Annotated in this window: 58 protein-coding genes, 5 pseudogenes, 1 riboswitch and 1 other annotated feature (2 of these 65 only partly in view); of the genes and pseudogenes, 44 read left to right on the top strand and 19 right to left on the bottom strand. The window is 34.6% G+C overall.

Going from position 1 to position 57,671, the window contains the following annotated elements; translation table 11 throughout:
- A protein-coding gene (locus MHH42_RS16835; RefSeq protein ID WP_000801649.1) for a hypothetical protein crosses the window boundary here: on the bottom strand, positions 1–134 show its 5' portion. It extends 76 nt beyond the left edge of the window; the window shows 134 of its 210 coding nt (coding positions 1–134); the start codon lies at positions 132–134; its stop codon lies off the left edge, out of view.
- 84 nt (positions 135–218) lie between these two features.
- Here MHH42_RS16835 and MHH42_RS16830 point away from each other — a divergent pair, with 84 nt between their 5' ends.
- From MHH42_RS16830 to MHH42_RS16810, 5 genes are all read left to right on the top strand, one after another.
- On the top strand, positions 219–968 hold the full coding sequence (locus MHH42_RS16830) for a Nif3-like dinuclear metal center hexameric protein (protein ID WP_070173544.1): 750 nt from the start codon (positions 219–221) through the stop codon (positions 966–968).
- 164 nt (positions 969–1,132) lie between these two features.
- The gene (locus MHH42_RS16825) at positions 1,133–1,981 is read left to right on the top strand and encodes an aminoglycoside phosphotransferase (RefSeq protein WP_070173543.1); all 849 of its coding nucleotides are present in this window, start codon (positions 1,133–1,135) and stop codon (positions 1,979–1,981) included.
- A 27-nt stretch (positions 1,982–2,008) separates the two neighbouring features.
- Entirely contained in the window at positions 2,009–2,566 is a 558-nt protein-coding gene (locus MHH42_RS16820) for a DUF7010 family protein (protein ID WP_001017279.1), read from the top strand.
- 25 nt (positions 2,567–2,591) lie between these two features.
- On the top strand, positions 2,592–3,419 hold the full coding sequence (locus tag MHH42_RS16815; protein WP_002059746.1) for an MBL fold metallo-hydrolase: 828 nt from the start codon (positions 2,592–2,594) through the stop codon (positions 3,417–3,419).
- A gap of 16 nt (positions 3,420–3,435) precedes the next feature.
- Positions 3,436–4,002 (top strand): SGNH/GDSL hydrolase family protein, encoded by a 567-nt coding sequence (locus tag MHH42_RS16810; RefSeq protein ID WP_097953876.1) that lies wholly within the window; start codon positions 3,436–3,438, stop codon positions 4,000–4,002.
- Between the two features lie 43 nt (positions 4,003–4,045).
- Here the strand turns inward: MHH42_RS16810 and MHH42_RS16805 are convergent, their stop codons facing one another.
- A complete protein-coding gene (locus tag MHH42_RS16805; protein WP_000951541.1) occupies positions 4,046–4,462 on the bottom strand; it encodes an SRPBCC family protein in 417 nt (138 codons plus the stop codon).
- A 79-nt stretch (positions 4,463–4,541) separates the two neighbouring features.
- The gene (locus tag MHH42_RS16800) at positions 4,542–5,552 is read right to left on the bottom strand and encodes an aldo/keto reductase (RefSeq protein ID WP_098638079.1); all 1,011 of its coding nucleotides are present in this window, start codon (positions 5,550–5,552) and stop codon (positions 4,542–4,544) included.
- A gap of 613 nt (positions 5,553–6,165) precedes the next feature.
- Here MHH42_RS16800 and MHH42_RS16795 point away from each other — a divergent pair.
- Positions 6,166–7,227: an oxidoreductase gene (locus MHH42_RS16795; RefSeq protein ID WP_340893634.1), complete on the top strand. Its 1,062-nt coding sequence runs from the start codon at positions 6,166–6,168 to the stop codon at positions 7,225–7,227.
- A 32-nt stretch (positions 7,228–7,259) separates the two neighbouring features.
- Positions 7,260–7,997: a GntR family transcriptional regulator gene (locus MHH42_RS16790; protein ID WP_000146294.1), complete on the top strand. Its 738-nt coding sequence runs from the start codon at positions 7,260–7,262 to the stop codon at positions 7,995–7,997.
- Positions 7,998–8,224: 227 nt separating this feature from the next.
- Here MHH42_RS16790 and MHH42_RS16785 read toward each other — a convergent pair whose 3' ends face one another.
- Positions 8,225–8,569 carry a winged helix-turn-helix transcriptional regulator gene (locus MHH42_RS16785; RefSeq protein ID WP_000860824.1) on the bottom strand — a complete coding sequence of 115 codons (345 nt, stop codon included), beginning with the start codon at positions 8,567–8,569 and terminating at the stop codon, positions 8,225–8,227.
- Positions 8,570–9,211: 642 nt separating this feature from the next.
- Here MHH42_RS16785 and spxA point away from each other — a divergent pair.
- The 8 genes from spxA (at position 9,212) to MHH42_RS16745 (ending at position 14,459) form a co-directional block, all read left to right on the top strand.
- Entirely contained in the window at positions 9,212–9,607 is a 396-nt protein-coding gene (spxA, locus tag MHH42_RS16780; protein ID WP_098623920.1) for a transcriptional regulator SpxA, read from the top strand.
- Positions 9,608–9,653: 46 nt separating this feature from the next.
- Positions 9,654–9,788, top strand: a complete 135-nt coding sequence (locus MHH42_RS16775) for a BA3454 family stress response protein (RefSeq protein ID WP_000573525.1) — start codon at positions 9,654–9,656, stop codon at positions 9,786–9,788.
- Positions 9,789–9,899: 111 nt separating this feature from the next.
- Positions 9,900–10,034 carry a BA3454 family stress response protein gene (locus tag MHH42_RS16770; protein ID WP_000573526.1) on the top strand — a complete coding sequence of 45 codons (135 nt, stop codon included), beginning with the start codon at positions 9,900–9,902 and terminating at the stop codon, positions 10,032–10,034.
- A gap of 218 nt (positions 10,035–10,252) precedes the next feature.
- Positions 10,253–10,666 carry an Rrf2-family transcriptional regulator SaiR gene (gene saiR, locus MHH42_RS16765; RefSeq protein ID WP_001083461.1) on the top strand — a complete coding sequence of 138 codons (414 nt, stop codon included), beginning with the start codon at positions 10,253–10,255 and terminating at the stop codon, positions 10,664–10,666.
- A gap of 161 nt (positions 10,667–10,827) precedes the next feature.
- A complete protein-coding gene (locus tag MHH42_RS16760; protein ID WP_000987479.1) occupies positions 10,828–11,160 on the top strand; it encodes an IDEAL domain-containing protein in 333 nt (110 codons plus the stop codon).
- 296 nt (positions 11,161–11,456) lie between these two features.
- On the top strand, positions 11,457–11,939 hold the full coding sequence (locus MHH42_RS16755) for a DUF2975 domain-containing protein (protein ID WP_340893632.1): 483 nt from the start codon (positions 11,457–11,459) through the stop codon (positions 11,937–11,939).
- Positions 11,940–11,949: 10 nt separating this feature from the next.
- Positions 11,950–12,168: a helix-turn-helix domain-containing protein gene (locus MHH42_RS16750; RefSeq protein ID WP_340893631.1), complete on the top strand. Its 219-nt coding sequence runs from the start codon at positions 11,950–11,952 to the stop codon at positions 12,166–12,168.
- Positions 12,169–13,139: 971 nt separating this feature from the next.
- Entirely contained in the window at positions 13,140–14,459 is a 1,320-nt protein-coding gene (locus MHH42_RS16745; protein ID WP_001014167.1) for an aromatic amino acid transport family protein, read from the top strand.
- Positions 14,460–14,622: 163 nt separating this feature from the next.
- Here MHH42_RS16745 and MHH42_RS16740 read toward each other — a convergent pair.
- A pseudogene (locus MHH42_RS16740) lies at positions 14,623–14,751 on the bottom strand (VOC family protein); the annotation flags it as partial.
- Between the two features lie 487 nt (positions 14,752–15,238).
- On the opposite strand from MHH42_RS16740, the gene MHH42_RS16735 reads away from it, so the two are divergent.
- The 5 genes from MHH42_RS16735 (at position 15,239) to MHH42_RS16715 (ending at position 22,190) form a co-directional block, all read left to right on the top strand.
- Positions 15,239–15,610, top strand: a complete 372-nt coding sequence (locus MHH42_RS16735; protein WP_000402475.1) for a DUF1304 domain-containing protein — start codon at positions 15,239–15,241, stop codon at positions 15,608–15,610.
- Between the two features lie 499 nt (positions 15,611–16,109).
- Positions 16,110–16,625 carry a heme-degrading domain-containing protein gene (locus tag MHH42_RS16730; RefSeq protein WP_002039094.1) on the top strand — a complete coding sequence of 172 codons (516 nt, stop codon included), beginning with the start codon at positions 16,110–16,112 and terminating at the stop codon, positions 16,623–16,625.
- A gap of 549 nt (positions 16,626–17,174) precedes the next feature.
- Positions 17,175–17,774: a nitroreductase family protein gene (locus tag MHH42_RS16725; RefSeq protein WP_000158953.1), complete on the top strand. Its 600-nt coding sequence runs from the start codon at positions 17,175–17,177 to the stop codon at positions 17,772–17,774.
- Positions 17,775–18,114: 340 nt separating this feature from the next.
- Entirely contained in the window at positions 18,115–20,343 is a 2,229-nt protein-coding gene (locus MHH42_RS16720; protein WP_340893630.1) for a putative mucin/carbohydrate-binding domain-containing protein, read from the top strand.
- A gap of 149 nt (positions 20,344–20,492) precedes the next feature.
- Positions 20,493–22,190 carry a M4 family metallopeptidase gene (locus MHH42_RS16715; RefSeq protein ID WP_340893629.1) on the top strand — a complete coding sequence of 566 codons (1,698 nt, stop codon included), beginning with the start codon at positions 20,493–20,495 and terminating at the stop codon, positions 22,188–22,190.
- Positions 22,191–22,373: 183 nt separating this feature from the next.
- Here the strand turns inward: MHH42_RS16715 and MHH42_RS16710 are convergent, their stop codons facing one another.
- On the bottom strand, positions 22,374–23,369 hold the full coding sequence (locus MHH42_RS16710; RefSeq protein WP_098637305.1) for a zinc-dependent alcohol dehydrogenase family protein: 996 nt from the start codon (positions 23,367–23,369) through the stop codon (positions 22,374–22,376).
- Positions 23,370–23,537: 168 nt separating this feature from the next.
- Here MHH42_RS16710 and MHH42_RS16705 point away from each other — a divergent pair, with 168 nt between their 5' ends.
- The 9 genes and pseudogenes from MHH42_RS16705 to MHH42_RS16665 all read left to right on the top strand — a co-directional run bounded on the left by MHH42_RS16705 (position 23,538) and on the right by MHH42_RS16665 (position 34,426).
- The gene (locus MHH42_RS16705; RefSeq protein WP_000898185.1) at positions 23,538–23,678 is read left to right on the top strand and encodes a hypothetical protein; all 141 of its coding nucleotides are present in this window, start codon (positions 23,538–23,540) and stop codon (positions 23,676–23,678) included.
- 4 nt (positions 23,679–23,682) lie between these two features.
- A pseudogene (locus tag MHH42_RS16700) lies at positions 23,683–24,219 on the top strand (glucose-6-phosphate dehydrogenase); the annotation flags it as partial.
- A 350-nt stretch (positions 24,220–24,569) separates the two neighbouring features.
- Positions 24,570–26,054 (top strand): glucose-6-phosphate dehydrogenase, encoded by a 1,485-nt coding sequence (gene zwf, locus MHH42_RS16695; RefSeq protein ID WP_098826562.1) that lies wholly within the window; start codon positions 24,570–24,572, stop codon positions 26,052–26,054.
- 39 nt (positions 26,055–26,093) lie between these two features.
- On the top strand, positions 26,094–28,088 hold the full coding sequence (gene tkt / locus MHH42_RS16690) for a transketolase (protein ID WP_340893628.1): 1,995 nt from the start codon (positions 26,094–26,096) through the stop codon (positions 28,086–28,088).
- A gap of 112 nt (positions 28,089–28,200) precedes the next feature.
- Entirely contained in the window at positions 28,201–29,094 is an 894-nt protein-coding gene (gnd, locus tag MHH42_RS16685) for a phosphogluconate dehydrogenase (NAD(+)-dependent, decarboxylating) (RefSeq protein ID WP_070173534.1), read from the top strand.
- A 109-nt stretch (positions 29,095–29,203) separates the two neighbouring features.
- The gene (fsa, locus tag MHH42_RS16680; RefSeq protein WP_000667688.1) at positions 29,204–29,872 is read left to right on the top strand and encodes a fructose-6-phosphate aldolase; all 669 of its coding nucleotides are present in this window, start codon (positions 29,204–29,206) and stop codon (positions 29,870–29,872) included.
- 389 nt (positions 29,873–30,261) lie between these two features.
- On the top strand, positions 30,262–31,587 hold the full coding sequence (gntP, locus tag MHH42_RS16675; RefSeq protein ID WP_070173533.1) for a gluconate permease GntP: 1,326 nt from the start codon (positions 30,262–30,264) through the stop codon (positions 31,585–31,587).
- A 109-nt stretch (positions 31,588–31,696) separates the two neighbouring features.
- The gene (gene gntK / locus MHH42_RS16670; RefSeq protein ID WP_070173532.1) at positions 31,697–33,238 is read left to right on the top strand and encodes a gluconokinase; all 1,542 of its coding nucleotides are present in this window, start codon (positions 31,697–31,699) and stop codon (positions 33,236–33,238) included.
- 120 nt (positions 33,239–33,358) lie between these two features.
- Positions 33,359–34,426 carry a lactonase family protein gene (locus MHH42_RS16665; protein WP_000782233.1) on the top strand — a complete coding sequence of 356 codons (1,068 nt, stop codon included), beginning with the start codon at positions 33,359–33,361 and terminating at the stop codon, positions 34,424–34,426.
- 85 nt (positions 34,427–34,511) lie between these two features.
- Here the strand turns inward: MHH42_RS16665 and MHH42_RS16660 are convergent, their stop codons facing one another.
- On the bottom strand, positions 34,512–34,688 hold the full coding sequence (locus MHH42_RS16660; protein ID WP_001162784.1) for a DUF1272 domain-containing protein: 177 nt from the start codon (positions 34,686–34,688) through the stop codon (positions 34,512–34,514).
- Positions 34,689–34,883: 195 nt separating this feature from the next.
- On the opposite strand from MHH42_RS16660, the gene MHH42_RS16655 reads away from it, so the two are divergent.
- Together MHH42_RS16655 and MHH42_RS16650 are read left to right on the top strand one after the other, a co-directional pair.
- Entirely contained in the window at positions 34,884–35,705 is an 822-nt protein-coding gene (locus MHH42_RS16655; protein WP_000181437.1) for a pentapeptide repeat-containing protein, read from the top strand.
- 20 nt (positions 35,706–35,725) lie between these two features.
- Complete coding sequence (locus MHH42_RS16650) at positions 35,726–36,262, top strand: hypothetical protein (RefSeq protein WP_000350925.1); 537 nt, start codon at positions 35,726–35,728, stop codon at positions 36,260–36,262.
- 18 nt (positions 36,263–36,280) lie between these two features.
- On the opposite strand, the gene MHH42_RS16645 is transcribed toward MHH42_RS16650, so the two are convergent.
- Positions 36,281–37,165 carry a DMT family transporter gene (locus MHH42_RS16645; protein ID WP_070173531.1) on the bottom strand — a complete coding sequence of 295 codons (885 nt, stop codon included), beginning with the start codon at positions 37,163–37,165 and terminating at the stop codon, positions 36,281–36,283.
- A gap of 348 nt (positions 37,166–37,513) precedes the next feature.
- Between MHH42_RS16645 and MHH42_RS16640 the strand changes: the two genes are divergently transcribed.
- The gene (locus MHH42_RS16640) at positions 37,514–38,302 is read left to right on the top strand and encodes a glycosyltransferase family 2 protein (protein ID WP_070173530.1); all 789 of its coding nucleotides are present in this window, start codon (positions 37,514–37,516) and stop codon (positions 38,300–38,302) included.
- Here the strand turns inward: MHH42_RS16640 and MHH42_RS16635 are convergent.
- The 5 genes from MHH42_RS16635 to MHH42_RS16615 form a co-directional block, all read right to left on the bottom strand.
- Positions 38,271–39,194: an NAD-dependent epimerase/dehydratase family protein gene (locus tag MHH42_RS16635; protein WP_070173529.1), complete on the bottom strand. Its 924-nt coding sequence runs from the start codon at positions 39,192–39,194 to the stop codon at positions 38,271–38,273. The genes MHH42_RS16640 and MHH42_RS16635 overlap by 32 nt on opposite strands.
- Positions 39,191–40,414 carry a class I SAM-dependent methyltransferase gene (locus tag MHH42_RS16630; protein WP_097837331.1) on the bottom strand — a complete coding sequence of 408 codons (1,224 nt, stop codon included), beginning with the start codon at positions 40,412–40,414 and terminating at the stop codon, positions 39,191–39,193. The genes MHH42_RS16635 and MHH42_RS16630 overlap by 4 nt, the downstream gene beginning before the upstream one ends.
- A gap of 12 nt (positions 40,415–40,426) precedes the next feature.
- Entirely contained in the window at positions 40,427–41,482 is a 1,056-nt protein-coding gene (rfbG, locus tag MHH42_RS16625) for a CDP-glucose 4,6-dehydratase (protein WP_070173527.1), read from the bottom strand.
- 1 nt (position 41,483) lies between these two features.
- On the bottom strand, positions 41,484–42,251 hold the full coding sequence (rfbF, locus tag MHH42_RS16620; protein ID WP_070173526.1) for a glucose-1-phosphate cytidylyltransferase: 768 nt from the start codon (positions 42,249–42,251) through the stop codon (positions 41,484–41,486).
- Positions 42,252–42,366: 115 nt separating this feature from the next.
- Positions 42,367–43,080, bottom strand: a complete 714-nt coding sequence (locus tag MHH42_RS16615) for a hypothetical protein (RefSeq protein WP_000546526.1) — start codon at positions 43,078–43,080, stop codon at positions 42,367–42,369.
- A 343-nt stretch (positions 43,081–43,423) separates the two neighbouring features.
- Between MHH42_RS16615 and MHH42_RS16610 the strand changes: the two genes are divergently transcribed.
- The 4 genes and pseudogenes from MHH42_RS16610 (at position 43,424) to MHH42_RS16595 (ending at position 46,468) form a co-directional block, all read left to right on the top strand.
- Positions 43,424–43,804, top strand: a complete 381-nt coding sequence (locus tag MHH42_RS16610) for a MerR family transcriptional regulator (RefSeq protein ID WP_002044232.1) — start codon at positions 43,424–43,426, stop codon at positions 43,802–43,804.
- 119 nt (positions 43,805–43,923) lie between these two features.
- On the top strand, positions 43,924–45,252 hold the full coding sequence (locus MHH42_RS16605) for a hemolysin family protein (protein WP_043322100.1): 1,329 nt from the start codon (positions 43,924–43,926) through the stop codon (positions 45,250–45,252).
- A 52-nt stretch (positions 45,253–45,304) separates the two neighbouring features.
- A pseudogene (locus MHH42_RS16600) lies at positions 45,305–45,718 on the top strand (ATP synthase subunit I).
- 198 nt (positions 45,719–45,916) lie between these two features.
- Positions 45,917–46,468 carry a DUF2179 domain-containing protein gene (locus MHH42_RS16595; RefSeq protein ID WP_000938448.1) on the top strand — a complete coding sequence of 184 codons (552 nt, stop codon included), beginning with the start codon at positions 45,917–45,919 and terminating at the stop codon, positions 46,466–46,468.
- Between the two features lie 112 nt (positions 46,469–46,580).
- On the opposite strand, the gene MHH42_RS16590 is transcribed toward MHH42_RS16595, so the two are convergent.
- Together MHH42_RS16590 and MHH42_RS16585 are read right to left on the bottom strand one after the other, a co-directional pair.
- Positions 46,581–46,820, bottom strand: a complete 240-nt coding sequence (locus MHH42_RS16590) for a DUF3923 family protein (RefSeq protein WP_000747671.1) — start codon at positions 46,818–46,820, stop codon at positions 46,581–46,583.
- Positions 46,821–46,896: 76 nt separating this feature from the next.
- Positions 46,897–47,277 (bottom strand): hypothetical protein, encoded by a 381-nt coding sequence (locus MHH42_RS16585; protein ID WP_000727885.1) that lies wholly within the window; start codon positions 47,275–47,277, stop codon positions 46,897–46,899.
- A gap of 372 nt (positions 47,278–47,649) precedes the next feature.
- Between MHH42_RS16585 and MHH42_RS16580 the strand changes: the two are divergent.
- Positions 47,650–48,564, top strand: a pseudogene (locus tag MHH42_RS16580) (tetratricopeptide repeat protein).
- Between the two features lie 82 nt (positions 48,565–48,646).
- Here MHH42_RS16580 and MHH42_RS16575 read toward each other — a convergent pair.
- The gene (locus MHH42_RS16575) at positions 48,647–49,843 is read right to left on the bottom strand and encodes an MDR family MFS transporter (RefSeq protein ID WP_070173524.1); all 1,197 of its coding nucleotides are present in this window, start codon (positions 49,841–49,843) and stop codon (positions 48,647–48,649) included.
- 112 nt (positions 49,844–49,955) lie between these two features.
- On the opposite strand from MHH42_RS16575, the gene MHH42_RS16570 reads away from it, so the two are divergent.
- Both MHH42_RS16570 and MHH42_RS16565 read left to right on the top strand, forming a co-directional pair.
- Positions 49,956–50,498, top strand: coding sequence for a CGNR zinc finger domain-containing protein (locus MHH42_RS16570; RefSeq protein ID WP_002093554.1), 543 nt, complete (start codon positions 49,956–49,958; stop codon positions 50,496–50,498).
- A 41-nt stretch (positions 50,499–50,539) separates the two neighbouring features.
- Positions 50,540–51,282, top strand: a pseudogene (locus MHH42_RS16565) (class I SAM-dependent methyltransferase).
- A 54-nt stretch (positions 51,283–51,336) separates the two neighbouring features.
- On the opposite strand, the gene MHH42_RS16560 reads toward MHH42_RS16565, so the two are convergent.
- The gene (locus MHH42_RS16560; protein WP_000945246.1) at positions 51,337–51,480 is read right to left on the bottom strand and encodes a hypothetical protein; all 144 of its coding nucleotides are present in this window, start codon (positions 51,478–51,480) and stop codon (positions 51,337–51,339) included.
- A gap of 99 nt (positions 51,481–51,579) precedes the next feature.
- A riboswitch (cyclic di-AMP (ydaO/yuaA leader) is annotated at positions 51,580–51,722 on the bottom strand.
- 43 nt (positions 51,723–51,765) lie between these two features.
- Positions 51,766–52,221 (bottom strand): GNAT family N-acetyltransferase, encoded by a 456-nt coding sequence (locus MHH42_RS16555; RefSeq protein WP_000601223.1) that lies wholly within the window; start codon positions 52,219–52,221, stop codon positions 51,766–51,768.
- A 231-nt stretch (positions 52,222–52,452) separates the two neighbouring features.
- Here MHH42_RS16555 and MHH42_RS16550 point away from each other — a divergent pair, with 231 nt between their 5' ends.
- Together MHH42_RS16550 and MHH42_RS16545 are read left to right on the top strand one after the other, a co-directional pair.
- Positions 52,453–52,701, top strand: a complete 249-nt coding sequence (locus tag MHH42_RS16550; RefSeq protein ID WP_070173522.1) for a GlsB/YeaQ/YmgE family stress response membrane protein — start codon at positions 52,453–52,455, stop codon at positions 52,699–52,701.
- A 63-nt stretch (positions 52,702–52,764) separates the two neighbouring features.
- On the top strand, positions 52,765–53,886 hold the full coding sequence (locus tag MHH42_RS16545; RefSeq protein ID WP_340893625.1) for an AI-2E family transporter: 1,122 nt from the start codon (positions 52,765–52,767) through the stop codon (positions 53,884–53,886).
- Positions 53,887–53,914: 28 nt separating this feature from the next.
- On the opposite strand, the gene MHH42_RS16540 is transcribed toward MHH42_RS16545, so the two are convergent.
- A complete protein-coding gene (locus MHH42_RS16540; protein WP_340893624.1) occupies positions 53,915–55,072 on the bottom strand; it encodes a 1-deoxy-D-xylulose-5-phosphate reductoisomerase in 1,158 nt (385 codons plus the stop codon).
- 135 nt (positions 55,073–55,207) lie between these two features.
- Positions 55,208–55,415, top strand: a binding site (T-box leader).
- Positions 55,416–55,465: 50 nt separating this feature from the next.
- Here MHH42_RS16540 and MHH42_RS16535 point away from each other — a divergent pair.
- The 3 genes from MHH42_RS16535 to MHH42_RS16525 all read left to right on the top strand — a co-directional run.
- A complete protein-coding gene (locus tag MHH42_RS16535) occupies positions 55,466–56,464 on the top strand; it encodes a tryptophan--tRNA ligase (protein WP_070173521.1) in 999 nt (332 codons plus the stop codon).
- Between the two features lie 221 nt (positions 56,465–56,685).
- A complete protein-coding gene (locus tag MHH42_RS16530) occupies positions 56,686–57,249 on the top strand; it encodes a maltose acetyltransferase domain-containing protein (protein ID WP_070173520.1) in 564 nt (187 codons plus the stop codon).
- Positions 57,250–57,318: 69 nt separating this feature from the next.
- Positions 57,319–57,671 carry the 5' portion of an MFS transporter gene (locus MHH42_RS16525; protein WP_070173519.1) on the top strand. It continues 841 nt past the right edge of the window, so 353 of the gene's 1,194 nt are visible here — the first part of the coding sequence; its start codon is at positions 57,319–57,321; its stop codon lies beyond the right edge, outside the window.

Raw genomic sequence — 57,671 nt, 5'->3', positions numbered from 1 at the left:
GTCTCAGCAACTTGTTTTAATTGCTGCGCATCATCGTGGTGAATAAGTAAACTGTCTGCGCCACTTTCTTCTATATGAATGTGTTCGACATTTCCAATCGCATCATGTACAGCTTTTAAAAATTCAGGTTTCATATTGTCCTCCTATATGTATGTAACGTTGTTATTTAGTATTTCCTTATTTATGAAATATAAAAGTAAATGAAAGGAGAAATGAAAATGAATATAACGCAGTTTAACGAACATATAAAATCGCTATTTGGAGAGCATCTTCATAAATACGGCGATGATGAATATGGTTATACTCATATAAGTAAAGAGGAGTTTCATAAAATCGGTTACACAACAAATTTGACACTAGAGACGATTGAGGAAGCGTATAAAAATGGAGTCGATATGATAGTTACACATCATGCTCCTTGGAGTTTTTTGTTTGGCATGGAAGAGGCTTGTATTGAGAAATTAAAACAATATGAAATGAATCATTTTTGGATTCATTTGCCGTTAGATTTTGTTGAATTTGGTACGTGTACGTCATTATTTAAGGAAATGGGGATAGATACAATTCTAGAATACTCTACGTATGAGGAAGAGGAATTACCTGGAATAGGAGAATTTGAAGAAGCGATTGCATTTTCAAACTTGGTTGAAAAACTTGAAGAAAGAATGGAAGAGAAAGTGAAGAGCTGGAGGAATCACGATAAACCAATAAAACGGATTGCGATTTTAACCGGTGCAGGTAACAATACAAATTTGATTGAGCGAGCATTAGAAAAAGGTTGTGATACGTATATAACAGGAGAAAAAACATTATATACAGTGCAACATGCAAAATTTAAAGGTATCAACTTAATAGTAGGTAGCCACACATTTACAGAAGTGTTTGGTGTAGAAAGTTTGGCTCGTAAATTACAAGAGAGAGATCGTGCAATAGAAATTACTAGATTAAATGAAGATCATTTGGAATAAAGAAATCGCATCGCAATATCATAAATGGAATGAATTATATGATGAAGTAATGAAAGTGTCATTTGTTATATTAAGATGGTTGGGAGGAATCCCCTTATGTCTGTCAAATAATAGTAAAGTTTCCTTTTGAATTAAGGGAATATTCAGAGTGTAAGGGTGAGGGAATGGACATTTCAATAATCGCTGCACAACTAGTTAAAGAGAAGGTTATTTTACATTATCCAAAAAACATGAAAGGTTTGAACGGGGGAACGACAAGTACGATATATTTGTTGGATGAACAATACGTTGTAAAACTGAATGAATCGGATGTAATACGTGAAGAAGCTTATTTTCTTCAGTTTTATAAAAAGAATGATGCGTTTCCAAAGCTTTTATATAAGGATCCGTTAAGTCGATATATTGTTTATTCATTTCTTGAGGGGACTACTTCGTGCAAATCTGGCCATAAACGAAGTATACTGTGCAAACTTGTAAAGGATGTTATCAATAAGTATGAAAAAGTTCCAAAGGTGAGTGGCTGGGGATGGAAGGACAGTACGGTTCAATCTTGGAATGAATTTTTAACAGTAACTGTGATGGAAGCTCACGAAAATGTAAAGTCGTACATAAGTGATGAAGAATGTAGACTTGTTTTTAAGTTAGCAAATAGTCCGAATAGAGGGGCTGGAATAGATGAGCCATTTTTATTACAGGGCGATTTCGGATTCCATAATTTTATAGTTCAAGAGAATAGGTTACATGGAGTAATTGATCCTTTACCAGTATTAGGAGATCCTATATACGATTTAATTTACGCGTTTTGTTCAACTCCGGAAGATTTAACGAAAGAAGCAATTGATTATGTGATGAAACAAAGTGTATTTCATAGAGAAGACCGTAATTTATATGAAGAAATGGTCATAGGTTTATATTTGCGGATAGATACGTGTTTAAGACACCACCCGAAAGATTTAGAAGATTATTTAGCAGCTTGGCGTTATTGGATGGGCGAGGTTGAGACTACTTTATAGCACAAATATTTTTGGGGAGATGGTGAGATGAATATTGCAGAAGCGAAAAAGGATTTAGCAATCAAAACGAAGAGAGGATTACCGATTATATTAGCTGGTGTTTTATTTTGGATGGTTATGAGTATAACGGGCTTTGTTCTTTCTGAAAAACAAGTGGTGTGGGTATATTTAATCGGTATGGGATGTGTGTTTCCTTTCGGCTTAATGATAGCTGCTATATTGAAAATTGATATGTTTGCGAAAGGAAATCCGTTAGGGATTTTGGCAGGATTAATTGGTGGGATAAATGTATTGAATATTCCGCTTGTATTACTTGCCTATTTTCAATTTCCAGAATGGTTACCTTTTGTAGTAGCAATGTTAATAGGTGTTCATTTTATCCCGTACGTATGGATTTATGAAAGCAAAAGTTATGGTCTATTGTCAGTAGGGACTGTATTCGTGACGTCAGTTTGCGGGATTCTGTTTGCAGAAAAAGGATTTACGGTGATTCCATTGTCGGTTACAGCTGTTTATTTACTTACTTATATAAGTTTATTAATTGAAAATAAAAAAGCAGATCAGTATCAACAAAAATCAGCTTAATAAAAATATAGGGATAGGGGGAATTATGATGAAAAATTTCGTTTGTACAACGTGTGGTGTGCAGTATGCAGCGAGTGTAGAGGAACCGGTGAGTTGTCATATTTGTGATGAAGAAAGGCAATATGTGAATCCGAAAGGGCAGTCTTGGACGACTTTAGAAAACTTGCAAATAAGTGATACATATAAAAATGAAATAATCGAAGAAGAAAACGGGCTTTATAGTATTACGACCAAACCAGGGTTTGCGATCGGTCAAACAGCATTTGTAGTGAAAATAGAATCATATCGATTACTATGGGACTGCATTACTTATTTAGATGAAATGACAATTGCGAAAATAAAAGAGCTTGGCGGATTAGATGCAATTGCATTGTCTCATCCGCATTATTATTCAACGCAAGTAGAATGGGCAGAGACATTTGATGTACCAATTTATATACACGAAGATGATAAAGAGTGGGTGATGCGCCCGAGTAGTCGTATTATTTATTGGTCTGGTGAGTCTTTACAATTAGCTGATGGATTGGTCATTCATCGTTTAGGAGGTCATTTTAAAGGTGGATCTGTCTTACATTGGGAAGAAGGTAATGATGGAAAAGGAATTTTGTTAACAGGTGATATTATTCAAGTTGTAGCGGATGAGCGATGGGTAAGTTTTATGTACAGCTATCCAAACTTAATTCCATTACCAGCGAGAAAAGTGGAAGAAATGGTGAATCGAGTGAAGCCGTTACAGTTTAATCGTTTATACAACGCTTTTCATCGCGTAGTAAAAGAGAATGCAAATGAGGCAGTGGAACGTTCTGCTGAAAGATATATTAAGGCGGTAGAAGGAAAGTTATTTCATACGTAAAAGGAGAGCAAGTCTAATGAAAACGTTAGTATGCTTCGGTGATAGTATTACAGCTGATGATGTATTTTTTGATGGTACACCTAGATTAACACCAAGGTTACAAAGGATATTCTCAAATTGGGAAGTGGTGAATGCAGGTGTTCCAGGTGATAATACATCCGATGCGTTAAATAGGATTGAAGAAGATGTATTATCACATAAACCAGATTTCGTAACAGTTTTTCTTGGCACGAATGATGCAGTTTCTTTTTCACAAGGGTCATTACAAGCATACAAAGAAAATTTAGAGAAGATTGTGAACCATATTTCGTCAGGTAAAGTACTGCTTATTAGTCCTGCACCAGTTGATGAAGAAAGACAGCATAATAGAACAAATAAAGTGCTCGGTCAGTATGCAGACGTGGTAGAGGAAGTGGCGAAAGGAACAGGAAGCTATTTTCTAAATTTGTATGCTGAAATGATTCAAGAACGGAATTATAAAACATTTGTAGAAAATGATGAAAGAGATGGGCTACACTTTGGACCAGAAGGGTATGAGTATGTAGCGAAGTTGATTGGTGAAAAGTTAAAAGGGATTTTATAAAAAAGCAAAGCGATATCGCTTTGCTTTTCATTGTTTTTAGTAGTCAATCTAGAAATGCTTGCTGCAATGCTTTCAGTCCATCGCTGTAGATGCTATGAAACAGATTTATTGCCTCTTCATCACTAACCTCTACAGGGGTGAAAGTGCCAGACCACTCTACTAACGATGTGTTACTTTCAGTACCTTCTTTCACCTGGATTGTAGATAGATAATTAGTGACTGGGAATGGTGCATTCATGATTGAATACGTGTAGTAGCGTTCTTTCTCATTGAATACTTCTAAGCGTTCTATAATCGTATCACCATCTGGATTAGCTAGGTGACGTACACGACCGCCTTCAGTTAATTTACTGCTAGGTATATAAGGTAACCAGTCTGGAAGGGAGTTGAAACCTCCGATTAATTGCCATACTTGTTCAAGGGAACCGAAAATTGTCATAGATGTAGTAGTATGTGCCATATTTATTATGCTCCTTTTTAACTCGCTATTTGCGGGGAAATAATCAGTGGGGGATGCTCCCACTGATTAAAGTTTCATTTTATTTCACGTTGATTGGTAGTGGTGCATTAGGTGCTACTAGTTTTTGTTCGCGCATTTCTTCCCAGAATGCTGCTGGAATTACTGTGTTTAATGCATTTTGGTCTTCTGCAATTCGTTCCGGTTTACTTGCACCAGGAACAACGGCAGCAACCGCTGAGTTAGCCAATGAAAACTGTAAAGCAGCAGCTTTAATGCTGATTTCATGACGATTTGCAAGAGCTTTGATTTTCTCAACTTTTGCAATAATTTCTGGTGATGCTTTTTGATATTCGAAGTGAGCACCTCCAGCAAGAATACCTGAGCTGTATGGGCCACCAACAACAATATCCATATTATACTTAACAGCTGCAGGCATTACTCGTTGCAAGGCACGCCCGTGGTCTAATAGTGAATAACGACCAGCTAACAAGGAGATATTTGGCTTCGCTTCTTCCAAATCAAGCATAAGTTCAATTGATTCTACTTTGTTTACTCCAAGTCCCCAACCTTTAATGACTCCTTCTTCACGTAAACGTGTTAGCGCACGGAATGCCCCTGTACGAGCCGTTTCAAATTGTGAAATCCACTCGTCGCCATAAAAGTCTTGTGCTAAATCATGAATGAAAACAAAGTCTAGACGATCTGTTTTTAAACGTTTCAAACTTTGCTCAATAGAACGAAGTGTTGCATCTGCGCTATAATCATTGATCATTTTATTTTTGCGACCAAATTCGAAAAGTCCGCCTTTTTCACCTAAATCACGTGCAGATGGATCTTCTAGCTCATCCGAAATAGTTCGACCCACTTTCGTGCTTAAAAAGTAATCATCACGATTTCTTTTTGATAGTGCTTCACCAAGACGGATTTCCGCTAATCCAGATCCATAAAGTGGAGCTGTATCAAAGTAACGAACGCCATTCTCCCAAGCAGCATCCACTGTAGCGATTGCTTCTTCTTCTGGGATATTACGGTACATATTCCCTAGTGGAGCTGTACCAAAACCGATTTTTTCTTTTAGTAATTTACTCATTATAGATATCCTCCTAAAATGTATTTAAAAATTAATTAATCATTGTGAATGGATGTGAAAATTAAAACATGCCATTTCATCGTCCGGCAAAATGCATGATAAAAGTATTGAAACAGTTAAAAAAGTAAGTACTTTAAAGTACGATGGATACCTAAAAGATAACATAGGTAATATTTACTACTGAATTACTTATGCAACTCTTACAAATGCTATTAGGAAATGTATTTTACATAATGAAAAGTACGTACTTTAAAGTGCTATAGATACTTAAAAGTAATATTAAAATATTTTAGCTTATTTGTTTTATAAAATTATTAAAGGGGTTTTTACATGAAGACACACACTATTCCTGTGGAGGAAACTTTAGAAATTATTCGTGGAAAGTAGTTATTCTTTGTCATTTAAAGAAAGACAAATAGAGAACGTGCGAATTAAAAAAATTAATGTTTGGTATTACACAAAAATAGTAAAAAGTCAGGATGAAAATCGAAATGATTTTTATCCTGACTTTTTACTTAATATATAATTTCAAAAGTAAAACTATATACTTTTTATCATAAAAATATATAATAAATATAGAAACGAAAATTTATGAGCAAGGAAGTTGAAGAACATGACATTAACAATGGGCTTTATCGGATTTGGGAAATCAGCTAACCGTTATCACTTACCTTATGTAAACACACGTAAAAATATAAAATTAAAAACAATTTTTGTACGCCAAATTAATGAAGAATTAGCGGCTCCATATGAGGTAAAAGGTGTTTATTTCACTACTGATTTGGACCAATTGTTGAATGACAAAGAAATTCAAGTAGTGACGATCTGTACGCCAGCACATACGCACTACGAATTGGCAAAAAAAGTTATACTTGCTGGGAAATCAGTTATCGTTGAAAAACCATTTTGCGATACAGTTGAACATGCGAAAGAATTATTAACTTTAGGACGAGAGAAAGGTGTAGTAGTTATGCCTTATCAAAACCGTCGTTTTGATGGTGATTTCTTAGCTGTGAAGCAAGTTGTGGAACAAGGATTCCTCGGTGATATTGTTGAGGTCGAATCACATATTGATTATTTCCGTCCTGGTTCAATCACTCACGAAGGTCTAAAAGAAGAAGGTTCATTTTACAGTTTAGGTATTCATACGATGGACCGTATGATTTCACTATTCGGCCGTCCGGATACGGTGACATACGATATTCGTAATAATGAAGTGGAAGGTGCGGTTGATAATTATTTCGATGTTGGTCTACATTACGGCAATCAGCTGAAAATTAAATTGAAAACAAACCATGTTGTAGCGAAAGATTATCCACGCTTTATCGTTCATGGAACAAATGGTTCATTTATTAAATACGGTGAAGATCAGCAGGAAAATGATCTGAAAGCGGGTATTATGCCTGAGAGTGCAGGATTTGGTGAAGATTCGCCGATGTACTATGGAATTGCTAAATATCGTAACGCAAACGGTGATTGGATTGAAAAACAAATTAAAACGCCGCTTGGTGATTACGGTCGTTTCTATGATGCAGCGTATGAAACAATCGTAAATGGTGCACCAAAACTTGTGAAAGACGAAGAAGCAGTAACGAATATTGAAATCTTGGAAAACGGATTTGCTGCTCCATCACCTTCTGTTTACAAACTTGAGGCTTTACATTTGAATGAATAGAAGAGGGAATACAGTATAAAGGAGGTATGGAAATGGCAAGTGGATCAACACAAGTAAAATACCTCGGCATTTACCAAAAAATTAAACAGCAAATTTTAGACAGCGAATATAAAATTAACGAAAAAATCCCGAGTAGCCCCGTCCTTGCTGAAGAATTTAGCGTTTCAGCACTTACTATTAAAAAAGCGCTGGATTTGTTAGTCAGAGATGGCTACATCATCCGCAGGCGTGGAAGTGGAACCGTGGTTCAAGATTGGCGTCAACAGGAAAAGGCACGAATGATTCAAACTTTAACAGGTACGAAAGCTGTTTACGGCAGTGAGGTAGAAAGTAAAATTATCGAGTTTACGATTGTCGGTGCCGATGAAATTGTTGCTGAAAAATTGGGAGTTTTAATCGGTGATTTCGTCTATAAAATCATCCGCCTTCGAATCATCCACGGCATTCCGACGATTATGGAGCATACGTGGATGCCGATTTCGGTCATCCCAGGTGTTGAAGCTTCCGTTTTAGAGGAATCGATATACTCACACATTCAAAATAAACTTGGTCTTGAAGTAGGGACATCCGTTGTCAGGGTTAAAGGAGTTCGACCAGATGATCGAGAAAAGCAGTTTATGAACTTAACAAATCAAGATTTCCTAATGAGAGTTGAACAAGTGGCCTACTTAACGGATGGACGCACATTCGAGTACTCTTATGCCGATCATCTACCAGAAACCTTTGAATTTGAAACAGTTATTACCGCAAAAAGTTATAAAGAGACATAAAAAAGGTTGAGGCAAGTAGTGTTTCAACCTTTTTTTATGTCTTCGATAGAATTTACACAAATAGAGGAATAGGTATCCCGCTATTTGAGGGCAGTGAGACTCCCACCTCAAAATTCAGCGAAAGCAAAGAGGTTAGGTGGGAGTCTCACTGCCCATAAAAGCCCGATTGGTGAAGGCTAATAATCAGTGGGGGGTGAACACCCCCCACTGATTAAAGTTTCACTTTATTATTCATCAGCTGTAATAAGCATGGATGTGTTCCCGTTTTTTTCAAGATGACCTTCTCCCCAAGCGCAGAGGGAATCGAGTATGGCTCCTAAAGATGAACCGTAATCTGTTAAAGAATACTCTACTTTCGGTGGTACTTGATCATATACTTTTCTTTGGATTACATCGTCTTCTTCCAGTTCACGTAATTGCTGTGTTAACATTTTTTGTGTAATACCAGGCATTAAACGTTTTAATTCACTCGTTCTTTTTGTTCCTTTTTTTAAATGACAAAGGATAACAACTTTCCACTTTCCACCAATAACTTCTAAAGTCGCTTCTACAGGAATATTATATGTTTTCATAAAAAAACTCCTTTGATGAATTTAGATGACAGTTTTGGGCCTACATACGTTTGAATACTAAAATTATTTCTTTTTAGTGCCTATAACACTTTAAAGTGCGTACTATTTATTGTGCTAAATATCGTTCATAATAACCAATGTAAGAGAGGAGTAAACAGAACATGACTAGAAAGTTTATATGTTACTTTTTAGTACCTATAATACTTTAAAGTGCGTACTATTTATTGTGCTAAATATATTCCATAATAGCACATGTAAGCAAGAAATGAGTATAATATACTTTGAAGTGCATTTGAAATTGGTGAGAATAATAACTATGGGGACATTCACACAAAAGAAAACGATTTGTTACGTTGATAGATTTAATCCAAGACTTAACAGTTGATTAATCTAACTGTAAAGTTTAAAATTACAGTATAGTTTTAAGAAGTAAGTTGTCATCGTCTGTAAAATGTAGATACAGTAATTGTATGAAAGCATCATTTTAAAAGGAAACGGATAGTTGAGATAAATTAAACATTGTCGAATAAATAACATTACGTGAATTTGATTCTAAACTGTAATTTTTTTTAATACATTTCAATAATCCATATTTAAAATAATTGTACGTTTGATAAAGAACATTAAAGGAGTGAATAAAATATGGTGATTTTATATACGACAGCAAGCTGTGGTTCATGCCGAAAAGCAAAAGCATGGCTTGAAGAGAATCAAATTGATTATACCGAAAAAAATATCGTATCAAACTCTCTTACAGTCGATGAACTTAAATCAATTCTTCGTTTAACTGAAGAAGGGGCTACTGAAATTATTTCAACTAGATCCAAAATTTTTCAGGAATTAAATATAAATATCGAGGCGCTAGCGCTTAATGAATTTTATAAATTAATAATTGAGTATCCTCAAATGTTGCGCCGCCCAATAATGTTGGATGAAAAAAGATTGCAGATTGGTTTTAACGAGGAAGAAATTCGTAAATTTTTACCACGTAGCGTTCGAACAGTTCTGAACATAGAATTGCAAAAGTTGGCTAATTAATAAGTAATATTTCTTAAAGGGGATTTTTGGAAGGAGGAAGCAAGAGATGATTGAAGTATGCGTTACAGTGAATTATAAAAATAGAAACTATCAAACAAATGTTATTGTGAGCAAAGATACGATCTGGACAAAAATTAAACAATTGGCAGAAGATCAAGTTAAGAAACAGTGGGGTTTTTAAGTTTGATTATTTAAAAAATGAAGTTATAGGTTAGAGATTCTAGCTAAATCCAAAACTTTTCAGGGATTAAATATAAATAAGTGAAATTTTTTTGAAAGGAGGAAGCAAGAGATGATTGAAGTATGCGTTACAGTGAATTATAAAAATAGAAATTATCAAACAAATGTTATTGTGAGCAAAGATACAATCTGGACAAAAATTAAACAGTTGGCAGAAGAACAAGTCAAGAAACAATGGGATTTTTAAAATTATTTTTAGACTTAAAAAACATAAATGATAATAGGTAGTTCAAAAAGATAAATGTAACTAATAGACATCGGTGAGCTCGTATAGAATATAAATGAATGTATTTCTTCATAGTAAAAATTATTTATAAATCTTAACGTTTGACAAACCTATCTGTAATATTTATAGTTACAGTAAGTTGGAAAGTGATTAGCAATTTATATCGTAGGAGGAAGACCATGAACAGTGACTTTACCTTGGCCATTCACAGTTTAACTTATTTAGCACTACAGCCAGACCGGATGTCAACAAGCAATGCTATTTCAGAAAGTGCAGGTGTTCATCCAGTACGCATTCGCAAAGTGCTAAGTTTGTTAAAAAAACATAAGTTTATACAATCAAAAGAGGGAATTGGTGGAGGTTTTATTTTCGCTCGAGATTTAAGTGAAGTTAATCTCTGGCATATTTATCAAATAACCTCAGAAGGTGCTTTGCAACCTAAATGTCCAGAATCGAATGACCAGTGTATTGTAGGTTCGAATATGCGAAAAGTTCTTTTCACTATTTTCTTAGGTGCTGAAGAACATCTAGGTGAATATTTAAAGAACTATACGATGAAAGAAGTAGTCGATCTAATCAATCAAGAACGATAAACGGCTTAATTTCTATATGGCCGTGGAGTTCTTAATATCTAAATGTAATGGAAAATATTACAGTTCGAGTTGTTTTGTCTATCTTGTTTGTCGTCTCTAAAAAACGAGGAACGAATCCTAATAAATTAATTCTAAAATCATTTGTAGGAAGGTGAAAAAGTATGATGTCAAATAATCCTGTTTTAAAAGTAGGAGATTGGGTTCGAGGAATATCAGTAGAGGGTGAATTAATACTTGGTTATATTGAGTCATTTGATCATGTAGGGGAAGTAGTTAAGGTTAATGTTGTTAAATGTGACAACAGAGATACAATAAGTAGAACAATGTCCTTTTTAAGTAAACACGTAAAAAAACTCCCTGAATCAAAAGCAATAAACAAGGAACAAATCCTTTATCTTATAGATCTTGCATTATTAACAGGGGATGAAGAATGGTTTATCAAGCTTTCTTCAAAATTAAATTCGATAAACGAGCTAGTGAATGGGGGAGTTTAAAAATTATATTAAATATAATTTTTTTTGGAATCTTTAGTTGTGATAAAATCAATTGTTTTGTGTGAAAAAAACCCATTAAATTAGGGAGTTCAGGAGAAATTCAATAACATGATTTATAAAATTAATATTTTAAAGTAAAAGCATTTCTTTGTAATGAGAAATGCTTTTTATTTTTGTTGAAATGAAAAGGATATTATATTAACAATAATAATATAATAAAAAACAACTAATATTTATTGTTAAACAATAAATGGTGTGATAAAATCATTTTGTTATTAAATAAGCGAGGTGCTTTTATGAAACAAGTTACGACACTCTTTTTAAAGCTAGCTATTATTTTTATAGGAATCCTAGTCCTTGTATTGTGCATATTTTTGGTGCCTAAGATTGGGGAGTTTGCTGGAGAATTGTATCCAAATATTGCTTATATGAAATCTCTCGTTTTAATCGATATGTACGCGGCAGCGATACCTTTTTACCTTGCTCTGTATCAAGCATTTAAACTTTTAAGCTATATTGATAAGAACGAAGCGTTCTCGGAATTATCGGTAAAGGCTTTAAAGAATATTAAATACAGTGCCATCACGATTAGTACCTTGTACTTGCTAGGTATGCCACTCTACTATCTTATGGCGGCAAGAGTTGACCCTCCAAGTTTTATACCAATTGGATTGGTTATTATTTTCGCCTCTATGGTAATTGCCGTTTTTGCTGCTGTTCTACAAAGACTTTTACAAGAAGCTATTAATATAAAATCAGAAAATGATTTAACGGTCTGAGGTGGAGGATATGGCAATCATTATTAATATTGATGTGATGTTAGCAAAACGAAAAATGAGCGTAACGGAGCTTTCAGAGAGGGGTGGGATTACGATGGCAAATCTTTCTATTTTGAAAAACGGGAAAGCAAAAGCGGTTCGTTTTTCAACATTAGAAGCGATATGTAAGACTTTGAATTGTCAACCAGGTGATATTTTGGAGTATAAAAGAGACGAAGAGAATCAATAAAAATAGACAATGATTATTTTGTAAATAAGCCTTCCATATGGGGGGCTTATTATATTTTTCGGCTTAGCGTAGTTTTTGTAAAATGCTAGCGGGTTTCCTTATTGTCATCAAGTTAAAAAACGTATTGTCCGAAAAATGAGTTCAATTCTTATAGAAAACTTTGGTGGAAAAGAGATATCACTTTCCAATAAATGTATATAAATTCGATATTAATAATATATATCCCGAAAATTTATTTTTCTATTTTGGAAATATATTCATTAATTATTTATTACAATAGTTTTAGTGCATGAGGTGGAATATATTAAGTAACTGGTATATCTTAAAGTAATGGAAAAAATTACTGCATTATGGCTGAAATTCATTATATATTGAAAATTTTTCCTGGTAAAAAATCTGAAAATATAAAAATATTAATTTTATAAATATACACGTTATAATGAGGGCGTCGAGAGAAAATTTATTATCTCTGGAGAAAATATAAAAAATGCGATTACTAGTAAGAAAGGTGTGTGATTAGAGGCGGAAATGTATGTAAAGTGCTTCAGTGGCTTGTGTAATCAATACCATAAATGCTGCCGAAGTTATTAAAGTGATGTGTAGAATTGAGAAAGAAATGCCTCATAAATGAAGAGAGGCCGGTTTAGCTGAAATTACTGTTATAAGTAAAAAAAGAGAAACCACTAAAGTAATACACCGTTATTAGAAATGTTGCAACGTATTTATGAAGTCTATTCTATATTGTTCTCTTAAGGGTTCTTTATATAAAGAGCGGATACTACGAGTAAACTTTTTTGTTAACGCTAACAATTATATTAGGACGCTAACTAGCGAATGTTTCAATTTGGATTCATTATGATGAAGGACATGCAATGTGGGGCAACTTGTAAGGAATTCATTTTCCAAAAAAGGAAGATATTCGTTAGCTATAAAGAGAGACGTAAGAATAGGATACAAGGGGGAGTTATTATATGAACGGGAATACTGCAAAGAAAATAGAAGTTCAAGCTGAAAATACCGCACTAAAAAATGAGCAATATGCAGATCCGAAAAAGTGGCATAAGCAGGATACTACATGGGCATTGAGCCTATTTGGAACTGCAATTGGAGCAGGGGTGCTCTTTTTACCGATTAATGCAGGTTCAGGTGGTTTATTATCATTACTACTAATTACATTGCTTGCATATCCAGTTATGTATTACTCACATAGGGCACTTGCTAAAATGATATACGCTTCTAATTCTGCTGATGAGGGGATCACAGGTACAATTAGAGAGTATTTCGGAAATAAAGCGAGTATCATTTTTAACATCGTATATTTCGGTTCAATTTATACAATCGTACTAATGTATTCGGTTGCGCTTACAAATACTGCAAGTAGTTTTATCGTGCATCAATTGCACATGCCAGAACCTCCAAGGGCTATTTTATCACTTGTATTAGTTCTTGGTCTTATCGCTATACTGAATTTTGGTCAAGATATTACTGTAAAGGTAATGAGTATGCTAGTGTATCCTTTCATAGCTTCTCTACTTTTTATCGCAATATCTTTAATTCCACAGTGGAATACGTCAATGCTTAGTTTTTCAGCTGTTTCTACTGCTTCAACAGGTACAGGCTATTTTGGAACGATATTAATGATTCTACCAATCATCGTATTCTCATTTAATCATTCACCTATGATTTCATCATTTGTTGTGAAACAGAGAGCTACGTATGGAATAGAAGCTACTGATGCTAAATGTGCGCAAATACAAAAAGTTTGTTATATCATGACATTCGCTGTAGTTATGTTCTTCGTTTGGAGTAGTACATTAAGCTTGACTCCAGAGGATTTAAAAATGGCAAAAGAGCAAAACTTATCAATCCTTTCATATCTTGCTAATGAGCTTAATTCACCTGTAATCACGATTGCAGCTCCAATCATTGCTTTTGTGGCTATTACAAAATCTTTCCTTGGCCATTATATCGGAGCATTTGAAGTAATGCGTGACATGATTATTAAGTTCGGTAAATCACGTGGAAAAGATATAGAAGAAAAAACAATTAAGACAATCGTCCTTACTTTTGTTGTATTATCATGCTGGTTTGTTGCTTATACAAATCCAAGTATTCTTGGACTTATTGATTCTCTAAGCGGTCCATTAGTTGCTGCTATCTTATGTCTATTACCGATGTATGCAATCAATAAAGTACCAGTACTAGCTAAATACAAAGGGAAAATGAGTAACGTATTTGTTATTATTGTAGGTGTACTTACTGTTTTAGCAAGTATTAAGTCATTATTCTAATTCACGATTGTTAGTTTTAGTGTGAAAATAGTGGACACGAAAAACTTTTTGGACAAACTTCTCAAGTTGGAGAGTTTGTCCTTTTTTATTCAATCTATCAACTTAGCGACAAAAAGCCACCTTTCATATATTAGGTGGCTTTTTCGGTATTAATATATTTTAATTATTCACGTCTGAATGGCCCTTTTGGAGCAATTAGCTCTAAATTAGTACCATCTGGATTGGGGAAGTAGGCAACTCCTGTACCAAATCCAGATTTCTAGCCGTCTTCTTGAAAGATAATTGGTTCGTCATATGGTGCTATCCTATGCCCATCAAGCTAACAAAATGGATTGCCTCTGAAACAAAAAATGATTTTTATTACTATAAAAAACGTAAAGTATCTGTTTTTAGAAAAAATTAATTTTTATAAATTGATGGAGATATAACTCAATTCTTTTATATATTTAGTTAAATATGATTGTCAGAATGAACTTAAAGTAATTATGATTTCTAGAAATGCGAACTGATGTTTTGAATTGGTTTAAAGTTGCTGGAACAAGATAAAACCAATTGAGCAAAAGAACTTGCAAAAATAAAAAGAGAGATGTATATTAATTGATATATCAATAATTGATATATCAATTAATATTTTGACAAGAAAGAAAAGGAACATTTTATGAAGGAAATGTTCGTAAATATCAGTGGAGAAGAACGCAAAATACTTATTCATGTTCTATTACAGATGCAAAAAAATGTAGAGAATATTAAAGAATAGAGAGTGTAGGGGGCAGAATAGTGTGGAAATAATCGCAGCTATTTTAGTCGGGATCGTAGCATTAGAACATTTGTTTATCATGATCCTTGAAATGTTTTTTATTGATTCAAAAGTAGCGAAACGTGCTTTCAAATTACGGAAGCATTTAGAAGGAGATCGAAACGTAGCCATTATGTTTGCAAACCAAGGCTTATATAATGGATTTTTAGCGGCTGGTCTCATTTGGGGACTTGTACTTGGGCTCAATCCAATTGGTTATATGGTCCAATTATTTTTCGTGATTTGTGTGGTGATAGCAGCTATTTTCGGAGGTTTCACATCTAATAAATCAATTATTGTGAAACAAGGACTTCCAGCTGTTTTAGCACTAGTTGCTCTTTTATCTATAATATAGAATCAAAGTTTCTCAATAAAAGAACTCATTTTTGAAAAATACGCTATTCTTTCTGTAGAATCATAGGAAAGGATGGCGTTTTTGTATGTCTATTTCTATATGTAGTGAATTATAACTATTCCCTCAAGGGACTCAACTGCTTTTCAACTTTTGGATACATTTTCATCCATCTTTGTTTCCTCCTATTGTTGGATAGTGTAATAATTGATAAAAATTTTGATGACATTGGATTATAACGATTGATCAAAAAAGTTAGTGATTAAAAATATTATTCTTTAGTACATACATTTTTAAGATGTTAAATATATTTCATAATAGTCTCTGTAAGATAGGGATAAGTAGAATAGTACTTTTTATAACTTTGAATATCATTCATAATAGCACCAGTAAGAAGAAAACAAGCTTTACGGTACTACTATTTACCAACGATGTTACAGCAGTTTATTTAGAATCAGATTGATTAAAAGGTTGTACTATATGGCCTAATAATTTCGAAAAAATGCCAGAGTGGCATAAAACGATTATGGAGGTTAAAGATATGAGTACTTCAAATTTGAATGAAATTAGTAAACAAATTTTAAAAGAGGAGGAAACACTTCAATTTTCCTCTTTTACAAATGAAGATGCCTTGCAACTAGGTTTATTTATCGTTGAAACAGCAAAGCGAGAGGGGAAATTGATTGCTGTTGATATAACAAAAAACGGTGTGCAATTATTTCATTTTAAGATGACAGGGACAAATGCGGAAAATACGAAATGGATTGAGCGTAAAAAACGAGTTGTTTCCCTGCATGATCATAGCTCTTATTATATGCAGATACAAAGTGAAATAACTGGAATCTCATATAATGAAAAATATCTTTTAGATACTTCGGAGTATGCTGCGTTTGGTGGGTGCTTTCCTATCAGAGTAAAAAACGTAGGAGTTATTGGAATGATAACAGTTTCAGGATTGCCGCCAGAAGAAGATCACGAATTGGTAATAAGAGCAGTTAAACATCATTTGAATCAATAATAAAAGTAAATTCAATTGTTAAATATAGAGACAAAAACGAACACATTCCTGTTCGTTTTTGTGTTTTTTATTGTTTGTTTGCTGTAAGAGTATGGATGTTAAAACAGTATTAAAGTTTGACATGTAATTTATAAGATGTTAATCATTAAATAAGTGACGGGTATAGTTTTTAATACTATTCATTGGTAATGTTTAGCTGAATTTAAATTAAAACTGTAAAAAGCCAGGTAATGTGTTATTCATGCTACCTGGCTTTTTTGACCAGCAATTTAAGGTTATTTTCATATTTGTGTAAATATGAAACAAGCAGGATACATGAATAGAGAATGGATAAAATAGTACCGAATGATCACTAGATTGTCTCAACGATGTTATAAAATGTTTTTTTAGTAAACTAAAGTGGTTTAAATGAAGCAGTTTAGTTAGATTCAGAATGACTAGCAATTGGTGTTATGGAGTTCAATGATTCAAAAATGAACTCATTTTAACCCATATTATCTTCGCAATATATCATTTTGAAGAATATTAAAAATTAGGAGGAAATGAATTATGACAAAAGATTTCTATACCGCACTGAAAGAAAGACGTACTTACTATGGAATTAATAAAGAGGTACAAGTATCAGATGAAAAAATTAAAGAAATCGTGGAGTTTACTGTGAAACATACTCCATCAGCTTTCAATTCTCAAACTGCGCGATTAGTTGTATTATTTGGTGAAGCTCATGATAAATTATGGGATATTACAACTGAAACATTAAGAAAAGTAGTTGGAGATGGAGATTTTTCAGGAACGCAACAAAAAATGGATTCTTTTAAAGCTGGTTATGGAACAGTATTATTCTTTGAAGATGAGGCTATCGTTAAATCGCTTCAAGAAAAATTTGCTGCATATGCTGAAAACTTCCCAATTTGGTCACACCAAGCATCAGGTATGCACCAATTAGTCGTGTGGACAGGTTTAGAAGCAGAGGGATTAGGGGCATCTTTGCAACATTATAATCCATTAATTGATGATGAGGTAAAACAAGAATGGAATGTTCCTGCTAATTGGAAACTAATTGCACAAATGCCATTTGGTAATCCAACAGCTGCACCAGGTGAAAAAGAATTCCAACCGCTTGAAGAGCGTGTGAAATTTCATAAATAATAAACATTATTCATAAGGAATGAGTAAAAAGATTCTAGTTATTAATTCAATCACAAGTGTAACGATATATATTAAAAAAAAACACGAAGACATTTAAGTCTTCGTGTTTTTTTGATTAATTTTTGAAAGTGATAAAGGAGTATAGGCAAAGATATTTTATTATTAAATGTTAAATATTTATATATGTAAAATTACATATATATAATGATTGATAATCATGAATTAATGTAACTATAATAATTACACTGGGAAATAACTTATGGACTACAGTTTTAAGTAACGAAGGAGGAATTTGTTTTATTGTATTTTGTATATAAAAAATAGAAAAGGAGATATGCAAATGAAAAGATTACTTGTTATAGGCATAATGTATACAATGTTTTTCCTCATAGGAAATATACACTTACATGCTGATGAACGAACAAATGTAAAAGAAATTACTAGTTTAGAAGAGCCTACTTGGATATTTCAGGCGGGCATAAGTAAGGGGAAATATCATGATCGACAAAATTTAGGATTTATTTTGCAGAGAAATACACCATTAAAGGTAAGACAAACGAATCCTAATTTTAAAGACAAATTAACAGTACGTTTATTGTCTAATGACTCAAAAAATGAAAAATCCATACAAGTAGGAAATGAATGGATTACGATTCAAGGTGATACGCCTTTAGTTCCTTTCATAGATACTCCGTATGGTGAAGAGCACGCTACACTTGAGTACCAAATAGGAAATGAAAGTGCTACTAAGCCTCTTCCCATTTATAAACAACAAGGAAGTGTATCTCAATTTTTTAGTACATGGGATCAATTTGATGGGGAGTATGCGTTAATTCAAGGGGAGAGTTTTCAATTATTTGTACCTAAAAAAGATAAAGAGTTAGTAAGATCTTTAAAAGATTTTCAATCGTTGGATGAGTTAATTGCATATTATGAGGATATTTTTGTGATGTATGATTCAATTATTGGTTTAGATGGCTCAACGGTTGAAAATAAAAAAAGTCAAAATCGTTATTTCTTAAAAGCAGATATATCCGGTGCTGGCGGTGCCTATTATGGCGCAAATTGGACAGCCAATAGTACAGATAGTACAAAGATGTGGTTAGATAAACTAAGTTGGGGAACTTTACATGAAATCGCTCATGGATACCAAGCTGGTTTTGATAATCAAGGAATATTTACAGGAGAAGTTTCTAATAATCTATTTGGTGTTCAATATCAATATAGTAAATACGGCAAAAAAGCAGATCAAGTTGGTTGGTTGTTTAATTTTGGGAAGAAGGAACAAGTAGAACGGAATTTATACAATTCTTTAATGAAAGAAAATAAAAATTATGATGACTTAGATTTACGACAAAAACTTGTTCTTTTAACGATGGCGAAACAAAAAGCTGGCGATGAAGCTTTTGCGAAAATGTATCAAGGTTATCGAAAACTAGCTAGCAATACAGCTTTCAAAAAAGGTGACCATTCTTTACCAGATTTAATGAATCAGTATTATAGTGAGAATGGACAAGTTGATTTTACACCTGTCTTTGAAAGATGGGGCTTTAAACTTAATAATAAACAAATAGAGATTAATAGGGCGAAAGGTTATCCGGCTGTTACTTCTTTAGCTTATATAGTGCCTGAATCACAATTAGTTAAAGCAAGAGCACTAGTTGATCCTGAGATTCCGATAAACTCCAACTTTGAAATAGTTACAAATCAGCAAATTGCTTCACTTGGGCTAAAAGGGAATTTGCATATCCATTTAAATACAAATGAAATAGATACATTGAAAGGAGGAAAAATTAAATTAAAAGAAGGGAATAAAGTTATTCAAGAGAAAACAATTGAAACAACAGATATCAATTTACAAGACGTACCAAATGGAGTTTATACAGTTGAGATTTCAGGTGGAAAAACGGATAGTATGTACCATTTCAGTTCGTATTATGCCTATATAAAGGAAAAAGATAATAGTCTAACCATTGATATTAACGAAATGAAAGTGAGTAAGTTGGTAAATGAAACGATTCAATTCCTAGGATTAGGAGATGACCAGTTTGCCGAATTAAATACAGACTTAGAGCAAGATCAAGCTGTTTTTACGGTTACTACTAAAACGCCTCATAGCTATTATGCAGGTGAAAAATACGCATCAATAGAGGTGTTTAATAATAAGGGGGAAAAAATTTATACGAAGGAAATGGAAGGAACAAATGTAACGATTGTAAAAGATACAGTTCCACTAAAAGAAGGATATAGAATTAAAATCTATCATGATGAAATTAAAAAACGATTAACTAGTAAAGCTACTATTATGAATCCTATGAATAAAACAAATGAATTTATAATGACAAAATGGGGATTGAAAAATACTTATTTGCAAAATAATCCGGAAGAAAATCTTATGCAAAGAATTGATGAAGAAATGGAAGCAATTATAAGTAATCCTGTTTTAAAAGAGATACCAATGCAAAAATTAGAAATGAAAAAGAATGTGTGGATGGCAATAAATATGTTATCAGAGCCACAAAAAATACTGTATATGAATAAATATAAAGATAGTTTATATAATGAGTAATTTTTGAGAAATGAATGGAATCTATCCATATTATGAGGAAGCACAATTTATAAACAGTAGATAAACATAGATAGTTTGAAATATCTATGTTTCCAATTCTGAAAAAACATTTATTTAACTTAATAATAAGATTATAAAGGAGTAAGAATATGAATAATTTCGTAAAGGTAGGTTTAACTACAGGAGTGGTGTTATCGGCGATTATGCCCTATGGAGGAGTGCATGCGGAAACAGAAGATTTAAAAGTGGAAACAAAGGAAGATACGTTCCGAACAGGTAATTTAACAGCACCTTCTCAAAATTCGGCAGAAAATGTAGCAAAGGATGCACTAAAAGGAAAAACAGAACAAGCATTATCATCAAAGCAAGTTAATACGGAATCCAAAGTTAATTATAATGTTACGCAAAGTCGTAAATCTTATGATGGTACTACATTGGTACGTCTTCAACAAACGTATGAAGGACGTGATGTATACGGATATCAACTAACAGCACATATAAATGATGATGGTGTACTTACGAGCGTTTCGGGGGATAGTGCCCAAGATCTACAACAACAGGAAGATTTGAAACAACCTATTACTTTATCAGAAGAGGATGCAAAGAAACAGCTTTTCAACATCTATGGAAATGATCTTATATTTATTGAAGAACCAGAAATTAAACAAGTGGTATATGTAGATGAAAATACAAATAAAGCTACAAACGCATATCAAATTACTTTTAGTGCATCTACACCTGAATATGTATCTGGTACGGTATTAATTGATGCTTTTGGGGGTAATCTATTAAAAGAACTCGTTCAAAAATTGGGTATACAAGTAGATAGTAGTATTGTCCAATCTGCGACAGCAAATAAATCACAAGATCCTTCGAAATTAACAGGTACAGGAAAAGATGACTTAGGTATTAATCGTACGTTTGGAATTACGCAGCGAAGTGATGGAACGTACATGCTTGCAGATTATTCTCGTGGTAAGGGAATTGAAACATATACTGCTAATTATAAAGATTATAATAATTATAGAAGAAATGTATGGGGTTATCTCGATGATTTAGTAACAAGTAATTCTACAAATTTTACTGATCCTAAAGCAGTTAGTGCCCATTATTTAGCAACGAAAGTATATGATTTTTATCAAGAAAAATATGGCCGTAACAGCTTTGATAATAACGGACAAAAAGTAATTTCTGTCGTTCATGGTTGGAACACAAATGGTACGAATAAAGGAAATCCTGAGCAGTGGTTTACTGCATTTAGTAATGGAGCTATGCTAGTATACGGAGATCCAATTGTTAGAGCATTTGATGTGGCAGGACATGAATTTACACACGCGGTTACAAGAAATGAGTCTGGACTTGAGTATGCAGGAGAAGCTGGTGCAATTAATGAGGCTCTATCTGATATTTTAGGAGTAGCAGTTGAAAAGTATGCCAATAACGGAAAGTTCAATTGGACAATGGGAGAACAATCAGGTCGTATTTTTAGAGATATGAAAAACCCATCATCTATCTCTTCTAGATATCCGGAGGACTATAGACATTATAATAACTTACCTATTGATGCTGACCACGATCATGGTGGTGTACACACGAACTATAGCATTATTAATAAAGTAGCTTACTTGATTGCTAGTGGTGGAAACCATAATGGAGTAAACGTACATGGCATTGGAGAAGATAAAATGTTTGATATTTTCTATTATGCAAATACGGATGAATTAAATATGACTTCTGACTTTAAAGAATTAAAAGAAGCTTGTATTCGTGTAGCAACGAACTTATATGGTAAAGACTCATTAGAAGTACAAGCTGTCCAACAAGCCTTTAAAGCAGCTTATATTTAAGACTACTATGATGAATTGTAAACCTTTTATTTTAATATGATTCTTTATTTAAATATATAGACAAAAACCTTGTAGAATTTCTCTGCAAGGTTTTTGTTACGCATGGCATTTTATTTTATGTATCATTATCTCATGTTAATTGGTAATTAGGATAACTAATAAGTTGTTTTTATCGAGTCAAAATTACCAAACGTTTTTTAACACTATTTTTCCTATTGCTTTATTCGATTCCAAATATTCATGTGCTTGGGCAACTTCATCAAACGTGAAAGTTTTCGAATCTAGCAATGGGCGAAGTTTTCCTTCTTCTACAATTTGCGTTATTTTCGTTAAGATTTCTCCGCAATCATTACGCTTATCAGTATGTAATATTTTTAATGCCATAAAAGTAACGTGCAGAGAGAGTCCTTTTGCGTGTAAAGGAGAGAGGTCATGGGTTGAACGAGCTGCAATTGTTACGACAGTGCCATTGACCGCAGCAGCTTCAAAAGAATGATCAAGATTCTTGCCACCTACTGTATCAAATATAACTTCAAATCCGTTTCCATTCGTATGTTTTTGCACATATTCTTGAACAGATACTTCTTTATAATTAATAGCTATATCGGCTCCTAGACGATGGGCTATTTCCATTTTGCTCTGCTGAGAAGCGGTTGTGAAAATTTTAGCGCCTGCCCATTTAGCTAGTTGAATGGCTACGTGTCCTACGCCACCAGTAGCTCCATGAATGAGAACATTTTGACCAGGTTTAATATTTGCACGATCAAATAAAGATTCCCAAGCTGTAATTGCAACTAATGGTAGAGCAGCAGCTTCTTCCATTGTTAAATTGTTAGGTTTGTGAGCAATTAATCGTGCATCAGCAAGCATAAATTCTGCAAGTGCACCTCCAGTTTCTTTAAAACCTCCGGCACATCCGTATACTTCATCCCCTGATTTGAATTTCGAAACACCTTCTCCTACTTCAATAACAATACCAGCTACATCGCCGTGTAATATAGCTGGAAACTCAGGAGCGACTGCTGAAACGGCACCACTACGCATTTTTGTATCGATTGGATTTACACTTGTTGCTTTTACATCGATTAGAACATGACCTGGTAAAAGTTTTGGTTTTGAAACTTCTTCTAATTGAAATACAGATGAATCCCCAAAAGAATGGATAATTTGTGCTTTCATAGTTTATACCTCCTGTTTGTGGTTATAGCATAGCAAAGTACGAAAAATAAGTATAATATTTTGAATTTGGTTAGTGAGAATTTTATATAAAGAAGAGGAAAGTGCATGAAATGAAATAATGTAACGTACTTCTAAAAACTACTGTAAAGCTTTTTGAAGAAAGGGTAGATGTTATTTTTGCAGCATGATTTATTCATTACGTTTATCCCGCATTCACAGGCAGTAAGACCCCCACCTCAAAATTCAGCGAAAGCAAAGAAGTTAGGTGGGAGTTGGGCTGCTCGTAAAAGCCCGATTGGTGAGGGCTGATTAAAGTTTCACTTTATTCGGAGCGACAGGGGATTTAGCGAAACGCAAAATTTACCCTGCGTTATACAAACTATTTAGTAATCAACATATACCGCAATCTATTTCGATTATCGGTATTGGCAGAAGGGTAATGTCAGATGTGGAATTTCAAACAAAGGTAGAACAATCCCTTGCTACATTTTCTAGAAGATCTACTGATGACAAATCAGGAGTAGAAGAATCTATTAGCACATTTCGTTATTGTCAAGTAAATACAGCGAATATAGAGGACTATCAAGATTTGTTGCGTCTTGTAAAGAGGCGTGAAACAGAATTAAACATTTCTGAAAACCGTATGTTTTACCTATCTGTTATACCAGAAGTGTTTGATATCGTTGCTTTGAATATTAAAGAGAGTGGATTGTGGGCTACAAAAGGGTTAAACCGTCTTATTATAGAGAAGCCTTTTGATTATAGTGTAACGTCTGCTCGCGAGTTTAACAGAAAATTAATTGAAGATTTTGATGAAACTGATATTTATTATATTGATCATTATCTTTGAAAATGAATGGTAACTAGGAATACACTTAGAAAAGTATTACGAAATAAATAGTATGTAATTTAAGACATATTTATTGACGATAATAATTTATGTAGTTAATATACTAGACATAAGATTATTTAATTACTAAAAGTAATCAAATATAAAATATTTTGTTAAATTCTATAAATAAGTACGTTGTAGTAGAAACGCTTTGAATTGCCACTATTAATATTGGGGACAATTAGAAGGCGAAAGGTATAAAAAGAATTGGAATTTGATAACTCTTTGTTTTTTATAAAAACATGAGCTTCTGTACAATTCATTTTTAATATATTGACCAGGATTATACAACAAGAGGGGGACTGAAATTGGAATCAATGACCTTTGTTTTATTTGGAGCGACAGGGGACTTAGCGAAACGCAAAATTTACCCCGCACTATATAACTTATATAGAGATCAAAAGCTTCCAAAGCAAATATCCGTTATCGGGCTTGGAAGACGTCAAGTATCTCATGAAGATTTTCAAAAAAGAATAAAAGAATCAATAGAGACGTTTTCTCGTCAGAGGGAAGAAGGTACTCCGGAACTCGAAGGTTTTTTAGATAATTTTCGCTATTGTCCATTAGATGTGAGTAAGCCGGAAGACTATGAGAGGTTATTACAAGTCGTTCGTGAAAGGGAAGAAGAACTACATATAAAAGGTAATAGAATGTTCTATCTTTCAGTTGCTCCTGAATTTTTCGAGACAATTGCTTTAAATATTAAGGAAAGCGGACTCGATAAAACGGATGGATGGAAACGTTTGATGATTGAGAAACCGTTCGGGCACGATCTTACATCTGCTCGTGAGCTTAATGATAAGCTTAGTCGCACGTTTGAAGAAGATGAGATATACCGTATTGATCATTATTTAGGGAAGCCGATGATTCAAAACCTTGAAGCATTAGAATTTGCAAATCCTGTTCTCCAATCGATTTGGAATAAAGAACATATAGCGAATGTACAAATTACAGCGAGTGAAACAGTTGGGGTTGAAGAAAGGGCAGGATATTATGATCATGCAGGAGCCATTCGTGATATGGTTCAAAATCATATGTTACAAATATTAATGATGACTGCTATGAATCTGCCGGAAAAAATTAACGCATGTGAAATTCGAGAGGAAAAGCGAAAGGTAATGGAAACGCTTCGTAAAGTGAAAAAAGAAGACGTTCACAACCATATCATTCGCGGACAATACGCTGCAGGAGAGATAAAAGGCGGGCAAGTTGTAGCATATAAAGAGGAGCCAGGAGTAAATCCTTCTTCTAACATAGACACATTTATTGCTGCTCGATTATGGATCGATAATCCATTTTGGACTGGCGTTCCTTTCTATATACGAACAGGAAAACGAATGAAAGAAAAGTCTACTCGTATTGTAATTGAATTTAAAAATACGTTAAAACAACAATATCAAGATAATAATCCAAATGCAGAACCTAACTTATTAATAATTGAAATTAGCCCAGGTGAGAATGTTTCATTACAGTTAAATAGTAAAAATCCATTGAAAAATGGAGAAATTGAACCAATCCGTATTAACTTTACTTGTGAGCAAGCGGATGTGGGAGTACCTGAAGCGTATGAAAGACTCATTCATGATGCTGTGAGTGGAGACGCTACATTCTTTGCGCATTGGAGAGAAGTTGAATTGTCATGGGAATGGGTACAACCAATTCTTGAAGCATTCGAGGAAAACTTATTGCCACTTCATGAATATGAGTCGGGTTCATATGGTCCAGATGCGTCTAATGAACTATTGCAAGAAAGTGAATTTAAATGGTGGTTAGATCAAAAAACGGAAAAATAAGTACTTTCTTTAATGAAGGAATTTAGGGGGACAATTACTATGGCACAAAACATAAATCAATTAGCAGTGAATACACTTCGTACGTTATCAATTGATGCTATTAATGCGGCAAATTCAGGTCATCCAGGTCTTCCGATGGGCGCAGCACCAATGGCTTATGCATTATGGGCGAATCATTTAAATCACAATCCTAATCATCCAAAATGGTTTAACCGTGATCGATTCGTTTTATCGGCGGGACATGGATCTAGTTTATTATATAGCCTACTTCATTTAGCCGGATATGACGTTTCGATTGATGACTTGAAAAGCTTCAGAAAGTTAAATAGTAAAACACCAGGACATCCTGAGTTTGGTCATACTTCTGGAGTTGAAGCGACAACAGGACCGTTAGGACAAGGGATTGCCAATGCTGTTGGAATGGCAATGGCAGAAGCGCATTTAGCAGCGAAGTTTAATAAGGATGGTCACTCTATTATAGATCACAATACGTATGCTTTAGTTGGAGACGGTGATTTAATGGAGGGTGTCGCTTATGAAGCGATGTCAATGGCAGGGCACATGAAACTTGGCAAGTTAATTGTGCTGTATGATTCAAATGAAATTTCACTTGATGGTGAATTAAACATTGCTTTCTCTGAAAATATTCAGAAAAGGGTAGAATCTGCACATTGGCAATATGTAAGAGTTGAGGATGGAAACGATGTTGATGCTATTACTAAAGCTATTCAATTAGCGAAAGACAATACGGACCAACCTACTCTTATAGAAATTAGAACCATTATAGGTTACGGAAGTCCAAAAGTTGCTGGAACGAACAAAGCACATGGTAACCCGCTTGGAGTAGAAGAAGCGACAGCGACAAAACAAGTGTATGGTTGGCATTATGAGGCAGACTTCTATGTGCCTGAAGAAGTAACAGCTCATTTTAATGATTTGAAACAAAAAGGTATTGAAAAAGAGAACAAATGGAATGAGCAGTTCAACGTATTCAGAGAGTCGAACCCTGCACTAGCAGATGAATTAGAAAAAGCGATTACAGGTGAGGTTTTAATCGAAGCGAAAGACATTCTATCCTTTGATACTGAAAAAACGATTTCCACTCGTGTTGCAAGTGGGGAAGCTATTAACCATTATGTGAAATCGATTCCTTCTATTTTCGGTGGAAGTGCAGATCTTTCTCATTCTACGATGACAGATATAAAAGGTGAAGCAGTGTATGCAGTAGAATCGTATGCTGGCCGAAATATATACTTCGGTGTACGTGAACATGCAATGGGCGCCGCAGCGAATGGACTGGCACTTCATGGAGGAGTAAAACCTTTCGTTAGTACATTCTTTGTATTTAATGATTACCTTCGTCCATCTATTCGACTGGCTGCATTGCAAAAGTTACCAGTTACTTACGTATTTACGCATGATTCGATCGCTGTAGGAGAAGATGGTCCAACGCATGAACCTATTGAACATTTAGCAGCTCTTCGGGCAATTCCTGGTTTAACAGTTATCCGCCCGTCAGATGCGAATGAAACAGCGAGTGCATGGGCTTATGCTTTACAGCAAGCGGATGGTCCAGTCGTTTTAGTACTTAGTCGTCAAAATTTATCGGTATTTGAGGAAACGAAAGCGAACATAGAGAATCTTTCTAAAGGAGCTTATGTATTAACGCAAACAAATGAAAATCCGGATGTGATTTTAATTGCGACAGGTTCTGAAGTATCCTTAGCTGCTAATGCGAAAGCAAAATTAGAAGAAGATCATGTTTCTGTTCGCATCGTTGCAATGCCGAGCTGGGAGTTATTCGATCGCCAATCGAAAGAATATAAAGAATCAATTCTTCCGTCTTCTGTAACGAAACGAGTATCGCTTGAGATGGGTGTATCTCTCGGTTGGGAGCGTTATGTAGGGCAGGAAGGAAAAGTACTATCAATTGAAACATTTGGAGCTTCAGGCACTGGAGCTGAAGTCATGAATCTATTTGGATTTACGACAGAAAATGTTGTTCAAATTACAAAAAATGTGTTGAATTCTTAAGCTATGACTGTGAATACCTTTCTAGACAAATCAACTTATCAGTGCTGAAAGGTATTCAAGATCGTAGTGATGTGAATTTTTAATAAAAGATGATTTGAGGAGGAATTATATTATGCAAGTAGGGTTAATTGGTTTAGGTAAAATGGGATTAAATTTAGGGAAAAATTTAATGGATCATAAACATGAAGTAGTAGCATTTGATTTAAATACGAGCGCAGTGGAAGAAATGAAAGAGTACGGGGCTACAGGTGTATCTAGTTTAAGTGATCTTGTTCAGTCATTACAATCACCAAGAATTCTTTGGGTTATGGTGCCACACGCTGTTGTTGATTCTGTTATTGATGAGGTTACGCCATTGCTTTCAAAAGGAGATATTTTAATTGAAGCGGGTAATTCACATTATAAAGAGTCTATTCGCCGATATGAGCAACTAAAGAAAGATGGCATTCACTTTATGGATGCAGGAACTTCTGGCGGAATGGAAGGCGCTCGTAATGGTGCTTGTTACATGATCGGAGGAGATCAAGAAGCTTGGGACATCGTTGAACCTATCTTCCGTGATACAGCTGTAGAAAATGGATTCTTATATGCCGGAAAAGCTGGTAGTGGTCACTTCTTAAAAATGGTTCACAACGGAATTGAATACGGTATGATGGCTGCGATTGGTGAAGGATTTGAGATTCTAGAGAAAAGTGAATTTGACTACGATTATGAAAAAGTATCAAGAGTATGGAATAACGGTTCAGTCATTCGCTCTTGGTTAATGGAATTAACTGAAAATGCATTTTCTAAAGATGCGAAACTAGATGAAATTAAGGGAGTAATGCATTCTTCTGGTGAAGGAAAATGGACAGTAGAAACAGCATTAGACCTTCAAACAGCAACTCCTGTTATCGCAATGTCTCTATTAATGCGCTACCGCTCACTAGACAATGATACATTTACAGGAAAAGTTGTAGCAGCTCTGCGTAATGAATTTGGCGGACATGCAGTAGAAAAGAAATAAAGTGAAACTTTAATAAGTAGGGGCTTTATTCCACACCAATCGGGCTTTTACGGGATAAGCATATTAAACATGTAACTCATCAACGTTTAAAAACTGGAGGGAATTGATCATGAAATTTTTTATTGATACTGCAAATCTTGAGGACATAAAAAAAGCATATAAACTTGGAGTTTTGGCTGGTGTTACAACGAATCCTTCTTTAGTAGCAAAAGAGGGCGTTAAGTTTGAAGACCGTATCGCAGAAATTTGTCAGGCAGTACCTAAAGTTGAGTCTGTTTCGGCAGAAGTAACGCCAGATGCTGTTACAGCTGAAGAAATGATTGCTCAAGCAGAAGAATTAATTAAAATTAACGGTGGCGATAAAAACGTCACGATAAAACTTCCAATGACGCTAGCAGGATTAGAAGCTTGTCGCTATCTTACTGAAAAAGGTGTGAAAACGAACGTTACACTTATCTTCACGGTGAACCAAGCACTTTTAGCTGCTCGAGCAGGTGCAACGTACGTTTCTCCATTTTTAGGACGTTTAGATGATATTTCTGAAGATGGTGTGCTCTTAGTTGCGAAAATTGCTGAGCTATTCGATATTCATCAATTAGATACACAAATTATTGCGGCTTCTGTCAGACACCCAGATCATGTAACTCGTGTAGCGATGGCAGGTGCTCACATTGCAACAATCCCTTATAAAGTAATTGAACAACTTGCTATGCATCCATTAACAGATCAAGGTATTGAAAAGTTCGCTGCAGATTGGGCGAAAGCACCTAAATTATAATATATGAAAGTGAAGGAGGCTTTCCGAAAATTGCTTTTCATGAGAGGACAGATTCCTAGGTAACTTCATCGTTTAACTTGGATCCTGAGTTAGGAGTCTTACTACGTGAAAACAGCAGAGAAGAAAGTGTCATTCACTTTTGAAGAAGGAAAATATGCTCGTATGAAGCATGTATAAAATAACATTATAATTATGAAAGAGAAATCCCCTTATCAGAGAGAGTAGTTAACATGTATCTCTGATAAGGGAGATTCTTTTTGTATAAATTATTATTTTGTGAAGATGATTTGTATATCGATATATAAATTCTTACTCATGAAAGAACTATATAGGTTCTCTTAATTGTATAGCAATTTTGAAAGGGTTTACATAAAGGGGTGTAACTGAGTATGAATATGTACCTTTTAATGATTACATTATTATCAATTGTAATTGTTATTTTAGGAGTATCGTGGTGGAGATGGCATGCGTTTATTAGTTTAACGATTGCAAGTTTGTTTTTAGCAATTATGTCTGGAATGCCAATGGATAAAATAGTGAGTGCTTATGAAACGGGAGTCGGAAGTGTTCTCGGGCATTTAGTAGGTATTTTAGTATTAGGTACGATTTTAGGGAAAATGATGGCAGAGTCAGGTGCTGGAATGCAGGTAGCAGAGTTCTTTATTAAATCCTTTGGAATAAAAAACTTACCATGGGCGATGTTAATTGCAGGTTTTATTATTGGAATTCCGGTGTTTTTTGAAGTAGGCATTTTAATATTATTGCCGTTAGTAATTTCAATTCATAAAACAACGAAACAAAATATTTTATTGATAGCATTACCAGCAATTGCTGGGTTATCTGTCGTACACGGCCTTGTTCCTCCGCATCCAGGGGCAATCGTTGCAATTGGTATTTATAAGGCGAATCTTGGGAAGGTACTTCTTTATTCACTCATTATTACATTTTTTGCAGCAATTATTGCAGGTCCTATATTCGCTAAATGGATTCACAAACGTGTAATTCCTGAAAATGAGCCAGAATTGATTCGTGTAAATACAAAATCAACGAAATTACCAGGAATAGGAGTTTCATTTTTAGTTATATTGTTACCTGTTATGTTAATGGTTTTAGCTGCAGCAGCTCCTTATGTGCCTCTTTCTAATACTTTGATGAAGATTATCACATTAATCGGTAGTCCTATAATTGCGCTATTGATTGCATGTTTTGCAGCTTTCTATTTTCTTGGATTTCGTCAAGGTATCGATAAAAAGGCTATTAAGAAGGTAACAGAAGATAGCTTATTACCAATCGGTTCTATTGTTGCGATTATTGGTGCTGGCGGCGGATTTAAGCAAATTCTTATCGATAGTGGCGTAGGGAATGCTATTGCTCAAATGTCTGAACATTTAGCTCTATCTCCAATTGTATTAGCATTTATAGTAGCTGGATTAATTCGAATTGCGACAGGGTCAGCGACAGTCGCCTTAACAACAGCAGCGGGCATCGTCTCTCCAATCGTTGAAAATACGACAGGTGTAAATTTAGAGTTACTCGTCATTGCAACAGGTGCAGGAGCACTCATGTTTTCACACGTAAACGATGCTGGGTTCTGGATGGTAAAAGAATACCTAGGTTTAACAGTGAAAGAAACATTTAAAACATGGACGGTATTAGAAACGTTACTTTCATTTATCGCTTTTGGAGGCGTTTTACTACTCGATATGTTTGTTTAAAATAAAGATGTTTCTATTTAGATAATTGTGGCATACAACGTTATCAGTAGATAAAAGGAATGTATTTTTATGGTGGGATACTGTCGCAATTTTTTGTTAGGAGGAAGAAATGGTGAGCTCAAAATATATGATTGGTGTAGACATTGGGACAACTAGTACAAAATCAGTTCTATTTTCTACTGATGGATCTGTTATTGCAAGTCATGGAATTGAATATCCTTTATATTCTCCTACGCCTGAAATAGCAGAACAAGACCCAGAAGAAATTTTTCATGCAGTAATAAATACGATTAAAGAAACTGTACGATCAAGTAGTGTACAGCCAAATGATATTCTTTGTGTCTCTTTTAGTTCGGCAATGCATAGTATCATTGCTGTAGATGAGAAGGGAAAACCGTTAACGAGATGTGTCACTTGGGCAGATAATAGAAGTGCAAGCTGGGCAGAGAAAATAAAGAGTGATATGAATGGTCATGAAATTTATTTGCGTACTGGAACACCAATTCATCCGATGTCACCACTTTCGAAATTAGTTTGGTTACAGAATGAGCAGGCAGAATTGTTTGCAAAAAGTTATAAATTCATTTCTATTAAAGAATATGTGTTTTATAAGTTATATAAAGAATATGTAATTGATTATTCTATAGCATCAGCAACAGGAATGTTCAATTTGAAATCTTTAAAATGGGATGAGGAAGCTCTTCGTGTTGCAGGGATTTCAGATGAAAAGCTTTCTAAACTTGTTCCAACGACGCACAGCTTAATAGGATTAGATGAAGAACTTGCAAAAGAGATGAATGTACTTGTTTCTACGCCCTTTGTAGTAGGAGCGAGTGATGGAGTGCTATCGAATTTAGGCGTAAATGCAATAGATCCTGGGGTTGTGGCTGTTACAATTGGTACAAGCGGTGCGATACGTGCTGTAACAAATTTTCCTGTGACAGATCCAAAAGGTAGAATTTTTTGTTATGCCTTAACTGAAGACCATTGGGTAATCGGTGGACCAGTTAATAACGGTGGTATGATTTTTAGGTGGGCTCGTGACCAATTAGGCACTTCAGAGATTGAACTTGCGAAGCGTTTAGGGAAAGATCCATATGAAGTGCTTACTGAAATAGCAGCAAAAGTAAATCCTGGATCTGACGGTTTATTATTTCATCCGTATTTAGCAGGGGAAAGAGCTCCTTTATGGAATGCGAATGCGCGAGGATCTTTTTTTGGACTCGGATTACATCATAAGAAAGAACATCTTATTCGTGCTGTATTAGAAGGAGTAATTTATAACTTATATACCGTTCTTCTCGCTTTAAAAGAGCTAATTGGCGAACCGAAAAAAATTCAAGCAACAGGCGGTTTTGCAAGGTCAGAACTTTGGAGACAGATGATGGCGGATATTTTTCATCAAGACGTATATGTTCCTGAAAGTTTCGAAAGCTCTTGCTTAGGAGCTGCAATCCTCGGTTTATATAGTTTAGGTGAAGTAGATACGTTACATGTAGTTTCTGAAATGGTAGGTGCGAATTTCCACCATGAACCAAACATTGAAAGTGTGGAAAAATATAAAGATTTAACACCAATCTATATTCGTCTGTCCCGTCACTTGGAAGAAGAATATGAAAGTATAGCAGCGTATCAAAAAAAGTGGGTTTAAAAGCTATTTACTAAGAAAATATGGTAACGTATAAAGAGGTACTCCGATTTTTTAGGATACTCTTTCAACATAAAATATTTTAAGAAGTATGATGAACGAAAAATATAGGGAGAGAGGGTTATGAAAATGAAGGATAACAAAGAGTTTATTGGATATGTTGGAACTTATACGAAAGAAAATAGTGAGGGAATATATAAGTTTACTTTAGACACAGAAGCAAAAAAAATTAGTAATGTAACACTTGCGGCTAAGCTGGATAACCCTACATATGTAACGATTAACCGAAATAATGAATATCTCTATTCCGTTGTTAAGGAAGGAGAATCTGGTGGTGTAGCTGCTTATTCAATTGATAGTAAAACTGGAGAGTTAAAGGCAGAAAACAGACAAGTAGTAGAAGGGGCTTCTCCTTGTCATGTGAGCGTTGATAGTGGGAATCATACGGTAGTTACAGCAAATTACCATAAAGGAACGATTGAGTCTTTTGAAATAAATGAAGAAAATGGAACTGTAAATCCTGCTTCATCTATTATGGCGCATGAAGGTTCAGGTCCGAATAAAGAAAGACAAGAAAAACCACATGCACATTATGCGGGATATACTCCTGATGAAAAATATGTAGTGGGCGTTGATTTAGGGATAGATAAAATAATTACGTATGAAATAAAAGGTAGTGCATTAACAGAAGTGAATAGCTTATCTGTAAATCCAGGAAGTGGGCCGAGACATATTACTTTTCATCCGAATGGAAAGTATGCGTATGTGATGACTGAGCTGAGTTCAGAGGTTATCGTATTAACATATAATGCGGAAGAAGGGACCTTTACAGAATTACAGTATATTTCTACTATTCCAGCAGAGTTTGATGAAAATAGTCAAGGAAGTGCGATTCATATTTCTTCTGATGGCAGCTTTGTATATGCAGGTAATCGTGGTCATAATAGTATTGCTGTTTTCAGTGTGGATCAAAATTCAGGTGAGCTTACATTTGTTGAACATACATCTACAGAAGGAAATTGGCCAAGAGACTTTGTATTAGATCCTACTGAAAAGTTCCTTGTTGCTACAAATGAAAAGTCGCATAATCTTGTGTTATTTTCAAGAAATGAATCTACAGGAAAGTTAACTCTTTTACAATCTGATGCTGTTGTGCCAGAGCCTGTTTGTGTTAAATTTTTAAATGTTTAAGTTATGTTCGATATATTTGAAAAATCGCTGATATAATTTTATATATCAAGAAAATAAAAAAAGCAAAGCGATATCGCTTTGCTTTTTACTGTTTCTTTTTCGGTCTACGTACTAACTCGCCGCCGCAGTTTGGACAAACGTTATGTCTTTCTTCTGTACATGGTGCACAAAACGTACATTCATACACGCAAATGTAAGCTTCAGAATCTTGCTCCAGCAATTGATCACAAATTTGACAGTTTGTTTTCATTTCTAGTGCCATAGTAATTCTCCTTTTTGTTTGAAAATTTATAATTTAATTATAATTCATTAGATAGAATTAGTCTTTTTCAATTGAAAGGAAATCGAATGATAAAGTTGTGATTTGAAATGAAAGATGCCAATTTATTTTAAAATTGATTATTTTGTGCAGTTGGAATATTATGAAATAGTCAAAAGACAACAGGGGGTATACATTTTGACTAATCATAACGATCATTTAAAAGCAAACTGCGAAAAATGCTTCGGTCTATGTTGCGTGGCGTTACCGTTCGCAGCATCGGTAGATTTTGCAGTGAATAAAGATGGTGGTAAACCATGTTCCAATTTACAATCAGATTTTAAATGTAGTATACATAAAAATCTTAGAGGAAAAGGTTATAAAGGTTGTACAGTATTTGAATGTTTCGGTGCTGGGCAGAAGATTTCTCAAGTTATCTTTAAAGGGATTGATTGGCGGAAAGATGCTAAGCATGCGAGAAAAATGTATGATGCTTTTCCGGTTATGCATCAGCTCCATGAAATGCTTTGGTATTTGAATGAGGCGATTCTATTAAAGGCGACGCAGCCAATTCATAAAGAACTAAGTAAAGCGATTGAAGAGACAGAGCGACTTTCGAATTTAAATGCGGACGAGTTAATGAAAGTAAATATTCCATTACACCGTGCAGAAGTAAATGTTTTACTTTTAGAAACGAGTGAGCTAGTTTGGAAGGAAATGAATGCGACGCGTAAGAAACGAATCATTCACCGCGGAGCAGATCTTATGGGAGCAAACCTGAAAAAGAAAAATTTACAAGGCGCGAATTTAAGGGGTGCTTATTTAATTGCAGCGAACTTAAATGGTGCAGACTTAAGAGGAGCAGATCTCATCGGAGCAGATTTAAGAGATGCAGATATTCGCGGTGCAGACTTTACAAATAGTATTTTTCTTACGCAAGTTCAAATTAATGCGGCGAAAGGGGATAAACATACGAAATTGCCGGAATTGTTATCCCGTCCCGCGCATTGGAGTGCGTAAAGAGTATGGAGTGAAATAGTTTGGATATTTTTCAGTATTTAGATGAAATGCAAGAGGATATATTTTCGTTAGCAGTAGGGCAAATAGAAGTGAAGTATTATGATATGTGTAGCATGTTAGCATCAGGTATGCACGCCGAGCGAATTAAATTAATTCCATTAGATACATATGAAGAGAGTATGAGAATAGGTGTGAGAGAAGCATTAGAAGTTGTTGAATGTGAAGAAGCGAAGGCAATTTATTTTGAGTACAATCTCGATAATGAATGGGATAGTCAGTTTTACATTTGTGAGGAGTATGTTCCGCTTGAAGAAGAGGATGATGATTGGGCATCTGAATGGACATATAATATAGAGGGACCGAGGTCTGTAGAATTAGCGGATATGTATGCTGAAAATGGTTTTGATACAAACGAAAAAGCAATCGGCATAACTTTATATTTAATTGCAAGAACGGTATGTAGTTTTATGAGTGTATGTAGTGAAGTGAAAAGTAATATACCGATTTGTATTGGTTTTCACGACCAAGATCCAATTATACGAACAGGCAGAGACTAAGAATCTCTGCCTGTTTTTTTATTTCTTTTCAAAAGTAGTAATTAAAACGCTACATATAATAAGAATACCACCAATAAAAAAATTATTATTTAATGTCTCATTTAATAAGAGCCAGCCAAGTAATGATCCGACGATAGGTTGGAAGAAGAAAAATAAGGAACCGATGCTTGCATCCATTAGTTCTAATCCTTTATTCCAAAGGAAAAAGGCACCTGCCGTTGATATGACTCCTAAATATAATACGCCTAGTATTACGTACGTATTTACGGTTCCGATAGAGGCTACTTGTAGTTCCCATATCATAAAAGGTGTAATAAAAAAGAGTGAAAAGAATATGGCGTACGTTGTAATAACTAAAGATGAAAACCGAGCTGAAGCAATTTTTACATAAATGGATAGTAAAGCCCACGTAATAGCGGCTCCCACTAATATGATGGTACCGATAAAATAGGAGCCAATTTCAATATTCCATCCGATTACGATAATGACACCGATTGTCGCTATTATAGTAGATAAAAGTCTACGAGCGGTTAGCTTTTCTTTTAAAATAATTGCTGCAAATATAACCATAAATGCAGGTGTTGCGGATGTTACTAAAGAGCCTGTATGGGCGTCGGATAATTTTGTTCCGATGAATTGACATGTGATTGAAATGAAATATCCGATAAATCCAATCCAAGCGAAGAGTAGCCAATCTTTTTTGCGAATGGTTACTTTTTTCTTTTGTTTTTTCTCTGCTATTTTCAAAATACCATACAAAACAACAAAAGCGATAATAAAGCGTAGCCAAACGAGTGTCAGTGGTGGAATAAAGTCGAGTACGTATTTGCTAACAACATACATACCGCCCCATATACTTGCTGCTAGTGATAAGCATATAGCTCCTAAAATTGTTTGTTTCATTTGAAGTACCTCCGTCTATTTTTAGGGTATTATGAGTTCCCTAAGACGAGGCATAGTGTATTCGTTATATGAATGCCCGTCTTAGTTTATAGACGGCCTACAGGTTGATCGTTTTCGAATGAAGTGTTGTAGTACATGAGTGCATTCCTCCTTCATATTTTATAATGATATTATAACTTAATTTTCAGTTTGTTTGGATGTTTATTGTTGTACGGAGTGGAATCTTTAGAGAATGGAAACGGTGGTTGTCTAAGAAAGCATAGTATATGGTAGAAAAACATATTTTTAAAATAAAAGAAACCAATTACATAACTGGTAAGTATATTAAGAGTAGTATGAAAAAATAGATTGATAGAGAAAGAGGAGGAGATTTACATTACTACAACCGTTATCTCTCATTTTTATAATGAAGAGTATTTATTACCATGGTGGCTTATTCATCATACGAAACTGTTTGATCATGGCATTTTAATTAATAAAGGTTCTACAGATCGTTCAGTCGAAATTTGTAAGAAGTTCGCACCGCATTGGGAAGTACGAGATTCTGTAAATCCAGAGTTTGATGCATTTGCGACAGATCATGAAGTGATGAGGGTAGAACAAGAAGTAAAAGGATGGAAAATGATTTTAAATACGACTGAGTTTCTTTGTGTGCAAGATAAAAATCAGTTTTGGAAATCGCTAAATGAATTGGGAGGGAGGATGTATTGGCTGGAAGGGCTTATTATGGTTGATGATCCTAAATATAATTATCCGGACCTTAACTTTGGAATCCCTTTAATGAAACAGCGATTTCACGGTTATTTACCAGAAGATTGGCCGTTATGGAGAAGAGGTAGATTTATTCATAATCATGAACACGGAAGTTATACGGTTGGAAGACATTTATCAGCGCATGAATCTATGATCTATCCGCCTCTTGCTTGTATATTATGGTTTGGGTTTAGTCCGTGGAACGATGCGATGAGAAAGAGAAAGTTACAAATTGGTCCGACGCTTTCTGAAGCTAGTAAGCATGGAGGAATGGGTACGCACCATATTATTACGCCGGAAAAATTAGAAGAATGGTATAAGGATTTAGCGAGAGGAGCGCAAGATTTACGTTTTAGTGCTGCATATCGGTATGTTTTTGTATAAATGATTCCCACCATAAAATTGTTTCTTCAATTCCTGTATTTAAATCGTATGTTGGTTTCCAGTTTACTTCAGTTGTTAAACGTTCCACATTCACGCCGACGAATAAAGGTTCATCTTTAGGAAAAGGGATAGCGCCTAGTTTAATTAAATTTTCTTTTCCTATTTTTTTAGCAATGATAGAAGCTAATTCTTTAATTTGTACAGAGTGACCAGAAGCGATATTGATTGTGCCTGTAACGTTGCAGTTTAATAATGTGACAAGAGCGTTAGCGACGTCACCCACATGGAGGAAATCTCTTGATTGTTTTCCATGTGTACATAGAGCTTCCTCGTTTTTTAATAAAGAAGTGATAATGTTAGAAATGAGTCGATTGCCGTGCTCATGAGGGCCATACATATGAAAAATTCGTCCCCAACATACGCTGAGGCTGGTTTGTTGTGCATACGAATGTAACCAGGAGTGTAGTGCATTTTTACATAATGAATACGGGTTTTTATAGGAAAGAAGCGGAGAATCTTCAAATAGAATACCGTTAAACCACTCGTACTCTGCGCCAGTACCTGCTACAACGACACGTTTTCCACCGCATGCTGTAAAGTGTTGAATTAATGAGATACTGGACTTTAGCCAATAGAAATTATTAATGGATACGTAGCATGCAGGAGGAACCGCTTCCCAAGCTAAATGAATGAGGTCGCTAGGCTTAATGTCTGAAATAAATTGTTTTACTTCGTCATCACAAAGCAAGTTTACTTTATGCCAATGGCAGGAAAGGTGAGACGGTTTATTTCTATTATATGTGGCGTGAACTTCATACCCTTTTTGTATAAGGGAATGTACAACATATTTACCTATCCATCCACTACCACCTGTTACAAGGATCTTCTTCATAGTTCAATCACCTCAACTTCTGGAACAGTTACTAAAAATTTGCCACCCCATTCACGAATGAAAGAGCATTCCTTCATAATTTCGTCTTTCAAATTCCAAGGAAGTATGAGAATGTAATCTGGTTTTGTACGTTTAATTTCTTCTGGAGACTTTATTGGAATACGAGTTCCTGGTAAAAGGAGATTTTGTTTGTGAGGATTTTTATCTACTGTATACGCTAGAAATTCTTTACCTATCCCGCAATAATTCAAAAGGGTGTTTCCTTTAGCTGGAGCGCCGTAGCCGATAATTTGCTTGTTTAAAGCTTTCGCTTCAATAAAAAACTTTAAAATATTTATTTTCAATTGTTCCACTCGTTTAGAAAAAAGGAGATAGCAATCTAATGTATCTAGCCCGTGATCTACTTCTTTTTGGATTAAATTTGTAACATTGGAATGGATAGTTGATTGGGCGCTTAGATGTTTTATGAAAATACGCAATGAACCACCGTGAGTTGAAAGTTCTTCTACATCAACAATTTGTAAATGATGATGTGCTAAAATTTTTTGAAGGCTTATAAGTGAGAAGTAGGAGAAGTGCTCATGATAGATAGTATCGAACTGCTTAAAAGATATAAGGTTTAATAGGTGGGGGAATTCAATTGTTATCGTACCATCTCGTTTTAATAATGTTTTTAGGCCAGCGACAAAATCATGCAAGTTCGGAACGTGTGCTAGTACGTTATTTGCGACGATTAAATCAGCTTGTGGTAATTTTTTTGCTAAGTCGTTACTGAAAAAGTTCACATTTGTAGGAATTCCTTTTTGAATTGCGATTGCTGCTACATTTTTTGCTGGCTCAATTCCTAACGTATTGATGTTTTCTTTAAGAAAGTATTGCAATAAATACCCATCGTTACTTGCGATTTCAATTACCTGCGAATTTTTCGTTAAATGGAATCGCTCAATTGCCATTTCTACGTATTGTTTGGCATGCTGTAGCCAACTTGAGGAATAAGAACTGAAGTATAAATAATCATGGAAAATATTATTAGGCGATTCAAATTCATCTAATTGCACAAGTAAACAAGAATTACAAACAAATGTGTGCAGCGGATAAAAAGGTTCCATTTTATATGAGTTTTTTGGGGCTATAAATGAGTTGGCGAGAGGGGAGACGCCTAAATCTAAAAACGTATTTGTTAGTAATGAGTGGCAAAAACGGCATTTTTTCTGTTCCATTTTATAGCCCCCTTATAAATTTTTGAATGCTTCGATTTGTTGTCGTGTGAACGATTCTATATTTTCACCGGATGCATGTTTTTCGTACCATTCAACGGTCCAAGCGATAGCAGTTTCTGTTGATAGCTTAGGAGTCCAGCCTAGTTTATTTACTGCTTTTGTACTATCGAGTGTTAAAATAGGTGATTCATAAGGAGTATTTATAGTGGGAGAAAGTATTGTTAATGGTTTATTCCATAATTTTATTACAGATTGAATGACATCATGGACGGTTCTGTTAGCCTCGTTAATTGGTCCGAAATTCCATGCTTCTGCATACTCTTTATGCTTCCAAAGTTTCTCAGCTAAAAGGATATATCCATGTAAAGGATCCAAAACGTGTTGCCACGGTCGGATAGCATTTTTGTTTCGAATACTTAAAGGATGGTCTTGTAAATATGCACGAATGATATCTGGGAATAAGCGATTTTCTGCCCAATCACCACCACCGATGACATTGCCTGCCCTTACTGAGGCGAGTGAAAGGGTGTTCGTGTGAAAAAAAGATTTTTGATACGATGTTGCAACTAATTCAGCACAAGCTTTACTAGCACTGTATGGATCATAGCCCCCTAAACGGTCGGATTCTACAAATGCTCGATTACCGCTCCCATCATTCTCATAACATTTATCGCTTGTCACATTAATAATGAGACGTACGCTTTCGACGTACTTTGCTACTTCTAGTACGTGAACAGTACCTAAAACATTCGTTTTAAATGTTTCAATAGGATCTTTGTATGAAGTGGTGACGATTGGTTGAGCTGCTAAATGAAATATAATGTCGGGTTTATGTTGCCCAATGGCATGTAATAAAGAATCGTAATCTGTAATATCTCCTTTCATTGTTGTGCACTCTTTCGCTACGTTACATTGTTCAAAAAGGTTAGGGATGGATGGAGGATGAGAAGAATAGCCGATTACTTCTGCGCCTAAAGAAGTTAAAAAAAGGGTGAGCCATGAGCCTTTAAAGCCAGTATGTCCTGTAATAAATACTTTTTTCTTATTCCAAAAAGATGATGAAGTCATATTACCAGACCTTCCATGGAGCGTTATTATTTTCCCATAACTCGACTAATTTATTCTTATCACGTAATGTATCCATTGGATGCCAAAAACCAGTATGTTGAAATGCTGCCAGTTCATTTTTGTTGACTAACTGAACTAAAGTTTCGGTTTCAAAAACAGACTTATCTCCACTAATGTAATTGAAAATATCATGATTTAAAACAAAAAACCCACCGTTAACCCATCCACCATCACCTAGTGGTTTCTCTTGAAAAGATGTTACAGACTGTTTATCTAATATGAGAGAACCAAATCTACCAGGAGGTTGTACGGCAGTAACAGTAGCCATTTTTCCGTGTTTTTTATGAAATGCAATCAGTTCTTTTATATTTACATTACTTAATCCATCGCCATAAGTGAGGCAGAAAGGTTCGTCTCCGACATAGTTTTGAATCTTTTTCACTCGTCCACCCGTTTCGGTATTAAGACCAGTATCGATTAATGTAACTTTCCATGGTTCTACACGATGAGAGTGGCTAGTAATTGTGTTATCGCTTAAATGTATTGTGAAATCGGACATGTGTAAGTTGTAATTTAGAAAGAACTCTTTAATTGCATATCCTTTATAGCCTAAGCAAATAATAAACTCAGTAATCCCGTAATGACTATACAAACTCATAATGTGCCATAGAATAGGTTTCGTTCCAATTTCAATTATAGGTTTTGGTTTTAAATGTGTTTCTTCCCCAATTCTTGTACCGTACCCACCAGCAAGAATAACAGCTTTCATTTTTTCCTCCTAAAATAAAAATTTATTATATATACAGTATTCATATTTTATGCAAATGAGATTGTTTTTGATTAAACGGATGAAATTGTGTGAGGTGATGGCAAGGCAGAAAACATTAAGGTTTGAACTTTGGAAATAATTCTTGATATTCAGGATTATTACGGAGGTCTTGTGTTACGTTACTAAGTTCTAAAAAACGGGTTTCCAATTCTTCAGGAGATTGACCGTAATGTGTTTGAAGTCCCATTTGAATACCCATTTTTGAAAGGGTAGGTGTAATTTGTAATTTTCTTGCCTTGGACTGTTCATTCCAAGGGCTAAAATAAAATTTTAAAATAAATGAAGGGTAGTCATAAACTATATTCCCGTGCCGTGAATAATGTCTACCAGGTAAATATGCACCATCTAGATGATTATGAATAAATCTCCAAGCACACCCGAGTTTTGGGTTATAAGGGAAGACACCGTGGTATCGTTGTTCTACTAATGGGATAGAATATCTTGGCTTTGAATAATTGTAAATATGACTATCTATCATTAAAATCATTCTAATCGCATACATATTTTGTCCTAGTGTATGAAGAGATGAGAAAAACTCTTCTTTATTATTACAACAAAAGAACTCTGTAGTATTTAAAACGATTTTCCAACCTGAAACTTCTCTTTCAATTTCCATCACTTCAATATCAGTATTAGTTGGATCAAACTCAAGAAATCTGGAGTCTCGCACTTCCCAGTGGGGTGCGAGTAGTTTACAAATCTCTACGGAACGATCAGTAGAACCTCTATTAATTAAAATGCCGTGATCGAATATTTTTGTGTGATGCATAAGCCACCATGGGAGTAAATACTCTTCGTTATAAAAATGAGAAATGATAGTCCTTTTTATGTCAATCTCCTCCTATACAGGCAATCATTATTAGTAGGATATGCTTTTAAATAAGAAAGGTTAAAAGGTGTGGGCTATATAGTGATTAGGTAATAGTTTAGTAATTTTATTGTATAGCCGTAAATTACGGGTGTAATAGTAGGTGGATCTTGTAAGGTTGTATAAATTGTCAACAACAAACCGTCACGTTTGACTGTACAGTTTATGTGTTGTATGATTGTAGTAATATAAACAAGGGGGGAAGATCGTTGGGAAGGTGTATCGAATCGGACAGTTGGCTCTCATGGCTCACGTGTCGAAACGAACGATTGATTATTATACGAATCTAGGTATCTTGAAAGCGGAGCGATCTCAATCTAATTATCGCTATTACGACGAAACAGCATTTGAGACATTACAATTTATTGAGAAGTGCAAAGAAATGCATATGCCGCTTTGTGAGATTAAAGAGAAAATCGAGGAGAAGAAGAAGCTGCTCGGTATCAATGAACACGTTTCGAAACAAGTGAATGAAGTGACAGACCATATTCATCGATTAGAAGCAGAGTTAACAGAGTTAAAGCCGCTTTTAGATGGATTGACTGATTCACAACGTGAAAAAATATCGAAATCTTTATCATGTCAAACGACAGCTTTAATACAGACACTTGCTCTATTATTATAGAATAAGTGAAATCCGACCTCTTTAATTTTTGTATCGGGCTATGTTTTCTAACGAACAAATAAGAAAACATTATAGTATACAGGAGGTGGACACCTTAGTTTTTTAACTAAGGGGATTCATTGGAAATATTTAATTTAGTCATGGTTGCGATTTTAATCGCATTTACTGGATTTTTCGTAGCAGCAGAGTTTGCGATTGTAAAAGTACGTTCAAGTCGTATTGATCAGCTTGTTGCGGAAGGGAAACGCGGTGCTTTAGCAGCGAAAAAGGTAACAACAAATTTAGATGAATATTTATCTGCTTGTCAATTAGGTATTACAGTTACAGCTATGGGATTAGGTTGGTTAGGTGAACCGACAATCGAAAAGTTATTACACCCGTTATTTGAGAAATGGAACATAAACCCTTCTATCTCATCAGTATTAACTTTTGGTCTTGCTTTTATGCTAATGACATATTTACACGTTGTAGTTGGAGAATTAGCTCCGAAAACGATGGCAATTCAAAAGGCTGAAAAAGTAACGTTGTTATTGGCGGCGCCGTTAATGATGTTCTATAAAATCATGTATCCATTTATTTGGGTATTGAACGGCTCAGCTCGTGTTGTAACTGGCTTATTCGGTTTAAAACCAGCTTCAGAACATGAAGTAGCTCATACAGAAGAAGAATTACGCCTTATCCTTTCAGAGAGTTACGAAAGTGGCGAAATTAATCAAGCTGAATACAAGTATGTAAATAACATTTTTGAATTTGATAATCGTATTGCAAAAGAGATTATGGTACCGCGAACAGAAATCGTTGGTTTCTACCTTGAAGATTCAGTAGAACAACACATGAAAGTAATCCAAAATGAGCGATATACACGTTATCCGATTTTTGGAGAAGATAAAGATGATATTATCGGTATGGTCAATGTAAAAGATTTCTTTATTCGATATATGACCGAGGATCAAAAAGATTTATCATCAATTCGCTCGTATATGCGTCCGATTATTGAAGTGATGGAAACGACTCCAATTCACGATTTATTACTGCAAATGCAGAAAAAGCGAATTCCGATGGCTGTTTTATATGATGAGTACGGAGGAACAGCAGGAATTGTAACGCTTGAAGACATTTTGGAGGAAATCGTCGGCGAAATTCGTGACGAATATGATGAAGATGAAGCACCACCAATTCAACATGTGAACGAGTACCATAAAATTGTTGATGGAAAAGTGCTTATCTCAGAAGTAAAAGATCTGTTTGGATTACACATTGAAGAAGAAGATGTGGATACAATCGGTGGATGGATTATGATGCAAAATCATGAAATTGAAGAAGGACAACATGTTGAAGCAGAAGGTTATGAATTTAAAGTGTTAGAAAAAGACGCTTATCAAATTAAACGTGTTGAAATTCGCAAAATGGATTATGAACAAGAAGAAGAGAAAGCAGCAACTGTGTAAGTTGCTGCTTTTCTTCTAAAGTATAAAAAATGAGGAATTAGGAGCGGATATTTTGATTCAAGTAGCCTTACGTGTATATCGATTACAATTGTATGCGATCTTTAGTGGTTTACTACTTATGTGGACGATTACTCCGTTTGGAAAACAAGTGACAGGGTTCGGTATTGGATGAGCTGTAAGTGCATACTGTCTTTGGTTATTAGCTCGTAGAGTGGAGAAACTAGGAAGAAGTATCGTACTGAAAGAAAAGGCCCCTGGATTAGGGGTTTTAAACCGGTTTGCAGCTGCAATTTTAGGGGCTATCATTATGTATGAAATTGAGCATGAAATGGAAATGTGGGCATTTGGTACAGGTATTTTAGGTGGTCACTTTTTAATGATTGCGAATTTAGCTTATGCAAATATACAGTTAGTAAAGGAAGAAGAGAAGCGAAGAGAAAAGGCTTCTAAAAACATAGAGCTATAATAAAAGGGGCCTAATGGGGTTCCTTTTTTATTTAAGCGAGTGAATGACAGGAATCAAATTAACGACAAATATAATACGCTTCTTTTTTCGGTTTTTCAATAGTACGAAAAATAATTTGAAAAAATTTAAAAACCCATCGATTTCTAAAGCTTATGTATGTTATCATGACAAAAGACTTTTTGAAAGAGGTGGATACCAATGTTACAAGCGTTACTTATTTTTGTGCTTCAAATTATATATGTTCCAGTATTAACAATCCGAACGATTTTGCTTGTAAAGAATCAAACAAGATCCGCTGCTGGTGTAGGATTGTTAGAAGGAGCTATTTACATTGTCAGTTTAGGGATTGTGTTTCAAGATTTATCAAATTGGATGAACATCGTTGCCTATGTCATCGGCTTTAGTGCGGGACTATTATTAGGCGGTTATATAGAGAATAAATTAGCAATTGGATATATTACGTATCAAGTTAGTTTACTAGACCGTTGTAATGAATTAGTAGATGAATTACGTCACTGTGGATTTGGCGTTACAGTATTTGAAGGTGAAGGAATTAATTCTATACGTTATCGCTTAGATATCGTTGCAAAGCGCTCTAGAGAGAAAGAACTTTTAGAAATTATTAATGAAATTGCACCGAAAGCGTTTATGTCTTCTTATGAAATCCGTTCGTTTAAAGGCGGATATTTAACGAAGGCGATGAAGAAGAGAGCGTTGTTGAAGAAGAAGAAAGACGATCATGCATCGTAAAAAGGGAATAGTGCCGCTTTAAAAGCACGGCATAATCACATATGTAAAAGAGAGGAATCGAATTAGATTCCTCTCTTTTTTATAAAAAGTATGTATCTGTTAATTTAAAAAACTAAATCGTATAATTGTTTTTTCTACTAACCCTCAAATTAATGATTAGCCATATAACTTGAATAAATATCGGTATGATAAACGCGATTAATAAAACAATAAGTGATATTGATTTAATTTCGGATGTTTGAGTAACACCAGCACCATCGACATCTCGTAGCCAAATAATAGCTGCCCACAATCCAAAAAGGATAATCCAAAATATGTTACCAATCCACCAAGAAATCCATCGTTTTTTCATGTTAGCACCCCTTACATTTACCCTCTGTTAAAAGTATATTTTCGTACGTTACATTTATAATGAAATAACTCTAAAATTAATTTTTTTTAACTGTATATCTAACTTGCTTAAAAGTTATCATCTCTCCATCTTTATTATCATCCTTAGTCTGCAAAAGTTGAACTTTTGGCTTGTAGTCTGTCCTATGAGCATCATTGATACCTGTAATATCAAGTTTGTAGGATTCACTATTCTTTATTTTTTGTTCCAATACTTTTTTATTAGCGACATAAATAAAAGTTACTTTATTTTCATCAATACCTTCCGTCTTAATTTCTAATTCATTATCTTTTGTTGTAATCGTTGGTGTTAATAATTCCATACTTCCGTTTCCGGTTTCTAAAGAATTTTCTGCTATAGTTGAACATCCTGATAATATGATTCCGATGAATAGAAGAACAATTAATTTCTTTTTCATAACATCCCCCAATTTCAAGTGATTTTTGATTTTGGCATTGCTAGAATGCTAGTGTGGAGCGTAAATGTTTAGCTAGTACTTATTTTAATTGTACCATAATATGTAAAATGTAACAGGGTGTATATCCAGTTTAAGAGAGATTGAAAAGTTTACTTATTGTTGTAAATCAGTATTTTTACAGTAGATATATATTTTCTTTCGAAAGCGGTGTTGTTAAAATCATTACGAATTGGATATCCAAATATATGATGAAATGTAGATAGGAGAAAGAACTTAATACGAAGTGAACTTATTTTTTATGGAAATTAAAATTGTTACATTTTAAAATAATAATATGGAATAGATGAATTCATTCACTTCGGAGGTAGTTACTTGAACATTAACGAGAAGGCAATTGAAATGTTTGAACAAAATGAATATGAGAAAGCAATGGAACTATTTCAACGAGCGGTACATGAATCTAGAGGTGTACAATCTCTCAATAATCTTGCTTGGATGTACTTTTATGAGGAAGAGAATGATGATAAAGCTCTTGAATTAATAAAAGAAGTTGTTAAGTTGAATCCTTCCTCATACTTTCCTTATAACATCTTAGGGGAAATTTACATAAAATAAAAAAAGTGGGAAGAAGCGAAAGAAGTATTACAAAAGTCTATTTTGATTCAACCATCCAATGAAGCATATCACAATGTAGCTGTAGCTCATTATAACCTTGGAGAGCTGGAAAAAGCTTCGGAATTTTTCTTGCGAGTTGCAGGGGATTCGGACATTATAATGTATAACTATGTAAAATGTTTAATTGATTTAGGGCGAACGACAGAAGCGAAAGAGAAGTTAGATGCTTTTAACAGGGAATCTGATAATTTTGTAGGGGAAATTAATGTAGCAGATTTATATGTTGAGTTGAATTGCTATAAAGAAGCAATTGAATGGTTCGAAAAGGGATACAAAGAATATTGGAAAAGCCCAAATTGGATGGGTAGATTTGTTTATGCTCTATATAAAGCTAATAATTTCACGCGTATAAATGAAGTTATACGGGAATCTATCGAAGCGAAAACAGCAGAAATAGAAGATGTTCAGAATGAAGAAGTAGAAGAAAACTGGACAGAAAACGATAAGAAAGAGTTAATTGAGGAATATACAGAAGAGAATAATTGTTATAAAACAATGATAGAACGTATCAAATCTGGATACGTTCCAGGATTAGAATTTGAAACTGATTATATAGGGGGTTGCTATTTATTTGGTTGTAAAAGACATAATCATCTTGAATATGAAGAATAAAAAGATTCGACTGTCAAACATGACGGTCGAATTTTTTTATTATAGGTCGCTTGTCTAAAGGTACCATCTCGACTGAAATTTGTTAAAGATGTTTCGTATCATTACATAGGTATATATCCTCCTTAGGTAATCCTTTTTTTATATTTAAAATATGTAGTGAAATAAAACCAATAAGTCCTATTCCGCCGAAAATAAGCCATGGTGTATACATTCCGTTTAAGTTGGATGTAAAAGATGTACCGGTATAATTACCGATGATAAAACCAAATGCGAGTGATAGTTGATAGAATCCGAAGTAAGTAGCTGTATATGATTCGTTACTGTAATTTGCAATAGCGATATCAGCGTTAGGTAATACGAGTGTTTCACCAATTGTAAATAAAATTACACAAATAAATAACCAATAGGGGTGCTGGAATAAAGGGATGAGTAAAAAGGAAATGCCCATTAATAAAATACCGTATTTAATAATCGACAGCGTGTTGTATTTGTGAAATAGTTTTCGAAATAACACCATAAATATAACGCCTGTTATTGCATTTATCGTAATAATGAGTGTAGCAAGCTGGTTGCTATTACTAATGTTTTTCATATGAAGTGGAAGTGCGACAGTAAGCTGAGTAAACATAATATAGAAAAAAATCATGATAAATGAAAACAGAAGAAAAGGCTTGTTTTGTAAGATAGCCTGTATTCCTAATGTAATAGATGTGTTTTCAGTAGTGACTTGGAAGTGATTTTTAAGTAAGTAAAAGATAAAAGCGAATAACAGCATAAGTGATCCTGTTAGAAAGAAAGCATAGATGGGATCGAGTAAGAGTAAGAATCCTCCTGCAATTGGTCCAATTATTGCACCGCAATTAAAACTCAGGTTTAAATATGTAAATAAATTTTTTCTCATATGAGCTGGTTGTGAGCCGAATATGGCGCGAGCAGCAGGTTCGTAAAATGCGGTTCCGAAGCCAATAAGTGCAGAAGAAATAGAAATTGTATAGAAATCAGAGCATATTCCTAAAGCGATAAATCCGATTCCTCTTAAAAATAATCCGGCTATCATCATGATGATACAGCCTATTTTGTCAGCAATTAACCCTGAGAATAATGGGATAACTCGTGATGTGATGGTCATAACCGTCAATACTGTTCCTACTTGGACAGCAGAAAAATGAAGAAAGGTTAATAGATAAATAGCTAAAAATGCGTATACTGCAAAATACCCAAAAGACATAAAGAATGAAGAAATAAGCATGAAACGTATCGGTATTGAGAAACTTTTCATAAAACTCCTCCTAATATTGTAACCGGTAAAATAATTTAATGGTTAACTATTTTATATTATAATTATACATAAAGTCAGAAAAAAGTAAATTTTAAGAAGAAGGTGAATGGAATTGAATCAGAACGCACCACATGAATTAGAATATATTCGAGAATTTTTAAATACATGGAGAATACCAAATGATACGAGAGAAGCAATTGATTTGCTGCAAACAGAAGATAATATAAAGCAATTTATGAATAAATATTTTCATGAAGAGTTTCCGTTTCATACGATAGAGGAATTAAGAGGTTTTCGAGAAGATATTCGGATGACAATTGAAGGCGAAGGATCATTGCAAAAATGGTTAGAAAAATACCCATTTCATGTACATATAAAGGAAGATATGAAAGGTATTACATATGAACCAGTATATGAAGAGAATGTGTATACAAAAGTATTAAACATTGTGTTAATGTCAATTCAAGAAAATGTGTGGGGAAGGTTAAAAGCATGTCCGGATTGTCGCTGGGTATTTTATGATCATTCGCGAAATGGAAGTAAAAGATGGTGCGGTATGTATGCTGGAGAAGAAGGAGGAAGAGCATGCGGTACGATTGCGAAAGTGAAAAACTACCGGGCGAAGAGAAAAGGGCGATCTGGTTATGATATGTAATTAATATTAGAGAAAGCAAAATGGATGGGGGAATGTAGAATATGAAAGGTACGCAAATGTTAGCTTTAAATAAAAAGTGTTGGGATACAGTTGCACCTTATTTCTTTCAAGTGGATTGTTTACCGAAATATGGACCGTATACGGCGTCTGAAGATGAGATTCAATTAAAGATAAAAAGGTACTTAATATTGGATGTGGAAGTGGGCATTCGTTGTAATATATGGCGGAACAAGGGGCAGAGGAATTATGGGGGCTTGATCTTTCGAGTGCACAAATTGAAATAGCGAATAAGACGTTAAAGGATTGGAATCCAAAGTTAATATGCGGAGCAATGGAAGAGGAAGGAGATATTCCGAAAGGGTATTTTGATATTGTATATTCCATTTATGCATTAGGTTGGACTTCGGATTTAAGAAAAACGTTGGAACTGATTTATTCATATGTAAAGCCAAGAGGAAGTTTTATTTTTAGTTGGGAGCACCCAGTATATTCAAACTTACAGTATGGTACAGAAGAAGTTGCTATAAAGTCTTCTTATCATGAGGAAACGCCTATTACGTTTGAAACATTTAAAGGAGAAAATGTACAAGCGACATTATATAAGAGAAAAATAAGTACATACATAAATGAGTTAAATAGAGTGAGATTTAAAATTGAGAGAATAGAAGAGCCTGAACCATCGAGCTCGTTTGATGAAGAACTAGCTGAGCCGTCTACGAAATATTATTCTTTATATAAAGCTAGAATGGTGCCGACTACTTTTATTGTGAAGGCAAGAAAATGAAAAATACAGCGCACGCTTTTTTAGTGTGCGCTGTATTTTGTTAAAGGTCAGTACTTATCTTTTTGGTTGAAAAATATGTTGGAAAAAGTATTTGTGATGTAAGTTATCTACAACTTTATTTGCTTGATATGTGCGGTGTTGTTCGAGTCGAAGTCTTTGCTCCATCATTTTTATTGCGTGATCAGATAAACGTAACATAATACATCTCTCCTTTTCTATAAATATAGGTCTCTAAAATGATATCGATTCCAGATTTTATAGTTAAGGAGGTATACTGTGTAACATAGGCAAAAAGCACCTTCCTCTCCCATTACGCTTACGAGGTTAGCTGTCGGACTCGGGAAGTGAGAGTATCCCTACTTAAAAAAGATTCGCCCCAAGTAGCATTGCTACAAAAATGGTTCCCCCGCTCCAAAATTTGGACTCAGCAAAAGGTATTATAAAGTAAAAGATAACATAAATAAACTAATGAGTCAAACTATTTTATGTTTTCTGTCTCTTTAGTTGTGTAAGAATCATACGATCGGTAATTGTTATATCGGTTACTTCAATGAAGCCGTGTTTTTTATATAATGCAATAGCAGGGGTATTCGCTTTACCTGTTTGTACAATATATGCCATGGAAGAAGGGAACATGTTAAATATATAACTTAAGAGTTTCGTTGCAATTCCTTTTTGAAAAAAATCAGGCGATACAACTAGTCGGTGAATATCAATTAGCTGTTCTTCTTGCATAAAAGAAATAAAGCCGACAAGTTTATTTTCAGAAAAATATCCATAGAATGTTTCACCGCAATTTTGAATATCGTTTACAGTATCATATAAACGGGGGATTGCAGTACTGTTTAAATAATCTGCTTCAACTTTATAAGATGGAATTTGAACTTGTAAAATGGATGATGCAACTTCAAAAGAAGTGGCATTTAACTTAAGAATCATAGATAGTGAAGCCTCCTTTGAATATGGTATATTAATATAATTGATTTTTGGGTAAGTTTGACAATGATTTTCTTTTTTGCATATAATATATGTATCTCCTTACATATATTACTCTTTCGTTTGTTTCTATAGTAGAATATGGTTAGTGTAAATGAATTTGTAATCTTATATAAGAGTTTTGCTACTCTTGTATTTGAGCATACAGACTATAATAGAAATGGAGGACTAAAGATGGGATGGATTATCACATTAATAGTTGGTGCTATTATAGGTGCAGTTGCTAGTTCTATAACAGGTAAAAATTTCCCAGGCGGTATGCTCGGAAATATTATCGCAGGTTTATTAGGTGCTTCGTTAGGTGGTAGATTATTTGGATCTTTTGGGCCATCATTTGGTGGAATTCATGTCGTGCCAGCATTATTAGGAGCAATCGTATTAATTCTTATTGTATCATTTGTAGTGAAAGCTGCAAGGAAATAAAGATATAGATAATGATGAAAAGCCCTGAGTAAGGGCTTTTCATCATTCAAAGAGGTGGTTTCATTGGAAAAAGTAAATATAAGAAAAAGAGACAAGTTAAAAAAGTTTTTTAGGGAACAAAATTATTTAGCAGTGTTACTTGGATTTGCATTATTGTTCATTAACATATTATTGCTAACAAAAATTTCTTTCGTTTTTACTCCGTTTATCGTCTTTTTAAAAACAATATTCTTCCCGGTATTATTAGCCGGAGTGCTATTTTATATCTTGCACCCATTCGTTTCACTTTTAGAAAAGAAAGGTGTTTCAAGAATCGTATCGATAGCCTCGATATATTTAATAGTACTAGGATTATTTGTGTTTTTAGTTGTAACGGTTATCCCTATTATTAAAGATCAAATTGATGCATTAATAGATAACTTACCGTATTTCGGTCATGAAATCGAACGAGCAGCACGTAGATTTGGGGAAAGTAATTTACTTGGTAAAATTCAGGAGAATTTAAATATTGATGTAGCGAATATAGTAAAAGACTATACAGTTGATTTTACAAAGTCATTATCATCAGTAACTGGAAATGTAACTGGATTTTTAAGTACACTTACAGAAGTTGTTTTAACCTTTGTCATGGTTCCGTTTATATTGTTCTATCTATTAAAAGATGGTGAACAACTACCGAATCACTTTTTGAAGTGTATTTCAGAGCAAAGACAACCGGCAGCAATGAGAATACTAGATGATATGCATTATGCGATTAGTTCGTATATAAGAGGGCAAATTATCGTTAGCTTGTTTATCGGTATCATGCTATTAATTGGCTATCTTATTATTGGTATTAAATATGCGGTATTACTTGCTATTTTAGCGATGATTGTAAATATCGTTCCGTACGTAGGTCCAGTTATTGCAATAACTCCAGCGTTAATTATCGCATTTATTGACTCGCCAGGAATGGTTTTAAAGGTAATTATCGTTATGATGGTTGTGCAATTAGCAGAAGGTAAGTTTATCTCCCCGCAAGTAATGGGGAAAAAGCTAGATATCCATCCGATTACAATAATCTTTATCATTTTAACTGCTGGTAATTTATTCGGTATTATGGGGATAGTTTTAGCAATTCCAGGATATGCGATATTAAAAGTGTTAGTTACACATGGTTATAGATTTGTAAAATTGAATACGTAAAAAAAGAGCTAAAACAGAGAAAACTGTTTTAGCTCTTTTTTATTAATAATTGATTTGCGTATTGGCGTGCCCATTGATCAGCTTCTAATATAGCATCGAGTGAAGGATCTTTTACGTTATGATGAGCTTCAACTGTATTGTAAATTGTTTTTTCGATATCAAAAAATGCAATTTCATTTTTAAGAAATAGTGCATTTGCAATTTCGTTCGCTGCATTTAATACGGCTGGAGTTGTACCGCCAATTTTGCCACATTCAAATGCGTATTGTAGACAGGGGAACTTCTCTAAATTTGGTTTTTCAAAATGCAAACTACCAATTTCTAATAAATTTAATTTTTCATAGGATGAAGGTAGTCGAGTAGGGCAGTGAAACGCATATTGAATCGGCATTCTCATATCAGGAGCACCGAGTTGTGCCATGACTGATCCATCAATAAATTCCACTAAAGAGTGAATGATACTTTCTTTATGAATCATAACATCAATTTTTTTATAAGGAATATCGAACAGCCATTTAGCTTCCATCACTTCAAACCCTTTATTCATTAACGTGGCAGAATCTATCGTTAGTTTTGCTCCCATTAACCAGTTTGGGTGTTTTAAAGCATCTTTCGCTTGTAATGTTTTCATTTCTTCACGTGTTTTATCACGAAAAGCGCCGCCAGAAGCTGTGACAATTAACTTCTCAATCTCTTTATTATTTTCTCCGTTTAAACATTGGAAAATAGCTGAATGCTCACTATCGACTGGAATTAGGCGGCATCCGTTTTGTTTCGCTAGTTCAGTTACGATATGACCAGCGGCAACTAAAGTTTCTTTGTTAGCGATGGCGATATCTTTCTTCGCCTTTAATGCTTCAATTGTTGGGAGTAAACCTGAAACACCGACAACTGAACTTAATACAAGATTTGTATCAGGATGGGTAGATACTTCATTTAAACCATCAGTTCCATATGTAATTTTTGTATTTGTTGAAATACGAGAACGTAATGTGTCCGCTAATTCTTTTGTCGCTACGCTTACAATACGAGGCTGAAACGATTCAATTTGTTTTTCGAGAAGATCGATATTATAATTTGCGGTTAAACCGACGATTTTAAAATGTTCAGGATGAGCGGAAACGACATCTAATGCAGATGTGCCAATGGATCCTGTTGAACCTAAAATGGATATATATTTTACCATGAAAAAACCTCCAAAGTTGTTTCGATTACTTCTGCAAACCTATATATTATTAGACAATTAAGGTGGAAATTCCTGCTATATAAAACAGAAAATTAGGGTTTAATTGGAAAGGGAATGTGATAAACTGTAAAAAACGAAAAAGCAATGAAAGAGAAGAGTACATGTTCAAAACTTTTCAGAGAGCTGATATGTGGTGGGAATCAGTAAGGGATGAATATGGAATGGGCTCTGGAGCTTCTAACTGAAATGAGTAGGTAAAGACGGTTACTTCACGTTATTGAAGTATGAAGTGAGCTAATGATAGCTAATAAAGGTGGTACCGCGGGAGTCTCTCGTCCTTTTTAAGGATGAGAGACTCTTTTTGTTTTTTATTTTGAGAAAGGAGGAGTTAGTATGAGCGAAAAAATAATGTTAACAGGAATTAAACCAACGGGTTATCCGCATTTAGGAAATTATATTGGTGCAATTAAACCTGCATTGCAAATGTCAAAAAATAATGAAGGAAAAGCATTGTACTTTATAGCTGATTATCATGCGTTAAATGCAGTGCATGATCCAGAGAAGTTCAGTAGTTATACAAAAGAGGTAGCAGCTACATGGTTATCACTCGGACTTGGAGAAGATGTTATTTTCTATCGACAAACAGAAGTGCCAGAGATTTTGGAATTAGCTTGGATATTAGCTTGTCTAACTCCGAAAGGGCTTATGAATCGTGCCCATGCATATAAAGCGAAGGTAGAGCAAAATAAAGAAGCGGGATTAGAAATTGATGCAGGTGTGAATATGGGGTTATATACGTACCCGATTTTAATGGCGGCTGATATATTATTATTTCAAGCTACTCATGTACCTGTTGGAAAAGATCAAATTCAGCATATTGAAATTGCTCGTGATATTGCGACGTATTTTAATCATACATTTGGCATGACATTTTCGCTTCCAGAGTATGTAGTGCAAGAAGAAGGGGCAATTTTACCTGGTCTTGATGGAAGAAAAATGAGTAAAAGTTATGGGAATGTTATCCCGTTATTTGCAGAGCGAGAAAAACTACGAAAGCTTATTTTAAAAATAAAAACAGATTCTTCACTTCCAAATGAACCGAAAGAACTAGAAACGTTATTTACAATCTATAAAGAATTTGCGACAAAAGATGAAATTCAGTCAATGCGTGAAAAATATGAAACTGGAATCGGATGGGGCGATGTAAAAAAAGAGTTATTTCGCGTTGTAGATCGTGAGTTAGCAGGACCTCGGGAAAAATACGCAACGTATATGAATGAACCGCATTTACTATATGAAGCGTTAGAAAAAGGTGCTGAGAGGGCAGGGACTATTGCGAAGGTGAATTTGGTGGAAATTAAAAAACGGATTGGATTTGAGAGGGAACGTTAAGCGTTCCCTTGTTTTTTCTATATGAATTTTAATTATTTATTCGTTATATCTACATGCAAAATGAGGAATTCGCATCGTCTTTCTAAATTTATTAATTGCACATTTTAAAAAGTATGTTAATATAGGGGTACTTATTAAAGGTGTTTAATAAGTGTAATTAAAGTCACTTATTAAAGAGGTTTAATAAGTGGAGCTCATTTGATTACAAAGGAGATGATTCTATGAAAACGGAAAAAGAAAAGATGTTGGCGGGAGAAATGTATATTGCGGATGACGAAGAATTAGTGGCTGATAGGGTGGAGGCAAAACGTTTAACACGCCTTTATAACGAGGCAATGGAGACAGGAGATGAACAACGTTTTACGTTATTAAATCAGCTTTTAGGTTCTTCAGCTGATGGGAAAACCCACATTAATCCTGATTTTCGTTGTGATTACGGTTACAATATCCATGTTGGAAAGAGCTTTTTCGCAAATTTTAATTGTGTGATTTTAGATGTTTGTGAAGTTCGAATCGGTGATAATTGTATGTTTGCACCTGGTGTTCACATTTACACTGCTACGCATCCGTTGCATCCAGTAGAACGGAATTCTGGCAAAGAATATGGGAAACCTGTAAAGATTGGTAACAATGTTTGGGTTGGCGGGGGAGCTATAATTAACCCTGGTATTTCAATTGGAGACAAGGCTGTAATTGCTTCAGGAGCAGTTGTGACAAAAGATGTACCTAGTAATGTAGTTGTTGGTGGTAACCCAGCCAAAGTTATGAAAATGATAGACTTATAGAAATCGTTTTTCACGGATGCTTGAATAAACTGGTGTCGTATCGTATAGACAATGTGAAAGGTGTTTCATATGAAGAAAAATAGTGCGGGCAATCATACAAAGACATTACTTGCCTCTCGAAACGCTCTTTTTCTCTTATTTGCTTTGCCAGGTGTCGCGTTTGCTACATGGATTTCTAGAACAGCAGCGGCGCGAGATATTTTAGCAGTTTCAAATGCAGAAATGGGCTGGATTTTGTTCGGTTTATCTGTCGGTTCAATAATTGGTTTACTGAGTGCAAGTCATTTTATTGACTGTAAGGGAGCTAGAGACGTTATTATAGGCAGTATGTTTTTAATAATTGTTGGATTACTTTGTTTAGGTATTAATATTTATTTTGTTTCTAGCATAGGGACTTTTGGTAGCTTGCTAGTATTTGGAGT

It is taken from the genome of Bacillus sp. FSL L8-0099, assembly GCF_038006385.1.
GTDB classification, from domain to species: Bacteria; Bacillota; Bacilli; order Bacillales; family Bacillaceae_G; genus Bacillus_A; species Bacillus_A toyonensis.
This window is presented reverse-complemented; position numbering and strand designations above follow the sequence as displayed.

What these genes read in the sequence shown, in the direction of transcription:
- MHH42_RS16830 (WP_070173544.1), top strand. Translation starts at nt 219, where the DNA reads ATGAATATAACGCAGTTTAACGAACATATAAAATCGCTATTTGGAGAG.
- MHH42_RS16825 (WP_070173543.1), top strand. Translation starts at nt 1,133, where the DNA reads ATGGACATTTCAATAATCGCTGCACAACTAGTTAAAGAGAAGGTTATT.
- MHH42_RS16820 (WP_001017279.1), top strand. Translation starts at nt 2,009, where the DNA reads ATGAATATTGCAGAAGCGAAAAAGGATTTAGCAATCAAAACGAAGAGA.
- MHH42_RS16815 (WP_002059746.1), top strand. Translation starts at nt 2,592, where the DNA reads ATGATGAAAAATTTCGTTTGTACAACGTGTGGTGTGCAGTATGCAGCG.
- MHH42_RS16810 (WP_097953876.1), top strand. Translation starts at nt 3,436, where the DNA reads ATGAAAACGTTAGTATGCTTCGGTGATAGTATTACAGCTGATGATGTA.
- MHH42_RS16805 (WP_000951541.1), bottom strand. Translation starts at nt 4,462, where the DNA reads ATGGCACATACTACTACATCTATGACAATTTTCGGTTCCCTTGAACAA.
- MHH42_RS16800 (WP_098638079.1), bottom strand. Translation starts at nt 5,552, where the DNA reads ATGAGTAAATTACTAAAAGAAAAAATCGGTTTTGGTACAGCTCCACTA.
- MHH42_RS16795 (WP_340893634.1), top strand. Translation starts at nt 6,166, where the DNA reads ATGACATTAACAATGGGCTTTATCGGATTTGGGAAATCAGCTAACCGT.
- MHH42_RS16790 (WP_000146294.1), top strand. Translation starts at nt 7,260, where the DNA reads ATGGCAAGTGGATCAACACAAGTAAAATACCTCGGCATTTACCAAAAA.
- MHH42_RS16785 (WP_000860824.1), bottom strand. Translation starts at nt 8,569, where the DNA reads ATGAAAACATATAATATTCCTGTAGAAGCGACTTTAGAAGTTATTGGT.
- spxA (WP_098623920.1), top strand. Translation starts at nt 9,212, where the DNA reads ATGGTGATTTTATATACGACAGCAAGCTGTGGTTCATGCCGAAAAGCA.
- MHH42_RS16775 (WP_000573525.1), top strand. Translation starts at nt 9,654, where the DNA reads ATGATTGAAGTATGCGTTACAGTGAATTATAAAAATAGAAACTATCAA.
- MHH42_RS16770 (WP_000573526.1), top strand. Translation starts at nt 9,900, where the DNA reads ATGATTGAAGTATGCGTTACAGTGAATTATAAAAATAGAAATTATCAA.
- saiR (WP_001083461.1), top strand. Translation starts at nt 10,253, where the DNA reads ATGAACAGTGACTTTACCTTGGCCATTCACAGTTTAACTTATTTAGCA.
- MHH42_RS16760 (WP_000987479.1), top strand. Translation starts at nt 10,828, where the DNA reads ATGATGTCAAATAATCCTGTTTTAAAAGTAGGAGATTGGGTTCGAGGA.
- MHH42_RS16755 (WP_340893632.1), top strand. Translation starts at nt 11,457, where the DNA reads ATGAAACAAGTTACGACACTCTTTTTAAAGCTAGCTATTATTTTTATA.
- MHH42_RS16750 (WP_340893631.1), top strand. Translation starts at nt 11,950, where the DNA reads ATGGCAATCATTATTAATATTGATGTGATGTTAGCAAAACGAAAAATG.
- MHH42_RS16745 (WP_001014167.1), top strand. Translation starts at nt 13,140, where the DNA reads ATGAACGGGAATACTGCAAAGAAAATAGAAGTTCAAGCTGAAAATACC.
- MHH42_RS16730 (WP_002039094.1), top strand. Translation starts at nt 16,110, where the DNA reads ATGCCAGAGTGGCATAAAACGATTATGGAGGTTAAAGATATGAGTACT.
- MHH42_RS16725 (WP_000158953.1), top strand. Translation starts at nt 17,175, where the DNA reads ATGACAAAAGATTTCTATACCGCACTGAAAGAAAGACGTACTTACTAT.
- MHH42_RS16720 (WP_340893630.1), top strand. Translation starts at nt 18,115, where the DNA reads ATGAAAAGATTACTTGTTATAGGCATAATGTATACAATGTTTTTCCTC.
- MHH42_RS16715 (WP_340893629.1), top strand. Translation starts at nt 20,493, where the DNA reads ATGAATAATTTCGTAAAGGTAGGTTTAACTACAGGAGTGGTGTTATCG.
- MHH42_RS16710 (WP_098637305.1), bottom strand. Translation starts at nt 23,369, where the DNA reads ATGAAAGCACAAATTATCCATTCTTTTGGGGATTCATCTGTATTTCAA.
- MHH42_RS16705 (WP_000898185.1), top strand. Translation starts at nt 23,538, where the DNA reads ATGTTATTTTTGCAGCATGATTTATTCATTACGTTTATCCCGCATTCA.
- tkt (WP_340893628.1), top strand. Translation starts at nt 26,094, where the DNA reads ATGGCACAAAACATAAATCAATTAGCAGTGAATACACTTCGTACGTTA.
- gnd (WP_070173534.1), top strand. Translation starts at nt 28,201, where the DNA reads ATGCAAGTAGGGTTAATTGGTTTAGGTAAAATGGGATTAAATTTAGGG.
- fsa (WP_000667688.1), top strand. Translation starts at nt 29,204, where the DNA reads ATGAAATTTTTTATTGATACTGCAAATCTTGAGGACATAAAAAAAGCA.
- gntP (WP_070173533.1), top strand. Translation starts at nt 30,262, where the DNA reads ATGAATATGTACCTTTTAATGATTACATTATTATCAATTGTAATTGTT.
- gntK (WP_070173532.1), top strand. Translation starts at nt 31,697, where the DNA reads ATGGTGAGCTCAAAATATATGATTGGTGTAGACATTGGGACAACTAGT.
- MHH42_RS16665 (WP_000782233.1), top strand. Translation starts at nt 33,359, where the DNA reads ATGAAAATGAAGGATAACAAAGAGTTTATTGGATATGTTGGAACTTAT.
- MHH42_RS16660 (WP_001162784.1), bottom strand. Translation starts at nt 34,688, where the DNA reads ATGGCACTAGAAATGAAAACAAACTGTCAAATTTGTGATCAATTGCTG.
- MHH42_RS16645 (WP_070173531.1), bottom strand. Translation starts at nt 37,165, where the DNA reads ATGAAACAAACAATTTTAGGAGCTATATGCTTATCACTAGCAGCAAGT.
- MHH42_RS16635 (WP_070173529.1), bottom strand. Translation starts at nt 39,194, where the DNA reads ATGAAGAAGATCCTTGTAACAGGTGGTAGTGGATGGATAGGTAAATAT.
- MHH42_RS16630 (WP_097837331.1), bottom strand. Translation starts at nt 40,414, where the DNA reads ATGGAACAGAAAAAATGCCGTTTTTGCCACTCATTACTAACAAATACG.
- rfbG (WP_070173527.1), bottom strand. Translation starts at nt 41,482, where the DNA reads ATGACTTCATCATCTTTTTGGAATAAGAAAAAAGTATTTATTACAGGA.
- rfbF (WP_070173526.1), bottom strand. Translation starts at nt 42,251, where the DNA reads ATGAAAGCTGTTATTCTTGCTGGTGGGTACGGTACAAGAATTGGGGAA.
- MHH42_RS16615 (WP_000546526.1), bottom strand. Translation starts at nt 43,080, where the DNA reads ATGCATCACACAAAAATATTCGATCACGGCATTTTAATTAATAGAGGT.
- MHH42_RS16610 (WP_002044232.1), top strand. Translation starts at nt 43,424, where the DNA reads ATGGCTCACGTGTCGAAACGAACGATTGATTATTATACGAATCTAGGT.
- MHH42_RS16595 (WP_000938448.1), top strand. Translation starts at nt 45,917, where the DNA reads ATGTTACAAGCGTTACTTATTTTTGTGCTTCAAATTATATATGTTCCA.
- MHH42_RS16590 (WP_000747671.1), bottom strand. Translation starts at nt 46,820, where the DNA reads ATGAAAAAACGATGGATTTCTTGGTGGATTGGTAACATATTTTGGATT.
- MHH42_RS16585 (WP_000727885.1), bottom strand. Translation starts at nt 47,277, where the DNA reads ATGAAAAAGAAATTAATTGTTCTTCTATTCATCGGAATCATATTATCA.
- MHH42_RS16575 (WP_070173524.1), bottom strand. Translation starts at nt 49,843, where the DNA reads ATGAAAAGTTTCTCAATACCGATACGTTTCATGCTTATTTCTTCATTC.
- MHH42_RS16560 (WP_000945246.1), bottom strand. Translation starts at nt 51,480, where the DNA reads ATGTTACGTTTATCTGATCACGCAATAAAAATGATGGAGCAAAGACTT.
- MHH42_RS16555 (WP_000601223.1), bottom strand. Translation starts at nt 52,221, where the DNA reads ATGATTCTTAAGTTAAATGCCACTTCTTTTGAAGTTGCATCATCCATT.
- MHH42_RS16550 (WP_070173522.1), top strand. Translation starts at nt 52,453, where the DNA reads ATGGGATGGATTATCACATTAATAGTTGGTGCTATTATAGGTGCAGTT.
- MHH42_RS16540 (WP_340893624.1), bottom strand. Translation starts at nt 55,072, where the DNA reads ATGGTAAAATATATATCCATTTTAGGTTCAACAGGATCCATTGGCACA.
- MHH42_RS16535 (WP_070173521.1), top strand. Translation starts at nt 55,466, where the DNA reads ATGAGCGAAAAAATAATGTTAACAGGAATTAAACCAACGGGTTATCCG.
- MHH42_RS16530 (WP_070173520.1), top strand. Translation starts at nt 56,686, where the DNA reads ATGAAAACGGAAAAAGAAAAGATGTTGGCGGGAGAAATGTATATTGCG.